We start from the raw sequence: 55598 nt of genomic DNA, 5'->3' as shown, positions 1-55598 counted from the left end.
GCTGGAGCGCGATATAGGGCACCGAGCCGATGATCGCGATCAGCGCCACGGTGCCGGCCACCGCCTGGCTCTTGCCGTAGCGCGCGGCGATGAAGTCGGCGATCGACGTGATGTTCTGCGACTTGGCAAGCCCGATCACGCGGCGGAGCAGCGGCGTACACAAGCCGATCATGAGGACCGGCCCGACATAGATCGCCAGGAAGTCGACGCTGGTGCGGGTCGCAAATCCGACCGAGCCGAAGAAGGTCCAGGAGGTGCAGTAGATCGCGAGCGACAGCGGGTAGATCACCATGCCCGCGCGACCGCGCTTCGTCGGCAGCGAACGATCGCCGCGGCTGGCGACAAAGAACAGGAACCCGATATAGCCGAACGCGGCGGCGATGACGCCCCAGTCGTGCAGCATCGCTGCTGATCTCCCTTCCCGGCCTCAGAGCGGGCCGTGACGGGGGAGTATAGCGGGATCAGGCGGATGGCGCACCGTGCGCCGCCGTTCCGATCCCGGATGTCGCGTCGTTAGGGTTATTCTGCCGCCATCGACCGCTTGCGGAGCGGCAGCCCAAGCCGCTCCCAGACCTGCAGCAGCGCCTCGGCGAGGCCGTCCATCAGGCCGTCGTCGTGGTAGGGCGACGGGGTGATCCGCAGGCGCTCGGTGCCCTTGGGGACGGTCGGGTAGTTGATTGGCTGGATATAGATGCCGTGCTCCTCGAGCAGGATGTCGGTCGCGCGCTTGCACTTTTCGGGGTCGCCGACGAAAAGCGGCACGATATGGGTGTCGCTCGACATCACGGGCAGGCCGGCCGCGTTCAGGATCGCCTTGAGGCGGGCGGCGCGTTCCTGGTGGCGCTCGCGCTCCCAATTCGAGGTCTTGAGGTGGCGGATCGCCGCGGTCGCGGCCGAGCAGATCGCCGGCGGCAGTGCGGTCGTGAAGATGAAACCGGGCGCATAGGAACGCACGGCATCGATGATCTCGGCTTTGGCGGCGATATAGCCGCCGAGGCAGCCGAACGCCTTCGCCAGCGTGCCTTCGAGCACATCGATACGGTGCATGACGCCGTCGCGCTCGGCGATGCCGCCGCCACGCGGCCCGTACATGCCGACCGCATGGACCTCATCGACATAGGTCATGGCGCCATAGCGCTCGGCGAGGTCGCAGATCTGCTCGAGTGGCGCGACGTCACCGTCCATTGAATAGAGGCTTTCGCAGGCGATCAGCTTCGGCCGGTCGGGACCGGCCTCGCGCAACAGCTCTTCCAGGTGCGCGAGGTCGCTGTGGCGGAAAACTTTCCGCTCGCAGCCGCCCTGGCGGATGCCTTCGATCATCGAATTGTGATTCAGCGCGTCCGACAGGATCAGGCAATTCGGGATCAGCTTTGCGATCGTCGCGATGCCGGTCTGGTTCGAGACATAGCCGGAGGTGAACAGGAGCGCGGCTTCCTTGCCGTGGAGGTCGGCGAGTTCGGCTTCGAGCTGCACCAGGGGATGATGGGTGCCGGCGATATTGCGGGTGCCGCCGGCGCCGGTGCCGACGCGGGTCGCGGTCTCGACCATGGCGCCGACGACCTTGGGATGCTGGCCCATGCCGAGATAGTCGTTGGAGCACCAGATCACGACATTGCGCTGGCCCTTCGGCGAGTGCCAGATCGCGTGCGGGAAGCGGCCCGCAATCCGCTCGAGGTCGGCAAATACGCGGTAGCGCCGCTCGTCATGGAGGCGGTTGAGGGCGGCGCTGAAAAACTGGCTGTAATCCATCGGCAAACCTGGAGCAGGACCCGGCCGGGGCGGCCAACTCTTCTTAGAGCTTTTCAATCTCTAATGTCTATCCGCTATCCCACGTTGGGGCATGCGCCAGACATTGGACAGATTGTCCATGGAAGCGCGGCAAATATTGATGTGGATCAACGACCTAGACCTGTCGCCGGAATCCGCGCCGATAGCTCCTCGGGCCGCCTCGTTGCGCGATCGCACGATGCCCGTAATTGTCCGGATCAGCCGAACCGGAGTGTATAGCGTCAGGTGGTGCGGAAACGCAGCACGCCGTCGATTGCCTCGGCCGTCAGCCGGCCCTCGACCAGCATGTAGTTGACGTGGGCGATCAGTTCGCCGGCGGCGAATCCCATCTGGTGCGCGTCCAGCACGTGCTTGTGGAATACGACCGGCACCAGCTCCTTGGAGGTCTTGGCGGTCTCCCGGCAGGCCTCGGCGATCAGCCCGCAGCGCTCCTCGTGATGATCGGCGAGCTGCTTGATCCGTGTCTTCAGGCCGTAGAACGGCACGCCATGGCCGGGCAGCACCAGCGCGTCGTAGGGCAGCGTGGTGGTCAGGCTCGCCAGCGAGGCCAGATATTCGCCGAGCGAATTCTGTTCCGGCTCGACGGCCCAGACACTGACATTGGGCGAGATCTTGCTCAACACCTGGTCGGCGGAGAGGAACAGCTTGTCGGCGGCGCAATACAGCATCACCTGGTCGAGCGCATGTCCACCGCCGGTGATGACCTTGAAGCGCCGCGTGCCGATCACGACCTCGTCGCCATGGGTCAGCCGGCGATAGGACGCCGGCAGCACCGAGACCCGCTTCAGATAATCCTGGCCGCGGCCGAGCAGCTTGTCGGTCAGATCCTCGTCCATGCCGTGACGGCGGAAGAACAGACGTTGCGCGGTCAATCGCTCGGCGGTGCCGCGGTTCTGATGATAGACCGACTGCAGGTATTCGACCTGTGACATGTATAGCGGGCAGCCGAACCGCTCGATGATCCATCCGGCGAGCCCGACATGATCGGGATGCGAATGGGTCACGATCAGGCGCGTGATGGTCATGCCCTTGAGTGGGCCTTCGAACAGCGTGGTCCAGGCTGCGATCGATTCCTCGTTGCCGAAGCCGGAATCGATCATGGTCCAGCCGTCGCCATCGGCGAGCAGATAGATGTTCACGTGGTTGAGGCGGAACGGCAGTTTCAGCCGCGCCCAGAGCACGCCCGGCATCACTTCCACGACCTGGTCCGGGCCGGGGTGATTTTCGAGGGGGTATCGCAGTGCCTCAGCCGAGGACTGCACGCTGTCTGTTTTCGAATGCATCGTCTATCGGCTTAGCGGTACCGGCCGCCCGGCGCTAGCTCAAAAAAGCAGATGCCGGTTCGGATAATGGGCATGGATTGGCCGTGGGAACGTCATTCCGGGGCGATGCGTAAGCATCGAACCCGGAATCCATTTCTCCAGCAGGATTTGTCGCCCGATGGATTCCGGGTTCGCCTCTTCGAGGCGCCCCGGAATGACGGTGTTTCTACGCCGCGCGGATATTCGACAGGAACGCGTCGATTTCGGCGCGCAGCACCTCGGCCTCCCGGCGCAGTTCGCTGGAAGCGCTCAGCACGTCGCCGGCGGCCGTGCCGGCTTCCGCCGAAGCGCTGCTGACGCCGACGATATTGCTCGAGACTTCGCTGGTGCCGCCGGCTGCGTGCTGGATGTTGCGGGCGATCTCGCGCGTCGCCGCGCCCTGTTCCTCGACCGCGGCGGCGATCGCGGTGGTGACGTCATTGATCTCGCCGATCGTCGTGCTGATATTGCGGATCGCGGAAACCGCCGTCGTCGTCACTTCCTGCATGCTGACGATCTGCTGGCGGATCTCGTCGGTCGCTTTCGCGGTCTGGTTGGCAAGGCTCTTCACCTCGGAGGCGACCACGGCAAAGCCGCGGCCGGCTTCGCCGGCGCGTGCCGCCTCGATGGTGGCGTTGAGCGCGAGCAGGTTGGTCTGCGAGGCGATGGTCTGGATCAGGTCGACCACCACGCTGATGCGGCCGGCTTTCTCGGCGAGACCCTGCATGGTGACGTCGGTCTGGCCGGCTTCGTCCACCGCTTTGCGCGCGATCTCGGCCGAGGTCACGACCTGCCGCCCGATCTCGGCGATCGAGGAAGAGAGCTCCTCGGTGCCCGCGGATACCGTCTGCACGTTGACTGAGGTTTCCTCCGCTGCGGAAGCGACCGTGTTTGCCAGCGCGCTGGACTGGTCGGCGGTCGCCGACATGCTCTGCGCCGTGGACTGCATCGAATTGGCCGCGTTCTGCAGGCTGTCGAGCGCGCTGCGGACGGTGGACTCGAATTCGACGATATGGGCTTCCATGCGCGAAGCACGCTCCGCCTTGGCGATGCGGTCCTTGTCCTGCTCGGCCGAGAGCGCGCGGCCTTCGATCATGCTTTCGCGGAACACCTTCAGCGCGCCAGCCATCGCGGCGATCTCGTCGTCCTGGCGGCTCTGAGGGATCTCGGTGTCGAGATCGCCGGCCGACAGCCGCTGCATCGAGTCCTGCAGGCCCTTGAGCCGCTTGAGAATGCTGCGGCCGACATAGAGCCAGACGAACAGGATCGAGCCGATCAGGGTGCCGATGCCGAGCGCGAGCATCACCATGGTCGCAAACGAAATCTCCCGTTGCGCCTGGCTGGTGGACGCGTCGGTCGCCTTCCGCACGCCGTCGACGAGCTGCTGCACGCTGATGCCGAGGCCGATATTGAGCTTGCGGGTCTCCTCCAGGATGGTCTCGCCGAAATCGGTGGCGTCCAATTCCTTCTGGCGGACCTTGAACACGCCGGTCTTGCCCTGGCCGAGCGTCTGCAGCTTTGTGGCGGCGTCGGCTAGCGTCTTTGTGCTCGAATTCTTAGGCAGCATCTCCAGATTGGAAATCGTCTGCGAGAGCACCCGCTTGAAATCCTTCTCGATCGCTTCCAGCGTGTCGCTGTTGGTCGCCGACAGCGCTGCGGCCATGTTGGAGGCCAACAGGTTGCCGCTGGCGATCACATCGCCGAGCTGCTCTACGACGCGTGCGGCGCTGCTCGCGTCGTCGGACGACGGCTCGGCCGCGCCGAGGATGGCATGGAGCTGGCTCTGCGCGTCCATCATCGCCGGCGCCGAGGCCGCGACGAACTCGGCCTGCGCCTTGCGCAGCGTTTCATACAGCTTGTCGTGCAACGCCGCCGTCTCGAGCCGCTCGCGCGCGGCCGAGCCGAGGCTCTCGATCACGTCGTCGATGTTCTTGACCGTCTCGGTCAACGCCTTCCCGATCGCCTTGTCGGCACCGAGCTTGATGATCTCGTCGAGCTTCTGCAGCGCCTGCGTCTGCGTTTCCTTCATCTTGGCAGAGCGCTCGTTCAGCGCCTCCTCGGTGCGGGCGGCGAGCAGCGCTGGACCCTGGCTTGCGAGGCTCGCGCTTTGTGCCGACAATTGCAGGCTCGCAGCGAGCCGCGGGATGTCGCGGCCGGAAAGGTCGCCCATGGTCTTGCCGAGCTGTTCGAACACCATGGCGGCGCCCGCGCTGATCACGATCGCCATGGCGGCGATGACGGCGAATGCCGCAAACAGGCTGCCCCTGACGCTCCATCGCGGGCGCCGGATGCCTTTAAGTTTCATTTTACCGAAGCGGAATCGTAACGCCATTTGCCTGCCCCGCAGTCACTGTCCTTGAGCTTGAATCCTCGCGCGGCAGTATCGCGATGGCGGGTTAACAAAATCGGGAACCAGAATGCGCGGCGGTGCAATTTTTGCGCGCATGGCGGCGTTGAAGTAGCTTTCTACCGCACGCCGGAATTGATCGCGCGGTGCTTGCCGGACGCCAGTACCTACAACCTCTCGAGAATCAAAAAGGCCGGCGAGATGCCGGCCTTTTGTCTCTTGTTCAGATTCTTGGATCGCGGTCAGTAGCCGGTTGCCACCGGCCCGCCGAAATTGCCGAAATTGAAGCGGTAGTTGATGCCGGCCTTCACGGTGTGCTCGTCATTGTGGAAGCTGCCGAACGGCACCAGCGGGGCCGGCGCAACGAAGCGGCTGTCGCCGAAATCGTAGAATTGATACTCGGCCTTGGCCGACCAGTTTGGCGCGAACATGTATTCGATGCCGCCGCCGACGGTAAAGCCGTTGCGGTGCCTGTCGCTCAGCGCGAATCCGACCGGGATGCCGCCGAACCTCAGCGTCTCGTTGTTGTCGGAATAGGCATAGCCGCCCTTCGCGTAGACCAGGCCCGGGCCCCAGGTCCAGCCGACGCGGCCGGTGATCGAGCCGATCCCGCGCTGGTCGTTATTGTAGACGAAGCCGCCGGGGAACGCCGCGCTGACCTGATCGCCTCCGAGCCAGGAATACTGACCTTCGACGCCGACCAGGAAGTTCGGATGGAATTGCCAGTCGCCGCCCACCTGGACGCCGCCGAGGAAGCGGGTTTTGTGGTCGCTGAGCGCGAAGCCGTTAAAGGTGTCGCTGCTGGTGAAGGCGCCGCCGATATGGCCGCCGACATAGAAGCCGGTCCAGTTGTAAATCGGCGCGGCGTAAACCGGCGCCGGGGCTTTGCTGTAATAGGGGCGGGCGCCGAGGTCGGCGCCGAATGCCGGCGCGGCTGCGGCGAACGCCGTGAGGGCAACGGTTGCGAGCAGGATCTTCTTCATTTCTAGTCCTCGGAGATTCAAAATGAGACGCTGCGCGCAGCGCCCCCTGGCGCGAATAAAGACCGCATTTGAATAAAATGATGTCAGCGGGGGGCGATCGCGGTCGATAATCCAACATATTGGCTGGTAATTGTTTTTTGTGCTTAACGGCAGCTTAAGGAAGGGTGAAGGAAGGCTTAACCTGCACCTCGCGCGCAGCCTTTGCGGAAATCTTTCCTAACGAGGCAAGACTTGCTTAACCAAGCCTGCGCCTGATGTCCTCGCGCATCTGTTCGCGGAACTGAGCTTTGCGCGCCGGCCGTTCCTTCTCCGGGACGTCATGGCGGTCGAACACGTTGAACTTCTCGAGGATCGGATAGTGCTCGCTGGCCATCGCCAGCACGCGCAGGAGATCGGCGACTTGCGCGCTCGGTCCCGTCACCTCCCAGCGGCGGACGGTGTTGGCGCCCTCGGGCCCTTTCAGTCCGCAGAGCTTCGCCATCTCGGCCACCGTGAGTGGCCGGCCAATGGCCTCGCCGAGATGCTCGCGAAGCTTTTTCAGCTCTGGGCCGGTCATCGATACCTCATTGGGACCGGAACATGATCCGGAAAAGTGGGCGCCAGCTTTCGAAGCGTCTGCGGGAATATCATGCTCACACAAAAGATAGAGCGGAATGACGGTTCATCACGCTTTAGTGGCGCTGCATTCGGATGGTTTGTGAACCAGATCACATAGCTCATCGCGGAAGCAAGTTATACCGCTGGCCGACTCCTGATGAGGAGGAAATCATGCGCAGCTTGATTGAAAGCCTGACACCCGACGCTGGCCAAATCGACTGGAGATGGATCGGCGCCATGTTTGCGTTTTATGTGGCGGTGGTGGTGATTGCGGCCGGTCTGCTGATGACCCATCGATCCACGAAAGGCTCGGCCTACGAAATCTCGCTGGCGGCGGTCGCTTGCGTGTCTTGCGCGCTTGCCGCCGATTGATCGACTGGATCATGATCCGGCCATACGGATATCGGTTCGTGACCTCGTTTTCTATTTGAACGTGATATTTTTCGAAAAACTACTTTTCCGGATCACGGCTAAGCTTCCGAATGATGCTCGATCACATCGGGCGGCGTGGCCACCATCAATAATCGCGCCGGTCCAAGCCCGGCATTGCGGCCCATATGCGGTCGGTCGCCGAACAGATGGACGCAATCGCCCTGGTCGAGCACGAAGCGTTCCTCGCCGATCTGAAATTCGATCCTGCCCTCGAGCACGTAGAGGATTTCCTCGCCCTCGTGGGACAGCAGCTTGATGTCGAGGTCCGAGGTGACCGGAAAATCAAGCACGAAGGCGCTGAGCTTGGGGTCTGCGAGGTCGCCCGAGAGCCAGTGATAGTCATAGCCGTTGGCGGAGTGCGGCGGAGAGGTCTCGCGCTGGCGCCGGCGCGAGATCGTATAGTATTTGGGCGCCTGGACGTCGCCGGAATCCTCGAACAGGTCACGGAGCGGCATGTTCAGCCGGGTCGCGATCAGGATCACATTGGCGATCGACATCGCCGCCTCGCCGCGCTCCACCCGCGAGAGATAGGCCGCCGAGAGGCCGGTATCGTTGCCGAGCGCCTGCAGCGTGAGCTTCCGATCCGTGCGCGCTTTGCGAATTCGCGCTCCAAGTTGCCGGGCGATCAGCCGCGCCTGATCCATGGCCCCTCCCGAAAGCTATCGTGATGGCTTACCGGGACCTGCTCTAGAGGTGATTTGCATCGGGCGCAAGATCAGCGGCAAAAATGGCGCAAGCTCCGGCTTGCGCCATATCATAATGTGCAAATCACTTCTTGATCAGCGGGCACGCGCTCGCTTCCAAAGGCGGAAACACCTTGTCAGCGGGCAAGCTGGTTAGGATCTTGTAGTAGTCCCACGGCTCCTTAGACTCCTGGGGCTGCTTCACCTGCATCAGGTACATGTCGTGCATTAGCAGCCCGTCCTCGCGGACCCTGCCATTGTGGGTGAAGATGTCATTCACCGGCAGCTCCTTCATCTTCGCCATCACCGCGGTTGCTTCATCGGTACCGGTCGCTTCGATTGCGCGAAGATAATGGCGCACCGCCGAATAGACGCCGGCCTGCGTCATCGTCGGCATGGCTTTGTGCAGCTTGAAGAACTTTTCGGACCAGGCGCGGGTTTCCGGATTGCGGTCCCAGTAGAAGGCCGAGACGAAGCGCAGGCCTTGGGTGCTGGCGAGGCCCATTGCGTGGATGTCGGTGATGAAGACGATCGGCGCCACGAAGGTCTTGCTCTTGTTGATGCCGAATTCCGCCGCCTGCTTGATTGCGTTGGCCATGTCGGCGCCAGCGCTTGCCAGCGCCACCACCTTGGCCTTCGAGGATTGCGCTTGCAGCAGATAAGAGCTGAGGTCGGCGGTGTTGAGCGGGTGGCGCACTTCGCCTTCGACGGTGCCGCCGCCTTCGGTCACCGCCTTGCGGATATCGTTGGCGAACGCATGGCCGAATGCGTAGTCGACCGTCAGCAGAAACCAGCTCTTGTCGCCGGCGTCGGTCATCGTCCTGGCGAGGCTGTAGCCGTTGGAATAGCTGGTGTAGACCCATTGCGCCGAGGTGGCGGTGCAGGCCTTGCCGGTGAAGTCGGAAGAGGCCGCCATGATGATGGCGATCTTGTCCTTGTCCTTCGCCAGGGCCTGCACGGCAAAACCCACCGACGAGTTCGAGAAATCGGCGACCATGTCGACACCATCCCGGTCGAACCATTCGCGCGCCTTTGCCGCGCCGATGTCGGCCTTGTTCTGATGATCGGCGGAGACGAGCTCGATCTTCTTGCCGAGGACCGTACCGCCGAATTCCTCGATCGCCATTTTCGCCGCAACCACCGAGCCCGGACCGGCCAGATCCGCATAGAGCCCGGACTGGTCGTTCATGATGCCGATCTTGACGAAGCCGTCCGAGATCACCGGTTCGGCGGCCCGGCCCTGCTGCATGGCCAGGACCAAGCCGATCGGCACGGCTGCAAGGCTGAGGAATTTCATCAGTGACGGCATCTTGCTTCTCCTTTGGTTTCGCTCGGGGGGGCGGCGCGCGCTGAAATCTTGCAGTCAGTTTTGCATAACATGCACTTTTGCGCAGGGTTAAATTATCGGCATTTGCTGACCGCGAAATAGTCTGGACGAAATTTGCATAATATGCAAAGTTCATTTCTCTAAGCGGGCCGGCCGCCCGCGCCGGGAAAGCCGAGAGAAAATAGGAGGTAGAGGATGTCGGACGCCATCCGGATGTCGCTGGCTGACGTGCACAGGTCGGCCAAGGCCGCGCTGCTAGCGCAAGGATTTAGTGCATCGCATGCAAATGCGATTGCGAACACCGTGACTATGGCCGAGCGGGACGAGTGCCGCCATCACGGCCTGTTCCGGCTGCCTTTCTACATGAACGGGCTGCACGCGGGTCAGGCTTCGCCCGACGCCGAGCCCGAACTGTCCATGCTTGCGCCTGCCGTCATCAAGGTCGATGCGAAATACGGTTTCTCGCCGCTGGCACTGGAGCGCGGAGCCGAGCCGCTCGCCGCCCTTGCCAAGAAGATGGGGATCGCGGCGATGGCGGTGAACAACGCGCTCAACGTCGCCGCGCTTTGGCCGGAGGTCGAGCAACTGGCGGAGCATGGCCTGGTCGGCTTCGCCTTTGTCGCTGCCAGTCCCTATGTCGCGCCGGCTGGCGGCACAAGGCCGCTGTTCGGCACCAACCCCATGGCATTCGCCTGGCCGCGAAACGGCAAGCCTCCGGTCGTGTTTGATCAGGCATCGAGCGCCAGCGCCCGCGGCGAGATCCAGCTCCGGCTTCGCGACGGCAAGACATTGCCCGACGGTTGGGCTATCGGACCGGACGGCACGCCCACCCGCGATCCGGCCCAGGCGCTGGCCGGCGCGCAGCTTCCATTCGGCGGCTTCAAGGGCTCCAACATCGCCATGATGGTGGAATTGCTGGCAGGGCCGCTGCTCGGAGATGTCCTCAGCTTCGAAGCCGGCGAGCGCGACAAGGCGAATACGGGCGCCCCGTGCGGCGGAGAACTCGTGATCGCGATCGATCCGGTCCGTTGCATGGCGAACGGGGATCGCGCCAAACAGCTCGAACATGCCGAATTGCTGTTCGGCAAGATGCTGGCACAGGACGGCGTCCGGTTGCCCTCGGATCGCCGCTACGAGGCCCGCAAGCGCACCGAAGTCGAAGGCGTGTTGGTGCCGAAATCGCTCCACGACTGGATCGAGCTTTACATCGCAGGCAAGCAAGCAGCCGAGCGGAATGCCTATGAGGGCGATCACCTGACGCATCGCAAGGATGCCGGTCAGGCCGTCGCGATGTGAGGGCAGCCATGACAGGCTCGACATTATCGCCGACCGAACGCACCCGCGTCCGGCTTCATCCGGAGCGTGCCGTCTATGATCGCGAGGTGATGTATCGCATCCTCGACGAGGCGCTGGTTTGTCACGTCGGTGTCGTGGTTGATGGCGCGCCGCGCGTGCTTCCGACCGCAATCGTCAGGATCGGCGATTTCGCCTACATCCATGGCAGCCCCGCCAATCAGTCGCTCGCGGCGCTGGCCGCCGGCGCTCCCGCCTGCATCACGGTCACCCTGATCGATTCGATCGTTGCGGGACGATCGGGGTTTGGAATGAGCATGGACTACCGCTCCGTGATGATTTTCGCGGCGGCTGAGAAGATCGTCGATCCCGGCGAGAAGGAGCGCCTTGTCGCAGCGTTCATCGAGGACATCTGCCCGGGCCACCAGGTGCGCGCGCCGAAACCGAAGGAAATCGCCGCCACGCTCTTCATGCGGTTTCCGCTGACCGAAGCTTCGGTCAAGATCAGGAATCAGGGCGTGGTAGATCCCGAAGAGGATTATCGGCTCGACACCTGGTCAGGCGTGATTCCGCTCCAGCTTACCGCCGGCGAGCCGCGCAATTGTTCGGCCTTGAAGCCCGGTATCGCCGTACCCGACTACGCGAAGAACTATCGCCGCGGCCGGTGAAGCTGTGATTTGAGCTGTATGTCGCTTCGTGCGCCGATGGCGATCGGCGCATTGATGTTGGTCAGGTCGCTGCGAGTGAAAGTGATGTGCACATCAAGGCCGCGCGCGGCTGCACGGTCTGATTTGTCGGCTGATCGACTCCCGAAGCTGCTACGGCAACACACGCCGCGGTAGCCGAACTTGTCGTCATACTCGCCGGGCTATTCTCGCCGGATCGCTGACGCTGGCTGTCTCTCTGCCCGCCATGATGCAGATTGCAACTTCTCTTGGTGATGAACGGGTGAGCACAATCGACCGCAACCGTCGCAAAATGCCGCAACCCCGCCATTTGCTTTGACAGCATCGTGATTTATGCCGAAAGAAGGGCCGCATTCTCGATGGGCGAAGTGGGGAACGAACGGCGCGCATGAACCCTTTGTGATGCGCTTGTTGGGCTGTCGACGCTGGCTGAGACTTTTTGGGGGACGTGCTAATTGCTGTTGCCGGTAGTCGATTATGGAGATCGCAGTCCTCGCGATCATCTCTCCCGCGTGGGAGCGGTTCCGGTCATGACCTCTGATCTGAGCCCGCAAGGGCGGATCTGGTGGCCTGAGCGTGAGGATCTCTCCCTTGAGTTCATGCGCCTACTGGCTTCGGTCCAGGAAGGCGGCGCGACTTTTTCGGAATGCTGGCTCACCGCCAGCCGCATCAATTTCACCCGCGACGATGGCGACGATTCCTGGCACCGGGAATGGACAGCCGCCGCGGAGGCAAATCGCGAGCGGGCTTCATCCGCGGCCGCACAGGGCCATCCGGCGACGGCGAGGAGCAACTGGCTTCGCGCTATCAATTATTATCTTACCGCCGCCCATCCGTTTGATCTGTCGCCGGACAAGCGGCGGTCAGCGATCGCGTCGATGCGCGAATGCGCCGCGAACTATCTCAACTGCCGCGAGCCGGTCGGCGAGGTCGTCTCGATACCCTGGGTGAACGAATTCACCTTGCAGGGATATTATCTGCCGGCGCGCCCATGCAGCAATCGTGCGCCGGTGGTCATCTGTATCGGCGAGCCCGGACATCACAAGGAAGAGTTCCTGTTCAAGCTCGCGCGCCACGCCTCCGAGCGCGGGATGGCGCTGCTTGCGGTGGACGTCCTGGGCGACGGCACCGGCCTGTCGTTCGAGGAGGTGTCGCTTCGCCACAACCCGCAGCGGGCCATTGCGTCCATCATGGATTACCTTGTCGGCCGGGACGATGTTGACGAGCAGCGGATCGCGATCCTCGCCGATGGTTGGAGTTCGTCCTTTGTCGCGCGCGGTATCGCCTTCGACCATCGCTTTGCCGCAGCCGTTTGCGACGGCGGCATTTGGGATCTGCATATACGGTCATTCCTGAATCCGCAGAACAGGCCGTTCGGCATTGAGCCGTGTCCTGAGTTAGAAGCCGAGCGCATCCAGAGGAGCATCAGGTGTCCGTTGTTGATCGCCGCCAGCGGGCACGGCGGACTCAGAGCGGGCAGGGTTACCGAACTGACGGATCGGTTGCGGGCAGGGCGGGGCGATCGGGACATTACGCTCGAGATCTTCGAGAGCGCGGAGGCCGCGGCAGGCCAGGGGCTCTTCGACAATCCAACCCTCGCCAACGAGTTCATCTTCGATTGGATCGCGTCCCGCATCGGGGCGCAGCCTTTAGGATAACAGGATCTAGTCGCAGGCGCGCCGTCGCCCTTCGCGTCTTCGGAGATGATGAACGGAGGCCGGGTGACGTCGCGTCTCTAAAAATCCGCCGCCACTTTCAGGCGGGCTTTCTCCAGCCGCCTCTTGAGGGCGGCGAGCTTGTTGGTCAGATCATCCAGCTCGCGCGGGTTGAATTCCGCGAAAATGAACTCGTTCAGGCTTTCCTGCTGCGAGGTCAGGCTCGCGAGCTGCTTATAGGTCTTGTCGGTCAGCGACATCTTCACGATGCGGGCGTCTTCCTTCGCCGGCTTGCGACGGACAAAGCCTTTCTTCTCCAGAAGCTTCGATTGGGTCGTGACGAACGACGGATCGACATGCAGCATTTTTGACACAGCGTTGACCGGCACGCCGTCGCCCTGATCGAGATCGGCAAGCGCCACGATCATCATCCATTGCGGTCCGCTGATTCCGAGCTTCTTGGCCCAGAAGTAGCGAATCTCCTCGAGATGAACGCTGATCGCCGCGATCTCCCAGGCGAATCGCCGAATGACATTCTCGCTCTTGGTGGCGGACTCATCCATGGGCACTGTACTCACCCCCTTCCGACTCCATAGCGGATGTGCGGCGGAAACGACACCGGTAATCAGTTATATATGTCAATTCGCACGGGAAATTTGGCAACAGGTGGTCCTTCGGTAGCGGCGCGCTCAGTTGCCGAAAAGACACATCGCGTTGGCAATCAATATATGAGTGAGTAAACTAATTTGATTATCTAAATAGCACATGCATAACTTTCATTCCGACGGAGGGGGGCACCCGACCGTCTCGTCTCAGGTGGTTCTCATCAGTCCACCGGCTTGAGAGATGCGTTGATCTTCAACGTTTTTTTCGAGGGCAGTCTAATCCGCTTTGCACGGGGGTTCGTGCATAGCACTTACTTGGAGGTTAACAATGAAGGTGGCAAAGAGCCTTATCCTCGGCTCAGCGGCGGCTCTGCTCGCCGTGGGCGGGGCACAGGCGGCCGATCTTCCCGTCAAGGCCAAAGCGGTCGAGTACGTGAAGGTTTGTTCGCTCTACGGTGCCGGTTTCTGGTACATCCCGGGCACCGATACCTGCATGAAGATCGGTGGTTATCTGCGTGTCGACACCACGTTCAACGGCGGCATCTACGACGGGCCGGCCTGGAACGGTGATGCGGGTCAGCGCAACCGGTATCAAGACTACTTCTCCGCCCGCTCTCGTATGGCGTTGACGGTCGATACCCGCACAGCAACGGAATATGGCGTCGTCCGCACCTTCGGTCAGGCCGACTTCCAGTTCGATACGCTGGGCAACAACACCTACAACCCGAACTCGATCAACCAGAGCCTGCCGGTCGCAGGTGCCAACCTGCTGCACACGCCGGGCGGCGGCTATGTCGCGGTCGAGTATGCGTTCATCCAGTTCGCGGGCTTCACCTTCGGTAAGTCCTCGTCCGCATTCGCGACGCCTTGGAACGGCTATCCGGGCAACAACTCGTCGTTCCTGCTCGGCGGTCATGACACCGTCACCGGCGTGAACAACATCCAGTACACCGCGCAGTTCGGCAACGGCATTTCGGGCACCATCGGCCTCGATGATCCGACCGTCTTCAACCGCACCGTGGTTGCCAACCTGTCGCTGCCTCTCTCTGCGACCGGTGGTATCTCCAACGCCTATGCCGGCGTGCATGCGCCCGACATCGTCGGTAACATCCGCATCGATCAGGCTTGGGGTCTATTCCAGATTTCGGCTTCGGCGCATGAAGTCAGCGGCTCCTACAACGTGCTGAACACCGCTGCGGCTCCTGCCGGTGGCGTCGGTCTGCCGGGTGCGGCTCCGACCGGTGCTTCGGAACTGTCCGGTCACCCTGACACCAAGTGGGGTGGTGCGGTGATGGCTGCGTTGCAGATCAAGAACATCCCGACCGGCCCCGGCGACGACTTCAAGATCGACGCCACTTATGCCGTCGGCAACACCAAGCAGGTCATCTCGACTTCGTCGGCCTCGCCGAGCTTTGCAATGTTCGGCAGCACGAGCCGGCTCGGTGCCTATCAGAGCGTCGGCTTTGGTGCGACCACTGACGGTGTGTATCTTCCGACCGCGTTCGGTGGCGATGGTTCGATCCACCTGACCAAGGCTTGGGGTATCCGTGGTGCGTTCAACCACAACTGGGATCCCTACTGGTCGACCAGCGTGTTCGGCAGCTACGCCGCCGTGAGCTACGACAACACCGCCAAGGCGTTCATCTGCGCCAACTACACCGGCACCAAGGTCGTCACTGCGGACTATAGCTGCAACCCGGACTTCGCCGTGTCGCAGCTCGGTACGGTCACCCGCTGGACCCCGGTCAAGAACCTGACGTTCTCGGCTGAATTCATGTGGTTCCACCTCGACCAGAAGTTCTCTGGTGGTGCCGTTCTCGCCGTGCCCGCTCCGAAGCCGGCCACGCTTTACGAATACAAGGACCAGGATACGTACAGCCTGAACCTCCGCGTTCAGCGCAACTTCTGATCCGCTCGATCTGAAGCATCTCTAGAGAATCCCCGGCGGGCAACTGCCGGGGATTTTTCTTTGCGTGAGTGGTCAGTGGCGAATAGCGAATAGCGAATAGCGAATAGCGAATAGGGACTAGGGAGTAGGGAGCAAGGAGTAGGGAATGCGAGCGGGCATCGCGCATTCCATCACACTTCGCCATTCGCCATTCGCCACCTCCGTAGCTTCGGCATAGTGCACATCAAAAAAATATGATTTACTCAGGTAATTTTCTAAGGTAGTAAGGACTTAAGTCGGCGCAGCATGGTCGGCCCGTTAGGTCTCGCTGAGACAGAACCTCTTAATGCTAAACCTCCGAAACCTCCGGCAATGCCCTGCCGGAGGTTTTTCATTACGGCGATCGCGGCAGGGCTCCGCACCCGGCTCCAACTGATTCGGCCTGATTCGGGTATCGGCGGTGGTCGACCGAAGCTCCGACGATTGTGGCGCGATCGTCCGATCAATCCCGCCTTTGCATCATCGCAACGCCGGCCTCGCTGCCGCAGCGCTCGGGCGGCTTCTCGCCCTTGATGGCGCAGAAGCGGGAAAAGGGGCGGCCGTTGAGATGCAGCGTGCCCGCATAGCCATTCCCGACCACCAGCCCGTCGAAGACGAAGGGGTAACCCTCCTGCCGTAGAACCATGCGCGCCCCGTCGCGCCTCCAGTGTCCGGAAAGCGTGGCCTGGATCGGCCTGCCGCTTGCGGCATCGCGCCCGTCCTCGCGGTAGCTGCCGTCCGGACTCATGCGCCACGTGTAGACGTAGTGCGGGAAAGCGTCGGGAATGATCGCCGTCCAGACAATGTCATCCGCTTCCGCACCGGCATCGCGCGAAAGCCCAGGGGCGACCTGCAGGCACCAGAGCAGCGCGCACCAGGCTGCGAACAGGAAAAACCGGCCGACCATTCATTTGCCTTGTGTTGATTCCCGCGTTGGCTGGGCGCGACGCTCGCTCCGTCGTCGTTATTTCGTCGCTGGTCGCGCGTTGCACCGCTGTCGTCTCGTCGAAAGACAGGGCCAATCCCACACGACGTCGTCATTGCTGTGCATGTTCACTAATTCGCTGATCGAAGGGTTTGGGTCTGGGCCTCAGCAAGTTCCTTGGGTGTTTTGCCGCCCAGGGCCTGATGCGGCCTGAAGTTGTTGTAGTAGATCAGATATTCGAAGAGCTCGTTTGCGAAGTGGTCGAGGTTGTCGAAGGTTGCGCCGTCGATAACGTCGTCGTCCAACGTTCGCCAGAAGCGTTCGACCTTGCCATTGGTTTGCGGGCGGTAGGGCCTGGTGTAGCGATGCTTGATGCCGAGTTCGAGCAGCATGGCCTCGAAGGGGTGCTCGTCGGGCGTGTTCCGGGAGGCGAACTCGGCGCCGTTGTCGGAGAGGATTTCGGCGAACTGAACCCGGTAGGTCACCTTGAGGGTGTTGATCATCTTCAAGGTCTTGAACATGACCGGCAGCGCCTTCTTCGAGGTCAGGACCTCGGCCCAGGCCAGACGCGAGCAGCTGTCGACCAGGCTGACGATATAGGCAGGGCTCGGCGGCGGCACCAGGAACATGTCGCGGGACAACTGGTGCAGGTCGACATGGCCGAGCTCGCCGATCTTGTCCTTGATAATGCGACGTTTCTCCTCGCGCATGGCCGGAGTACGGCGGTTCGGCTGGTAGCGCTGCAGCACCCGGTAGATGGTCGAGGGCGACGGTATCCCGGCCCTGGCGATGGGCGGGCTGACCTACATCACTGGCGAAGCCGATGGCGAGCCCACCCATCCCGGCCACCCGATCGGGGACTCCATCGGCGGCCTGTTCGGCGCGGTCGGCGTGCTCGCGGCGTTGTGGAAGCGGGCGCGGGATCCGGATGCTCCCGGCGAAGAGATCGACGTCGCATTGACCGAGGCGGTGTTCCGGTTGCTCGATGTCCTTCCCATCGAGTTCGACCAGCTTGGTTTCGTGCGCAGCCGGATCGGCAATGCCAACGGCTATTCCGCGCCGGCGGCGGTGTTTCGCACTTACACGGAATTGCTGGCCGGCCGCGTCGATGCCACGTTGACCGCGATCAGCACGGCCTTGCCTTATATCCAAAGCGGCAAGTTCCGTGTGCTGGGTGTGGCGTCAGTCGATCGCAGCCCGATCTATCCGGACGCTCCCACCTTGCGTGAGCAAGGTCTGCCCAACGTGATCGCGGCCGGCTGGTACGGCTTCATGGCGCCGGCGGCCACGCCGCGCTCCATCGTGGATCGTCTGCAGGACAAGATCGTCCGCATCCTTGCCGATCCCGACGTGAAGCAAAAGCTGTTCGGCCAGGGGCTGGAAGTCCGCGGCAGCACGGCCGCGGAGTTCGGCACGTTCATCGACGCGGAAACGAGCAAATGGGGCCAGTTGATCCGCGACGCCGGTCTCAAAGGCGAATGAGGATCACAACGCTCTTGCCGGCCACCGCTGTTGCGGTGCAATGAAGTCTTCGAGTGATTTGAGCAAAGCTTGATCGACACGTACTGGGTCGCTTCAGGGCCAGCATGGCCCACTTGGAATCCAATGTACCAGTGCGCTTGCACCGCGCTGGTTGAGCACTCACGAACACCTGCCTCGCGCGCGGGCACGACCACGCCGTGTCTCTGTGCGCATCGTTGGAATGAAAAGCGTGAAGTGCATCATTCATTGGAATCCTTTTCCAGACATCGGTCCTCTCGTCGCCATATTTTGGGATGATTTGTTTTTGCAACGAGCGTAACGTCGCTCGCTAAGAAAAAAGAATGATCTTGGGAGGAATGCGCCGATGAGTCGGACGAAGTATTTCGTTTGGGCATCCATTACCTGTCGCTTGCTGCCGACAGGGCACTCGCAGGATCACGCTTCCGCCAGGACCTAGCCGATGATCGCCATAGCGACATCGTTGTCCCGCAGTTCGGGAATCCTTGCGATTGGGTTGGTTGCCGTCGGAACTTGGCTGACACCCGGTGCCGCCGCAGCGGATGTTGCGCTGCAGGTGACCAACGCCCGCGTGCCCGCAGCCGACGAGATCGGCATTAATCTCCCGCTACTGATGACGATCAGGAACGATGCGACCGAGCCCGACGCGATACTGCGGGTCCGCTGTCCGTTTGCGAACTTCTCCGAAAAGCACACCGTCGATCGTGGCGAGGGCGCGCCGGCCATGCGCGAGATCAAGTCGATTCCGATTCCGGAAAACAAGACCACCGAGCTCAAGCGCGACGGATATCACGTGATGCTGCTGCAGACGCGGCAGAAGCTTGTCGACGGCGAGAAGTTCACATGCGCCGTCGTCTTCCAGAAAGCCGGAACCAAGGAAACGGAGGTGGAGGTTTCACGAACGCCGTGATCGCGACAACGGGCAAGGTGAGCCCGCTGAATGAGGCTTCTCGACTGAGCGGTTCGGATGTGCCGGACGCTCGATCCAACATGAACTTGCCAAAGGAGGGCATTTGCTCATGGAGCGATTTTCAGGTCACGCAAGAAGAATCACCAGGCGAGCGGGTCTGCTCGCTGCAGCAGTCGCCGCCGGAGGCATGATGGCGGCATTGCCAGCTTTCGCCGCTGACGAGGTCAACCAGGAACGGCTGCTCAACGTCGACAAGGAACCGGGCAACTGGCTTCATCATCACCAGAACTACTCCGCGCACCGGTTCTCCTCCCTCAAGGAGATCAACCGCGATACCGTCAAGAACCTGAAGGTCGCCTGGACCATGCATCTCGGCGGCATCGAGCCCGGCGGCATCTGGAGCCATGGCGGCCTCGAAGGCACGCCGATCGCCGAAAACGGCTTCCTCTACGTCACCGATGGATGGGGCTCGGTCTACAAGATCGACGCGCATGGCGGCCGCGGTCAGTTGGTCTGGAAGATGGATCCCAAGACCGACCGCGATTGGGCCGGTGCCGTCGCCTGCTGCGGCGTCGACAACCGCGGCGTCGCCTTGTGGGGCAATCTCGTCATTTCCCACACGCTGGACGGCCGGCTGATCGCGACCAACAAGGAGACCGGTCAGGTCGCCTGGCAACGCACCGTCGCCGATCCTGACAAGGGCGAGGTCATCACCGGCGCGCCCCTGATCGTCAAGAACATGGCGATAACAGGCGTGGCCGGCGCGGAATACGGCATCCGCGGCTGGATCGCCGCGACCGATCTCAACACCCAAAAGGAACTCTGGCGCACGCACACGATTCCGGGCAAGGGCGAGCCGGGCAGCGATACGTGGAAGGACAGCAACAACGCGGCCGCCGCCGGCGGCGGTTCGACCTGGGTGACCGGCAGCTACGATCCGTCGACCGACACCATCATCTGGGGCGTCGGCAATCCGGGACCCGATTGGGACAACGAGTATCGGCCGGGCGACAACCTCTACACCGACAGCTCGCTGGCCCTCGATGCCAACACCGGCAAGATCAAGTGGCACTATCAGCACACGCCGAACGACCCTTACGACTATGACAGCGTGGCGGAGAATGTGCTGGTCGATATCCCCGGACCCAGCGGACCGCGCAAGCTCGCGCTCGAGGCCGACCGCAACGGCTTCGCCTATGCGATCGATCGCACCACCGGCAAGTTCATCTGGGGCCTTCCGTTCGTCAAGAAGGTCACATGGACCAAGGGGCTCGATGCGGAGACCGGCAAGCCGATCGAGTACGATCCGAACAAGGCGGTGCAGACTTACGTCGCCTCGGTGACGCCGAGCCGCACCAACATGGAAACCGACATCTGCCCCGGCAACATGGGCGGCAAGAACTGGCCGCCGACCGCCTACAATCCGGACCTGAAGCTCTGGTACATCCCTGTCATCGAGAGCTGCAACCGGATCAAGGTCGAGGTCGCTACGCCCGACAAGCTGAAGCCGCGTGAGTTCTGGACCGGCGGTGGTCCGAGCCAGCCGTTCAAGATCACGGGCAGCGTCACCGCGATCGACGTCACCACCGGCAAGATCGCCGGCAAGATGGAAACGCCGTTCCCCAATCTGGGCGGCATTCTTGCAACCCCTGATCTCGTCTTCAGCGGCCAGCCGTCCGGCGAAGTGATGGCGCTTGATGCCAAGTCGCTGCAGAAGCTCTGGGAGTTCAACACCGGAGGCGGCGTCAACGCACCGCCGATGACCTTCACGGTCGATGGCAAGCAGTATCTCGCCATCCTCGTCGGTCTCGGCGGCGCCTGGGACAAGTGGTTCATCGATTCGACGCCCGAGCTGAAGAAGATCCAGCCGGGATCGATGCTCTACGTGTTCGCGCTCTGACTTTCCAACCATGGAGGGCCCGCAATGTCGGGCCCTCCCGTTTCGTCAACAAGAGACGTCATGATGATCTTCAACGCATCCCCGGCGGCGGCACGCGTGCTGCTTATGAGTGTCGTCGCCCTGACTCTTTCGATGCCAGCCGCAGCTTTCGGCCAGTCGGCGCAGGCGACGGCTTCGGATCCAACCAATGCCGGCAAGGCGGTGTTCAGCAAGGCCAATTGCATGGGGTGCCACAAATGGCACGGCAATGGCGGCGGCGGTTACGGTGGCGATGCGCTGTCGCTGCGCAAGACCGTGCTGACGCGTGAGCAAATCATTGAAACCGTCAGTTGCGGGCGGCCCTCTACAGGCATGCCGTTCTTCGTGCGCGGCGCCTATGATGAGGTAAAGTGTTACGGCATGAACCGCGAGGAGGCAGGCGGCCACATGCCGCCTGAGGCCGGAACGTTCCTGCGGCAGAAGGATATCGAGGCGGTCGCCGACTATGTGCTTGCGCATATCAAGGGCGCCGGCGAGCCGACTTATGCGGAATGCGTCACCTTCTTCTCGAGCACGTCGCGGGTCTGCGACATCTACAAGAAGCAGGATGATGCGACGGCCAGCACGGGGAAGAGCCAGTGACGATCAGGTTGAAACTTTGTGCAATCCTCAGCGTCCTGCTCGCCTGGCAGGCGGTCGCGTTCGCCAATTCTTCGGCCCGGACGGAAGAATTCGGCGGCAACGACCTGCGCGACATCCGCCTCGGCATGGCCGTGAACGAACTCGCGGAATCAGGCTATGTAGACCTCTACTGTGCGACGGATCCAAGACATACGCTGACCGGCTGGAGAGACTGGCGTGACTGTCCTGCCGGCGCCAGCGGGGCGCGGGCAGTCCGGTTTGGATATGATCCCACGACCAGCCGGGACGGCACGATGGTGGCGGGCCATCCAGCGCTTCTCACCCTGTTGATTGACGATAGCGGGCATGTTTCCGGATTGCTGATCGAGACCGACCCGAAGGCGCGTCTCTATATCCGGAAGAAGGCATTCCTGCTCGGGCTGCAGGCCAAGTCGCGCTATGGCGCCGAGGGCTGGGCCTGCACCGAAGGCCAGCCGGATTCCGGAGACCAGCCGGTCGGCGGCGTCTACCTCAAGGAACGCTGCACCAAGACCATCGGCGGTCGCTCACTCGTCGTCGAACGCAACCTGTTCCGCCGGCCCGATCAGGACACCAAGAGCTTCGTCGACGAAACGCGGATCAGCATCCTGCGCGCCAAGGAATAGAGCGTTTTCAAGCGAAGTGGATACCGGTTCGCGTGAAGAAAACGCGTCAAAACAAGAATCTAAAGCGTTTCCGCTTCACTCAGGCTCCATACCGAGCCGTCTTTCCTCGCGCCGAAGGTTGTTCGGCGTGGCGCCCCACGTCCGTTTCATGGTTGCGGTCATATGGCTGTTGCTGGAAAAGCCGGCGGCTTTCGCCACCGCGGCGAAAGGCATATCGGTCGTCTTGGTAAGCCGCTCGACAAGGGCAAGCCTCTGCGTGACGACATATTGGTGGGGTGCCTGGCCGGACGATTGCCGGAAGGCGCGCAGGAAATGGCTCGGTGAAAGTCCGGCCACTTCGGCAAGGCGACCGACGGACAGGCTCTCCGACAGATTGGCGTGGATGTAGTCCGTCACGGCGCGCCATGCCCTTGGTGAAAGACCGCCGCTGCGCAAACGGCGCGGCCGGTCGCTGAACGACGAATAGCTGCGCAAGAGGTGAGTGCCAAACAGCGTGATCAACGCGTCAAGACAGAGGTCGTTCGCGGCTTCGCCGCGCTGGAATTCGGCGCGGATCAGATTGGCGAGCTGCAGCGCCTGTTGATCGACGAAGCCGGGTTTGGGTGGCCGGAACTCGAAATCCTTGTTCTGAAACTCGGCTCCGGCGAGCTCAGCCAGACGGTGTTGGTCGTGCGCGATGAGCAGGTTCTCCTTCGTGACGCACCAACGCGCGAACAGGTCAGCCTCGGCCGGCACCACCTCGATCGTCCCGACCGGCGCCAGCGTGACCGTCTTCCGGCTGCTGTTGAGAGCGATTTCGCGATTGGGTTGCGGCGTCAACATCACCAGCGCCATATGCGCCGGCGCCTTGAAGGCGATTTCGTTCGGGCCAGTCCGCGTTCGTGTGACCGCGCCGCTTTCGGTGTCGAACTTGGGACCCCAGGCGTCGGGAACGCAAGCTAGCAACGCTGGCAAGTCCTTCCTCCACAACATCACTTCGGCGGATGCCGCCGACCTCGTCCACGACGCAAGCACTCGCTCGATCAGTCGACGGCACGCTAGCAGAAAGTGATCAGGTTGTCGAAATACCACCCAGTTTCATCACGTGGGGCGCGCCTGGTTGATGAAATGGCATCGATCATCGGGCAAGGGATAGACTTGGTACAAGGAGAGAAAATATGACTGATCACAGCATCGAGGGTAAGACTGTCATCATCGCCGGCGGTGCGAAGAATCTCGGCGGCCTGCTCGCCCGAGACCTTGCCATGCACGGCGCGAAAGCCGTCGCCATTCACTACAATAGCGCTGCAACCAAACCAGCCGCCGACGAGACGGTAAAAGCCATCAATGCTGCCGGCGCCAAGGCCGTGGCCTTTCAAGGCGACCTCACGACCGCCGCTGCCGTCGAGAAGCTGTTCGCCGAAACCGTTGCCGCCATCGGCAAGCCAGACATCGCCGTCAATACCGTCGGCAAGGTGCTCAAGAAGCCGATGGCCGAGATCACCGAAACAGAATTCGACGAGATGAGCGCAGTAAATGCGAAGTCCGCCTTCTTCTTCCTCAAGGAAGCGGGCAAGACGCTTAACGATAACGGCAAGATCTGCACCCTGGTGACGTCCCTGCTGGGTGCGTTCACGCCGTTCTATGCGGCCTATGCTGGCATGAAAGCGCCGGTCGAACACTTTACGCGGGCCGGGGCCAAGGAGTTCGGCGCCCGGGGCATTTCGGTGACGGCGATCGGCCCCGGTCCGATGGACACGCCCTTCTTCTATCCGGCCGAAGGCGCCGATGCGGTCGCCTATCACAAGACCGCGGCAGCCCTGTCGAAGTTGACCAGGACGGGTCTCACCGATATCCAGGATATCGTGCCCTGGATTCGCTTCATGGTGTCTGACGGTTGGTGGATGACGGGTCAGACCATTCTCGTCAACGGCGGCTACACCACGAAGTGAGGCGTCCGCCAGCCAGATCCCTGGTTGGCGTCGCAGTTCGAACTGATCGGAACGTGCCAGGGTTCCTGGCACGTTGTCACATGCCGTCAGAGCCTGAGGCTCATTGTGACGTCAACCGGGGGGCACTCCGATGGATGGCTACAATGACCTGCATCAGAGCCATGAGATCTTCGTCCACATTCGTATCATCGTCGGAATGATCCTGGGCATCAGCCTTGCCCGGCTCGTCAGCGGTGTAACGCGGTTCATTCAGCACCCCGGCAAGGAGAGGATCAACCTCCTCCATATTGGATGGGCTATCTTCCTGTTCCTCGCCATCATCCACTTCTGGTGGTTCGAATTCGCGCTGTCCAGGATCGAGCGGTGGACGTTCGAGAGCTATTTTCTCATCATCTGCTACGCGGTGGTGTTCGTGATGCTGTCCGCGATGATCTTTCCGGATAACATCGGTGAACATGAGGGGCTGAAGGAGTATTTCTGGGATCGCAGGAGGGTATTCTACGTTCTCGTTTTGATTCTATTTTCGATCGATGTTTTCGATACGCTCCTGAAAGGCGCGAACTACTACAAGCAATTCTACGGCTGGTATTATCCGGTGAGGCAGAGCCTGCTGATCGGCGGGACAATAGGGGCGCTGCTTTCAGCTTCCGAACGGTACCACGTCTCGTTCGTCGCCTCTGCGCTGGCAATCCAGATTATCTGGGTCGTGAGTTTGTTCGACGTGATGGGTCCGAACTGAGCCGGTCGACGCGGCGGCATGGCGCACCGCGGCTGTTCGGATCGCTCTACGTCGCACGCAATAGGTATCAACTCCTCTGTGAGTCAGGATCATCTTCGGCGAGAAGGGATCAGCCTCCAGTTCGCGTCGCAAGCGCTTCACCTGAACATCAATGCGTCGATCAAAGACGTCATCGCTTGCGTGCACTGGTGCGGAGATCTACATCCGCGTAGCGGGGCCGCGCATGACGATCTTCAGAATGTCAGCCGGCAGCGGCCGCTTCAGCGCTTGGATTCGTCCTATCGTGTGCACGGCCCGATATCGCGCTTCGCGTTTATACCCGAAAAGGTAGGTTAAAAAGGCACATCCCTGGAACTACCATTCGGCGCCAAACCCTAGCGCATTTTTCCGGAGCCCCCTGAAGGTCCCGTCGCCCCGGCAGGGCCGTTCTGTGAACCTCGCACGAAAAGGTAGGGCAATCGTGCTGTCCAACAAGGTGCTGACACATATCTATCGCGGCCGCGATCAAGCGCGGAAGGGCCAAGGTTGCCGCGTGCTGGTCCGCGGCAACAAGAACCGGTGCCTCGTTGAGTTCATGGACGGATTCCGGTTGATGACGAACCGCAACACGCTTCGAACGATCAAGCCGGCGAAGTCAGGGCGGCTCCGCTGAGCGCAAGGCGCAGCACCGCCGAAGCGGCCACCCCTGCCGAACTGCTTCACCTTTCCGCACGGGAATGCCGTAGTTTTCCGGGGAAGAACGGGAGCCGCCGCGGTGTTAGCACTGTCAAAGAAACCGGCGCCCGGTGCATTTTCAGCGTCTCAAGCATTTCCCGATCTGGTCCGCGAAGCCCATCCAATCAATTGCTCGTTTCGATCCGTATTCAAGAGATTATCTCGAGGGATCATGGGACGCCGTTGGTCTGACCTGGACGTCGACGATCTCAAGCGAATGGCGCGTCGCGATTACCCCGCACAGAGCATCGCGCGGATGCTGCATCGATCTCCGAGTGGCGTCATCGCGAAGGCGCACGAGTTGAAGATCTCCCTTCAGTCGCATCACCGGCTGCTTCCTCGCGGATTCAAGCGGCCCCCGGCCACGCGGGTTTCCGCTCGCCTGAGCCGCAGCGCCATCCCTGACGTTGCGAATGAACTCGTTTCCGTGGCGAAGCGCGGCCGCGAAGGCGAGTGGGAACCGCTCCAGTCGTAACCGCCTGGATATATTGTCGCACCACACGGCGCGCATTAAATGTGATTAGATGTCGCGCAACTTCTGATTTAATATTTTGTAGTTTGGTGGATTTAATTCGATGGGTTCGTTTCATTCTGTAAGAAAGAGATTTGGATGCTCAACTCAGAAGAGACCCCATGGTCGAATCCCAATCCGCTTCTGATCGGCGCGATTTCCTGAAAACTCGCGGCGATTTTGCTTCCGGCGACCGCGGAAGCCGCAACGGCAAGAGCGACGTAGGAGGATAATCGAGAGGTCGCCCGTGGCCGCCGAATACGCGGCCTGAATTTGCGGGCGGGCGCAGCGCACAATCCCGTCATTTAATTGTCATTTATTCCGCATTTTGCGGAATGCGATTTCGTTGCTCGAACTTGGTCGACATCATTATCCAGGTGCCAAGGAGGAAAATATGGCGAATTCCATCAAGAGCCAGGCCGCCCAGCAATTGTTGGGAACTGAAGGGTTTTTTCCAGATTCCCGGGCCTTCGATTGGCTTTCCCTCATCGATCCCGTCAACAATTTGATCATCGGCACCCGCCACGACGATGTCCTTGCCGCACAGGCTGACGGCGACATTGTGTTGGGCCTTGCCGGCGCTGATCATTTGAGCAGCGCATTCAACCGGACCGCGTTGATCGGCGGTCGCGGCGATGACACTTTGACAACCAATGTTGTCGTGCCGCAGGGCGATTTGCACGGACTTGCCATTCAGTTCGGCGGAACGGGCAATGACCACCTCGATGGGACCGTCACTCTTCAGGGTGAGAGCACGCCTCAGAGCACCGAGAAGACCGCAGATGTGCTCCTCGATGGTGGCAGCGGAAACGACGTTATCAACGCCACAGCAAATGTGGCGCCTCGGGTCTTCGAAACTGTAACCGTCAGCACCCACGTGTTCGGCGGAAGCGGCGATGATACCATTCATGCCCTTGCGGATGGCCACAACGCCTTCGGAGATAGTATCGTCATGAACACCGTCGACGGTGGCTCCGGCGATGACCACATCACGGCTCGTGCCGAAACAGAATTCTCTGGGCTCAACAGCAGCGCCAGCAACGTGCTCTTCGGTGGTGACGGCAACGACGTGCTGGACGCCTCCGCTATAGGACAATCCAATTCCACCGACCTGGTGACAAATGAGCTTCACGGCGGTCGGGGCGACGACATATTGCGCGCTTTCAATCTGACAGACTCAAATAGCAGCACGCCGGTCGGCATCAACCAGCTTTGGGGCGATGACGGCAACGACACCCTCGAGGCGACTCATTCTACCGATGGGGAGAACGCCGTTACGGATCTCACGAATTATCTGGACGGCGGGAGAGGCAATGACACCTTGATTGCGAACTCCACCGCGCTTGGTGAAGCCGTTCGCGCACTCAATCAACTCGAGGGCGGTAGCGGAAACGACAGCCTCACGGCACATCTCGACGCGGTAGCCGGCGGTAGGCTTGGTTCTCCCGGGGGGGAGCTCTACAATGTCGCGAATGTCCTGAATGGCGGGGCCGGAGATGACCAACTGACCGCGTTTCTTTCGGCAACTCCCATTCCCGGGGTTATGGACAACTCTGTTGCCGAGAACCGCCTGGATGGCGGCGCTGGAAATGATGTCCTGACGGCAACTGTTGCGCCAGGTTCGCTCGGATCGAGCTTCCTCAACGGTGGTGCAGGCAACGATCAGCTTACGGTCATTGGCGGGTCAGGAAACGTCCTCGATGGCGGCGATGGCAACGACAGGCTCACGAGCGGCATCGGAAACGACAATATGCTTGGTGAGCGCGGCGCGGATACGTTCGTCTTTGCCGCCCAGAACGGGCATGACACGGCCGATTTCCAAACCGGGCGGGACAAGATCGATCTCACGGCCTTGGCGGCGAACAACATCCACGATTTTGGCGACTTGAATATCCAGGTGACCGGTGGAAACACCGTCATTCACTTTGATGCCAATAATGACGTCACCATCGCGGGCGTTCAGAACCTCAGCGCAAGTGATTTTTGGTTCGCCTAGCTGGCTGGCGCGGTCCATCTTCGGAAAAACGGCCTGCGGGCCATCGCGATGTCTGCTCGTACCTTGATGAGCAGACATCGCCGGCTCAATCGCAGCCGTGCGCTCGAGTAGGGCGGGAGAATTGCTGGGCGTCCTCATTACCGATGACTGCCAAGGGCGCCGACGGCCAACGATTGCGGAGGCCGGATGCCCGTCCACGTCGAAGAAGCGGCGTGATCGTTGCAAACGCGACCTTGGAAACGCGACCCTTGCAAATTTGTAATCGCGTGAACACCAAGGCGCCATCGGGACGACCAAAAGCCGCCGACGTTTGAGGACTATATGAGGTCCTCGGCCCCACCGGAATTCGCACCGATGTTGTTTCAAGCTGTAATTGTTTGCCTGACGGTCCTCAGCGTTGGCCTTCTCATCGCCCACATGGTCGACGCCCTCAGGACATGAGGCAGCGTCGCTTCGCGCGGCTCAGCCCGCAATCCGATATCACGATCGCGCTTCGTGGCGACGAAAGTACACGTATGCCCCAACGGCAAGGTAATTGGTCGCGACCGCGATCACATTCCACATGACGATGTTCTTTGAGCCGATCGATACGCCATAGATCACCCTGAGAATTTGAAAAGTGCCCATGATGGCTGCCATTCGGGGTCATGCCGACGCTGGAGCGCCGATTCAGCATCGCAATGAGGTCGGGCAGAGCTGCGAAGGTTGTCCCGAATCCCGCCACGAAGCCGATGATTTGAGTGAGGTCCATCATTTCTCCCCTCAACGCGCGACCAGCCGTTGATATATTGTGCGGTGCTCCCCAGGGCGCAAAATACGATCAGTCGCAAAAATACGATCAGTCTTGGGCTGGACCGTTTTCGAGCGAAGCATGCCCTCGGGCTTGATCCGAGGGGGACACCGGTTTGCATAGCAACCGGCGCTCTAGGGACTTTTTCCGTCGAGAAGGGCGGGTTTCTTCTACTTGAAGACCCGCGGCGAGCGCCGTTACACCAGCTTGCGCTGCTTCTGGCGTGCCCCAAGCCGCTCAAAGCGGTGTCGTTGGTCCGGAGCGGCGCCGCCGCTGCTCCGGCCCAACGTGCTGTGATGACGCGTGTGCTTGCCGCGTGGGCAAGACCTCATAGGGAGGCTTGATATGTCGCGTTCAACGCTAGCACTTATTGCTATGATGACGCTTCTCTCGATGGGCTTCGTTCTTTGTCCTCAAGACCCTGCCAATGCTGCCACGTTCTGTGCGCAGTTAAGGGGGGCGAAAGCGGCAGGACAGCCTGACTGCTCATTTTCGACGCTGGATAAGTGTCGCGCGCGCGTCAGGCACAGGGGCGGCGGACACTGCTACAAACTGACCCACTGACCAGACAGCACAAATGCACCACGCATCCTGGATTGCGAGGACCGCGGCTGGTGCGAGCGGAGCGCCTTCGATAGGGATGCGGTCGGCTTCAACCGACGGCGGGTTTATCCCGTGCGCCCCGATCCGATAGCGCGGATCAAGACGCGCCGACCTTAGGGAAAATGTTCGACGAGCAAGGGAGCCCCCAAATGTACGCCAATATTCTCTTGAGCACGGACGGATCGGATGTCGCGAGAAAAGGCGTTGAGCATGGGATTGCTTTAGCAAAGGCCTTGAATGCTAAAGTGACAGTCATCGCGGTGACGGAGCCTCTGCCGATCGGGAGTGGGCACGGGGGATGGATTCCCGCGCAGGAAATGTTCGATAGCTTTGACGCAGCCTGCAAGGAACGTGCGGGCAAAGCGCTCGATGAAGCGCGAGCCGTGGCGGAGCAGGTCGGGATATCTGCAGAACTCTTGCATGTTCCGAATGCGCACCCAGCCACTGCGATTATCGACACAGCAAAGTCCAGAGGCTGCGACTTGATCGTCATGGCCTCTCATGGGCGTCGCGGCCTCAGGAAGCTATGGTTGGGGAGTCAAACATCGGAGGTCCTGGCGGACGGAAGCGTGCCGGTGTTGGTCGTGCGGTAACAAACATAAATGACGGTGCAGGGTGTGGTGAAGCCGGCTCCTTGGCTGGGCTTCGCCGGCAAACCCGATGTCCGCCATGCGGTAACACCGGCAACGCTCTGATCGAGCGGAAGATTTCTGCTATCTTCCAGGCCAAAATATTCGCGGAGATGATTCGCTAAGTCGTTGATTTGGTTGATTTATCTGGTGCTGCCGGACAGGATTGAACTGTCGACCTCTCCCTTACCAAGGGAGTGCTCTACCACTGAGCTACGGCAGCGTGCCCGGGAATAAAGAATCGGCCTAGTTGGCGCCTCCGGGCGCGGCGGTTCTTGCCACAAGCCCCCCTTCGGTGCAAGCGCGGGGACGGGAGACAGCTCGCAAAAACGCTTCGTCCGGTCGAAATTCGGCCAATCCGGCGCGCTTCGGTTCCCCGGGGCGTGCTCGGGAGTGCGGCTTTGGCCGGTTCATCCTGCAACCGCACGGAAGACCGGGGGAGCCCACCTCCCCGATCGACCGGTGCATGTCCCTCGGCGCCTGGTCTATTGTCATGCAAGTTTGAAAGACGGATGCAACATGCAGGACGAGAAGGACAGGCAGGAGCGGCAGAGCGCGATCGCATCGAGCGAATCAAGGCAGCATCGCCTCAAGCTCGCGCTGCGCGAAAACCTCAAGCGGCGGAAATCGCAGGCGCGCGGGCGTAGCGGTCCTGCATCTTCCGAAACGGCCGAGGGCCGACTAGATGACGCGAGCGGCGGCGAGCCGGATCGCTAGCCGGTCCCAACTGCTGGGCAGGTGGTGCGCCCGCGTTTTGGTAAGAGGAGTGAGTTGCTGAGATGGCTGCAGAAGCGATGGCGAATCCGATCAGCGCGAGGTCCCTCGCGTTTCCGCGGCACGAGCAGACCTTTCCGACCCTGACCGAGCATGAGATCGAGCGTATGCGCCGGTTCGGCGAGGTCAGGCACTATAGGGACGGCGAAGCGCTGTTCGAGACCGGCAAGCCGGGACCGGGGATGTTCGTGGTGCTTTCGGGCACGGTCGCGATCACCCAGCGCGATGGCCTCGGCCATGTCACGCCGGTGATTGATCAGGGGCCGGGACAATTCCTGGCCGAGATTGCCCAGCTCTCCGGCCGGCCCGCGCTGGTCGACGGCCATGCCGAAGGCGATGTCGAGACGCTCTTGATCCCGCCGGAAAGATTGCGGGCGCTGTTGGTGGCCGAAGCCGATCTCGGCGAGCGCATCATGCGCGCGCTGATCCTGCGTCGCGTCAACCTGATCCAGGGCGGCGTCGGCGGCCCCGTGCTGATCGGCCCGCCGTCGCTCGGAAAGATCGCGCAGTTGCAGAATTTCCTGGCGCGCAACGGCCAGCCCTATCACGTGGTCGATCCCGCCACCGACAAGGACGCGGCCGACCTGATCGCGCGTTATTCGGCCACGCGCGCCGAACTGCCGCTGGTCGTCTGCCCCAACGGCAACGTGCTGCGTAATCCATCCGAGACCGCGCTTGCAATGGCGATGGGCATGATCGGCGACCACGCCCATGACAAGCTCTATGACGTTGCCGTTGTCGGCAGCGGGCCGGCCGGGCTCGCCACCGCCGTCTACGCGGCGTCCGAAGGCCTGTCGGTCGCGGTGCTCGATTCGCGCGCCTTTGGCGGTCAGGCCGGCGCCAGCGCCCGTATCGAGAATTATCTGGGCTTTCCGACCGGCATTTCCGGCCAGGCGCTTGCCGGCCGCGCCTTCAACCAGGCGCAGAAATTCGGCGCCGATATCCTGATCCCGGTTTCCGTCAGATCGCTCGACTGCTCCAAGCGGGACGGCCTGTTCTCGATCGCGACCGAATGCGGGCACACCTTGCGTGCAAGATCGATCGTGGTGGCGAGCGGGGCGCGCTATCGCCGGCCGAGCATCGAGAACCTCGAGGCCTTCGAGGGCCGCGGCGTCTGGTACTGGGCCTCGCCGATCGAGGCCAAGCTGTGTGCGGGGCAGGACGTGGTGCTGGTCGGCGGCGGCAATTCGGCTGGCCAGGCCGCAGTGTTCCTGTCGGGCCATGTGCGCAAGGTCTACATGATGATCCGCGGCGGCGGCCTCGGGGCCAGCATGTCACGCTATCTGATCGAACGCATCGAGGCGACGCCGAACATCGAACTGATGTTCAACACCGAGATCACAGCGCTGGAAGGCGGCGAGGACGCTACGCTCCAACGCGCGCGCTGGAAGAGCCGCCTGGCACCGGAGCAGCACACGCTCGACGTCAACAACGTGTTCCTGTTCGTCGGCGCCGATCCCGCGACCGGGTGGCTCGAGGGCTGCGGCGTCAAGGTTGACCGCGGAGGCTTTGTGCTCACCGGCCAGAACGGGCCGGGACAAGTGCTGGAAACCACGGTGCCCGGCGTGTTCGCCGTTGGCGATGTTCGCTCCGGATCGGTCAAGCGCGTCGGCGGCGCGATCGGCGAGGGCGCGCAGGTCGTCGCGGCGCTGCACGGCTTCCTCGCCGACAACGCCAATTCCACGGCTTAGGAAAGAGCAGATGTCGAAAGGCTGCACCCATATCGCCGGCATCCAGACCGTCACGCCGAGTGCGCTCGGCTGCGAGGAGTGCTTAAAGAGCGGCAGCCAATGGCTGCATTTGCGGATCTGCCGTACCTGCGGCCATGTCGGCTGCTGTGACGATTCCCCCAACAAGCATGCGACCGCACATTTCCACGCGACCGGCCATCCGATCATCGAAGGCTACGATCCGCCGGAAGGCTGGGGCTGGTGCTATGTCGATCGCGTGCTGTTCGATCTCTCGCAGCGCAAGACGCCGCATAACGGCCCGATCCCGCGCTACTATTGATTCATAGCGCCGTGGGAAACGCGTAACCCGGGACGACTGCATCCGCGTTTACGAGCGGCCCCCGGGTTACGCTTCGCTTCACTCGGGCTACGGCACTAATACAAATAGTTAGTGATTGCTGCCGGTGTGCTGTCATTTATGACAGGCATGCAAACAGTTTCGGCAAATCCCATACTTTAGTTTATTCGCATCATAATCATCTTATCTTCATCATATAAGTCGGCTTCCGATCCGCGAAGCATGTAGCAATCTCATTTGTTGCATCGTAGTGTTCAGCGCGGTTCTCAATGGGGAGTGCTTCACATGGTCCTGGGTATGAGCTTGGCCACGTTTACGCTTGTTCACGTGGTGATCAGCCTGGTTGCAATCGTCGCTGGTCTTGTCGTGATGTTCGCCCTGCTTGGCTCGAGACAGACGCCGGGGCTCACCGCGGTGTTCCTGCTGTTCACGATCCTCACCAGCGTCACCGGCTTTATGTTTCCGTTCAAGGAGCTGTTGCCCTCGCACATCTTCGGGATCATTTCGCTGGTCCTGCTCGCGATCGCCTGCATCGCGCTCTATGTCATGGAGCTTTCGGGCGCCTGGCGTCCGATCTACATCGTGACGGCGATGATATCGCTCTATCTCAACGTCTTCGTGCTGGTGGTTCAGTCCTTCCTCAAGATACCCCCGCTGCACGCGTTGGCGCCGAGCGTGCCGCCGGCTCCCCCGTCCGGTCCGGTCTTCGCCGTCGTGCAGGGCATCGTGCTGGTGCTGTTCGTGGTGGCGATCATCGGCATCTGGCGGCGCTTCAGGCCGATGACCTCGTTCGCGTGACTGACATCGCGGTTGGATAATCGCAGGGCGATTTTGAAATCCGGAGCATGCCTCGACCGGTATGTTCCATCGGCTTCACTCGTACGAAAGGCTGCGCGATGCCCACGATCACCACCAAAGACGGCGTCATGATTTTCTACAAGGACTGGGGCAGTGGTCAGCCCATCGTGTTCAGTCACGGTTGGCCGTTGTCATCTGATGACTGGGACACCCAGATGCTGTTCTTCCTCAATCATGGCTTTCGCGTGATCGCGCATGACCGCCGCGGCCACGGCCGATCGAGCCAGGTGAGCGATGGCCACGACATGGATCACTATGCCGACGACCTCGCGGCGGTGACCGCACATCTCGATTTGAAGAACGCCGTTCACGTCGGTCATTCCACCGGCGGCGGCGAGGTGGTCCACTATATCGCGCGGCACGGTGAGAGCCGGGTGGCGAAGGCGGCGATCATCAGCGCGGTGCCGCCGTTGATGCTGCAGACCCCGGCCAATCCGGGCGGCCTGCCCAAGGATGTCTTTGACGGGCTGCAGGCGCAGCTCGCCGCCAATCGCTCGCAATTCTATCGCGAGCTCGCCGCGGGCCCGTTCTACGGCTACAACCGGCCAGGCGCCAAACCTTCGGAAGCCATCATCCAGAATTGGTGGCGCCAGGGCATGATGGGCGGCGCCAAGGCGCATTACGATGGGATCGTCGCCTTCTCGCAAACCGACTTCACCGAAGACCTGAAGAAGATCAACGTGCCCGTTCTCGTCATGCATGGCGACGACGACCAGATCGTGCCCTATGCCGACGCCGGGCCGCTGTCCGCCAAGCTGTTGAAAAACGGCACGCTGAAGACCTACAAGGGCTTTCCGCACGGCATGCCCACCACGGAAGCTGACACCATCAACGCCGACCTGCTCGCGTTCATCAAGGGTTGAGCGGGCCTTCTTTCACCTCTCTCCGCGCGCGGGGAGAGGTCGAAATTCAAGCGCAGCTTGAATTTCGGGTGAAGGGGAGTCTCCGCGAGTCCCTCTGTCACCCTTTATGCGGATAGAGCCCCTCACCCCAACCCTCCCAGGGCGAGCTATGCTCGTCTCGCCCCCGTAGAACGGGGAGAGGGAGCAGCTACTCATCTCGTCCGGAGGCTCATTCGAACATCGCGCGGATTGCCGCGAACATCCGCCTGGCGAGAAGCTCGGGCGTCTCGCGGGCGCCCTCGGCGGCCCAGAGCTCGCCACCGACGCGCATCGCGCCGGTAGCGATCATCGCGACCAGCCGCGCCTGCATCTTGTCTGTCTTGTTGCCTGTGCGCCTCAGAAGCGCGTCGGCCAGCGTGCGCTCGAGCTTTTCATACTTGAGCTGATCGCGCGCCTGCAGCGCCGGGTTGTCCTGCTTCAGCCGCGCCAACGCCACCACTTCGGCGGGATCGAGCTGGCCGGCCATTGCGATGATGGCGTTCTCCGCCGCCGCGAGCATGGATTCGCCGGCAGGCCGCGCCGCGACCGCCGCGATCAGGGCCGCGCTGGCTTCCTCCTGCCAAGCGAACACGACATCTTCCTTGGAAGCGAAATAGTGGAAGAAGGTGCGGCGGGAGATGTCGGCGGCGGCGACGATGTCGTCGAGCGTGGTCGCCTCGAAGCCGCGCTCCAGGAACAGCGCCATTGCCGCCCGCGTCAGCTTCTCCCGTGTCTCCTGCCGCTTGCGCGCGCGCAGGCCCGGCGCCACGGGAGGCGCGGTTTTCTCCTTTGATGACCTGCCCTTAGCTGGTCTGCGCAGATTCGCCGGTCGCTTCAAATCCTTCACCACTTGCAAAGATGCACTTAGTGCACATTTAGGGAACCACACCCCGATTCGACCAGGAGATATAAGCATGAGCGGCTGGAGCACTGCAGACATTCCACCCCAGACCGGCAAAACCGCCGTGATCACCGGCGCCACCGGCGGGCTCGGCTATGAGACCGCGCTGGCGCTGGCGGGCGCCGGCGCGACCGTGGTTCTGACCGGCCGCAACGACATCAAGGGCAGGCACGCGCTCGAGCGCATCCGTGCGCAATATCCGAAGGCCGACGTCAGCTACGAGACGCTCGATCTGGCGAGCCTTGCCTCGGTCGCCGACTTTGCCGGGCGCTTTGCCATCAGCCGTCCTTCGGTCGATCTCCTCATCAACAATGCCGGCGTGATGGCGCTGCCGAAGCGGCGGACGACGCAGGACGGTTTCGAGATGCAGCTCGGCATCAATTATCTCGGCCATTACGCGCTCACCGCGCGCCTGCTGCCGCAGCTTCGCCGCGGCCTTAAGCCCCGGGTCGTCAATCTCTCGAGTCTGGCGCACCGCTCCGGCGCGATCGATTTCGCTGACCTGCAGGCGGAGCGGTCCTATCGCCCGTGGCGCGCCTACTGCCAGTCGAAGCTGGCGATGCTGATATTTGCGCTCGAATTGCAGCGCCGCAGCGACGCCGCCGGCTGGGGCCTGATGAGCAATGCCGCCCATCCCGGCTATGCGCGCACCGACCTGATCCCGAATGGCCCGGGCACGAGGAGCCTATCGTCGTATTTCAGCCGCTTGCTGCAACCCTATGCCAGCCAGTCCGCCGCGGCCGGTGCGTTGCCGACATTATTTGCCGCGACCTCGCCGGCCGCCGAGCCCGGCGGCTATTATGGCCCGAACTGGTTCTACGAGTTGAAGGGCCCGCCGGTCGAGGCGAAGATCATGCCGCAGGCGAAGGATGCCGCGGTCGCGGCGATGCTGTGGGAGGCCTCGGCGACGCTAACCGGGGTCTCCTTCGACCAGTTCGCGGCGGCCGCCTGAAAAGCCTACGGAATTGCCCTAAATTTCAACACTTTTGCGGTAGCCCCTTGCTTCGATAGGTTTTTCGCGGATCAGAGCAAGAGGCAGCATGGATCGCATCCGAATCGTCGGCGGCAACGAGCTCAACGGCACCATCTCGATATCCGGCGCGAAGAATGCCGCGCTGCCTCTGATGATCGCGGCGCTCCTCACAAAGGAGACGCTGATCCTCGACAACGTGCCGCGGCTTGCCGACGTCGCGCAGCTCCAGCGCATCCTCGGCAATCACGGCGTCGACATCATGTCCGCGGGCAAGCGGCCCGGCGACCGCGAGTACCAGGGCCAGACCCTGCACATCTCGGCCGCCGACATTATCGACACCACCGCGCCGTATGATTTGGTGTCGCGGATGCGCGCCAGCTTCTGGGTGATCGCGCCGCTGATTGCGCGCATGCATGAGGCGAGGGTGTCGCTGCCGGGCGGCTGCGCCATCGGCACCCGGCCGGTCGACCTCCTGATCATGGCGCTGGAGAAGCTCGGAGCGGAGATCTCGATCGACGGCGGCTATGTGGTCGCGAAAGCGCCTGGTGGCCTGCGCGGCGCCGACATCGCTTTCCCCAAGGTCACGGTGAGCGGCACCCATGTCGCGCTGATGGCGGCGACGCTTGCCAAGGGGACCAGCGTCATCACCAACGCCGCCTGCGAGCCTGAAATCGCCGATGTTGCCGCCTGCCTGAACAAGATGGGCGGGCGCATCACCGGCGCCGGCACGCCCTGCATCATCGTCGAGGGTGTCGCCAGCCTCCACGGCGCGCGCCACACCGTGCTGCCGGATCGCATCGAGGCCGGCACCTATGCGATGGCGGTCGCGATGACCGGCGGCGAGGTGCAGTTGTCCGGCGCACGGCCGGAATTGCTGCAATCGGCGCTCGATGTACTCTGCGAAGCCGGCGCCACCGTCAGCGTCAACAATGACGGCATCCGCATCGGCCGCAACGGCGCCGGCCTTCGCCCGGTCAAGGTCACGACCGCGCCGTTCCCCGGCTTCCCGACCGATCTGCAGGCGCAACTGATGGCCCTGATGACCTGCGCCGATGGCGCGTCCGTGATCACCGAGACGATCTTCGAGAACCGCTTCATGCATGTGCAGGAACTGGCGCGGTTCGGCGCCAGGATATCGCTGGACGGCGAGACCGCCACGATAAGCGGCACCGACAGATTGCGCGGCGCGCCGGTCATGGCGACGGACCTGCGCGCGTCCGTCTCACTGGTCATCGCCGGCCTTGCCGCCGAGGGCGAGACCATGGTCAACCGCGTCTACCATCTCGATCGCGGCTTCGAGCGGCTGGAGGAGAAATTGTCGGCCTGCGGCGCGTCGATCGAGCGCATCAGGGACTGATATCGGGGGAACCGGTTCTGATCCAGGAGATTGCTTTCGGCATGATACCGCCCGCGCCGCTCAAACTGATCGCGCTCGATGCCGACGATCTGGCCGTGATCTCGGCGCATGTGCAGGATGCCCACGTGCAGGCCTCCGACATCGTTTGGCGTCAGGGCGAGAAGCGGCTCGTGGTCGGCATGTCCAGGCTCGACTGGGAGCAGACGCTGTCGGGCGAAACCGCCTCGCGCCGGCTGATCGCGGCGCTGCGCTTCGACCGCGTGCTTGCCTGCAAGTCACGCAAGATCAACCTGGAGGCGCCGGACGCCACCCTGGAACTGCTGGGCATCGAGTTTCACCAGGGCGCCGCCCCCGGCGGCAGCGCGCTGCTCCTGTTCAGCCAGGGCGCCACGCTCCGGCTCGACGTCGAATGCCTGGAATGCGAATTGACCGATCTCGGCCCCGACGACCTCGGCACCGCGCCGGCAGTCCCGGAGCTGCCGTAGGGTGGGCAAAGCGAAGCGTGCCCACCACCACGAGCGGAATGCTTAATGGTGGGCACGCTGCGCTTTGCCCACCCTACGGGCCCGGGCCCCTTTGTCCGCCATCGAGGGTTGACGGCCCCTATCCGCCGCGCCATTGAGCAGGGACCCTGAATCCAAATTCAAGAACGCCCCCATGCCCCTCCGCCTGGACCGAAGCAGCGCCGATTTCGAGCAGCGTTTTGCCGCCTTCCTTGCCGCCAAGCGCGAGGTGTCGGCCGATGTCGAGCGCGCCACGCGGGCGATCGTCGACGATGTGGTGGCGCGGGGCGATGCCGCGCTGATCGAGGCGACCCGCAAATTCGACCGGCTCGAGCTCGACGCCGCCGGCCTGCGCGTCACCGCGGCGGAGATCGATGCCGCGGTGACGGCCTGCGATGCCGCCACGGTCGACGCGCTCAAGCTCGCCCGCGATCGCATCGAGAGCTTCCATCAGCGCCAGATGCCGAAGGACGAGCGCTTTGTCGACCCGCTCGGCGTCGAGCTCGGCTGGCGCTGGAGCGCGGTCGAGGCCGTCGGGCTTTACGTGCCCGGCGGCACCGCGGCCTACCCGTCCTCGGTGCTGATGAACGCGGTGCCGGCCAAGGTTGCCGGCGTCCCGCGCGTGGTGATGGTGGTGCCGGCGCCCGACGGCAGGCTCAACCCGCTGGTGCTGGCGGCCGCCCATCTCGGCGGCGTCTCCGAGATCTATCGCGTCGGCGGCGCGCAGGCAGTGGCGGCGCTCGCCTATGGCACGGCCACGATCGCGCCCGTTGCAAAAATCGTCGGCCCCGGCAACGCGTATGTTGCCGCTGCCAAACGGCTGGTGTTCGGCAAGGTCGGCATCGACATGATCGCTGGCCCATCCGAAGTGCTTGTCATCGCCGACGACACCGGCAATGCCGACTGGATCGCCGCCGATCTGCTGGCGCAGGCCGAGCATGATACGAGCGCGCAATCGATCCTGATCACCGATTCTGCGCGGCTCGCCGCCGATGTCGAGCGTGCGGTGGAAGCGCAGCTCGCAACCCTGCCGCGCGCGGAAATCGCACGCGCCTCGTGGAATGATTTCGGCGCGATCATCCTGGTGAAAAAGCTCGACGATGCGGTGGCGCTCGCGAATGCGATCGCGGCCGAGCATCTTGAGGTTATGACTGCCGATGCGGAGGCGTTCGCGGCCAAGGTCCGCAACGCCGGCGCGATCTTCTTGGGCCCGCATACGCCGGAAGCGATTGGCGACTATGTCGGCGGCTCCAACCATGTGCTGCCGACCGCGCGCTCGGCGCGGTTCTCCTCCGGCCTCGGCGTGCTCGACTTCATGAAGCGGACCTCGATCCTGAAATGCGGCCCCGACCAGTTGCGCGCGCTGGGGCCGGCCGCGATGACTCTCGGCAAGGCCGAGGGGCTGGATGCCCATTCCCGTTCCGTCGGATTGCGCCTCAATCTCTCATGAACAAGCCGCCCACTGAGGAGGACCCCAACAATCGCATCGTCGCGGTGACGCTCGATGAGGAATCGATCGGGCGTTCCGGGCCGGATATCGAGCATGAGCGCGCGATCGCAATCTACGATTTGATCGAGCAGAACCTGTTCGCGCCGGCCGGCGCGGAGAGCGGGCCGTACACGCTGCACATCGCCATCACCGGCAACCGTCTGATGTTCGACATCCGGCGGGAGGACGGCACGCCTGTCGTGGCGCATCTGTTGTCGCTGACGCCGTTCCGGCGGATCGTGAAGGACTATTTCATGATCTGCGACAGCTACTACCAGGCGATCCGCACCGCGACGCCGGACAAGATCGAGGCCATCGACATGGGCCGCCGCGGCATCCATGACGAGGGCTCGCGCACGCTGCAGGAGCGGCTGAAGGGCAAGGTGCGGGTCGATTTCGAGACCGCGCGGCGGCTGTTCACGCTGATCTGCGTCCTCCACTGGAAGGGGCAGGACGCATGAGGCGCGCGCGGCCGCAATCCAACAAAGCTTGAGCGATGGGGGCGCCGCCCGCGCGCAATCCGCAGGCCGTATTGTTCGCATGCGGCCAGAACAGCGTGCGCTCGCCGATGGCGGCGAGCCTGCTGCAGCAGATGTTCCCGCAAGGGCTTTATGTGCGCTCCGCCGGCGTGAAAAAGGGCGAGCTCGATCCGTTCGCAGTCGCCGTGATGGGCGAACTCGGCCAGGATATCTCCGCCCACAAGCCGATCACCTTCGACGAGCTCGAGGATTGGGAAGGGCTGAACTTCGACCTCATCGTCACGTTGTCCCCGGAAGCCCACCACAAGGCGCTGGAGCTGACCCGCACGCTCGCCGCGGACGTCGAATACTGGCCGACCCACGACCCGACCGGCACCGAAGGCAACCGCGAGCAGAAACTGCAGGCCTATCGCGAAGTCTGCGACGGTCTCCTGACCCGCATCCGCCGCCGTTTTGCCAAGGCGGGTGCCACGAACGAGTAGGCGTATAATTGCCCACGTCGCTGCCACACACTCCGGCCTCTCCCTGCAAGGGAGAGGCCGGATTGCATCGCCAGATCCAATCCGGGTGAGGGTCCCCGGTCTATCGAGAGACGAGCGCACGCGGAGCCAACCCCTCACCCAATCGAGTCCGCGTCCACCACCTGAGCCGCCCTCTCCCACAAGGGGCGAGGGCACATCAACTCCCACGGCAACCTTCTCCCCTTGTGGGAGAAGATGGCGCGAAGCGCCGGATGGGCGATTCTCTCCGCACGCACAGGACGGCAGTCAGATGTCATCGTTGGCCGCGCGCTCACGGTTGCCCCCTTGTCGCTTCCCTGACAAAGAGCTGTGCTTATGGGGCGCGTATCCTCCTGATGGAAATGATTCGCAGCCGGGTTCCACGGTTGTGAAACAAGGCCCCTTCCGATAGGTTCCGCGCGCGCTTACCCACCCAATCCTGCTTCTTCCAAGAGCCTGCATGCTTGGCCGTCCCAAACTCGTTCTTGCTTCCGGCTCGCCGCGGCGGCTGGCCCTGCTCAACCAGGCCGGCATCGAGCCGGATGCGCTGCGTCCGGCCGATGTCGACGAGACCCCGCGGCGGGGCGAGCTGCCGCGCGCCTGCGCCAATCGTCTGGCGCGGGCCAAGGCCGAAGCGGCGCTGAAATCGGTGCAGCTCGACGACGACATCCGCGGCTCCTTCATCCTGGCCGCCGACACCGTGGTCGCGGTCGGCCGCCGCATCCTCCCCAAGGCCGAGTTGGTGGATGAGGCCGCGCAGTGCCTGAGACTGCTGTCGGGCCGTAACCACCGCGTCTACACCGCGATTTGCGTCGTGACCCCGAGGGAAGCGTTCCGTCAGCGGCTGGTCGAAACCCGCGTGCGTTTCAAGCGTTTGAGTGAGGATGACATCCAGGCCTATATCGGTTCGGGCGAATGGCGCAGCAAAGCTGGCGGCTACGCCGTGCAGGGCATCGCCGGCTCCTTCGTGGTCAAGATGGTCGGTTCCTACAGCAATGTCGTGGGCCTGCCGCTCTATGAAACGGTCACGCTGCTCGGCGGCGAAGGTTTTCCGATCCGATACGGCTGGCTGAACACCGCTACGGTTGGTTGAATGCCGGAACAGCGAAAACAGGCGGGCGCCGCGGAGGCGCCTGCGAAGGCCGAGAAGCCGTCCAGACCGTGCCCGATCTGCGGCAAGCCCGCCGAGCATGCGTTCCGCCCGTTCTGTTCCGCCCGCTGCCGTGACGTCGACCTCAACCGCTGGCTCTCCGGCACCTACATCGTCCCCGGCCGTGACGACCAGGCCGAGGAGGAATAGGTTAGATTTACCAATAAGTTGTGGAAAAGGCCGGTTCGATCAGAATCCCTCCGCCAGGCCGGGCTCGCCGCGCGGTAGCCAAAGGCGAAGGCGGGTGGACAGCGGCCCTCCACCCCACTATAACCCGCCCGCTCGCTCGGCCTTTCCGGCCGTCTCGCGACCTGCCCAGGTAGCTCAGTTGGTAGAGCATGCGACTGAAAATCGCAGTGTCGGTGGTTCGATTCCGCCCCTGGGCACCAACGCTCCCACCGACATTTTATTGGGGTGGGGCTGCATCAGGGCGGCTAGGCGCCCGCGAACTTCGAAATGGATCGGATCGCCAGGCCTGATCCGCGGCGCGACGACGATGCTGTCAGTGAGTTCGCGCAGCTTGAGGCATGCAGCTTTGGCATCGGCAGCCGAAAGCGCTTTCGCGAGCTGCTCCACCAGATCGAGATAGACGGCGATAGTCGCCGGATGCAGGGTGATGACGTTCGCCTCGGTCGCCCGATCGATTTTGATCTAATAGAGCAGCTTGCGTTGCCCTTCCACTTGCAACATCCCGACGCCCGATCTGCTCGCCTGCGTCAAAGCATCTTCGGGGGCAAATGCGGGCGTCGCATTTCTTCGCGCCATTGGTGCCGTTGAGGGTCATCGGCGGTCGATCAGGCGGCCAAGGCTTCGGACCGGGTTCGAAATACCACCGCGGTTGCCTACGCGATAATGCCAGAGCTGACGAGAAGAGGGCGCTGATCAGGTCGTTGCGGCCGGACCTATGGCAGCCGCCTTCGGATGAACAGTCCCCGTCGGCAGCACCGGCTTTCATTTCCAGGCAGCGCGGGGCCGCGGCGCTTTAAATTGCCTGTCACGCTGGCGACCCTTGAGCTGACCGCAAATCGCATTTCGCCGCTCATTCACCACCTTGATTGCGTCGGGTGACCGCAGGCGATGGTTGGCGGTGGAATCTTATGTTTCCTCCTCCGCCTGTTCGATCGCTGCAGGCATTTTAGCCACTGACATCAACGTGCGGGCGACCTGATTGAGCAATTGATCGGCGTTCTCTTCCTCCGCCAAGGACTTCGAGAGTAGCGCGACTATGGCGCTGTGCCGCAGTTGCTGAGCGAGGTTCTTTGCGGTGGTATAGGCCGACATCTCGTAATGTTCCACGCGCTGAGCCGCACCGATGAGTGCCAAGTCCGCGAGCGCGTCCTCCTTTTTCTCACCCTCGTCCATGACTTCCTGGCCTTCCTCGACTAGGCCCATCATGCCTTTGCAGGCCTTCGCTCGTGCGGTCTCCCCGAGCAGCGAGAAGCACTCGTTGAGCCGCTCAATCTGTTCTTCCGTCTCCATCAAGTGCTGCTCGAAAAGTTCTCGCAGGCGATCGAATCGGGCCGCCTTCGCCATTTTGGGAAGAGCCTTGGTGAGCTGCTTCTCCGCGTGCAGAATGTCTCGCAGTTCATGGACAAGCAGCTCGCTCACGCCCTCAGGGGCCGTCGGGGGGGAACTCTCGGTCTTGATCACGGTGGCCGTTTCGCCGTTACCTTCGGGGAGCAGGGCCGGAGAGGCCATGAATTCCCAATCGCCGCCTTCATTCCAAGGCCCGCGAGTATCGATCTCGCCTTCATCTCCAGCACCGGTCGAATCGTTGAAGAACTGATTCACGAGGCCCGGGGTCGGCGGGATCTTGCCAATCGAGAACGCGGGCTTCTTCATGCTCTCAAGCGCGGCAGCAAAGGCCTTCATGTGCGTGATTTCGCGAGTCATCAGGAACTGCAGTGCGTCCTTGCTGCCCGCATCGTCGCAAAAGTTGATCAATCGTTCATAGACGATCTTCGCGCGCGCCTCGGCCGCAATGTTGCTGCGGAGATCAACGTCCAATTCGCCGGTGATCTTCAGATAATCCGCCGTCCAGGGATTTCCCTGCGAATTGAACAGATTGACGCCTCCACCGCCTGCGATCGCGATCAATGGATCGGCCTCAGCCTTCTCACGATCGAACTTCGTCGGTTTAAGATGCATACGGGCGAGACAGCCGACGATCTCGAGATGACTTAATTCCTCCGTGCCGATGTCCATCAGCAGGTCCTTGCGATCCGGGTCTTCGCAGTTGAGCCCCTGGATCGAGTATTGCATCGCCGCCGCCAGCTCTCCATTCGCTCCTCCAAATTGCTCGAGAAGCATATTGCCGAACCGAGGGTCGGGCTCGTCAACGCGCACGGTATACATGAGCTTCTTGACGTGATGATACATGATGGGCCTCGCCGGATGCTGAAACACCTGCCCACAACTCTCCAGATTGAAGGACGTTCCTGAGTTCTCAATGCCAGCAATCCGAATGCTGCGCGAAAGGACGCTCACATAGTCAAGGCCCAATGAGAGGGCTACCAGATCGAAGGGCGCTGTATCATCAGCCAGAAAATGCCCATCACGGCGCCGAATGCCGGAAAGCCAAAGCTAAACCAGGCCCAGAACAGCCTATGATATCGCGAAGGCAGCGGCTTTCGTTCAGCTGCCGAGGCAGTCGCCAGGTTGCGCAGTTGCATCTGAATCCAGACCACTGGAAGCCAGAAGGCGCCCGTCACGAGATACAGGACTATCGATAGCACAATCCAGCTCTCGGTCAGCGAATATCCAGCCTCGTGCGCGAGCGCGATTCCGGTCAAGGGTTGTGCCACCACGGCCGTTGCCGTGAACAGGAAATCAGCGAGGACGACAATGCGAGCGATCGCCGCGACAATCACAGGGTCTCCGGTCAAGTGCGCGCGGAGCATGAAAAAAGCGATGCCGGCTCCAGTACCCAACAAAACCGCGGCTCCGATGAGGTGAATATATTTCAAAAGGAAATAGATCATTATCTTTCATCCACGATCGCAAGCGCGACCAGATGCAGCACGAAGATCGGAATGATCTTCAAGAGGGGACCAAGAGGCTCGATCCATAGCTCGGGCTGGAGAATGGTGCCGGACACCGCGTAGAACGCCGAAAGCGCCATCGCGCCGTAGAGTCCCTGCCGCGTGAGGGGGCGCCAAGCGATGCAGAGGCCGACAGCAATATCTGCAAGCGCGCCGGCAACCACCGATGGTACGGACAGCAGACCTGCCCCGGTGCCGCGCATCAGCTCCACCCCGCTCGGGTAACCTACCGTCAGTGAGATCACGCCGGTACAGATCCAGAAGAAAGACAAGACAATGAAAATGATCGCCTTGAGCAGATAAAGTCGGGCAAACCATTTTTCCTGGATGGTTGCGGGTTCGGCCGCCAGCGCCTGCGCCAGTGATCGAGGCGGGATGCCGGTGATCGAGATCCACCCCTGCGGGTCTCCCACGGCCCCTCTCGCAATTTCGCGCGCGGCATTGGTTCGTACCGGCGGCCGCCAACCCAGCGCTCCCGCAACATCGCCGAGCCAGTAGGTGAGCTTCGACAACGGATGCGGAATTACGAACGAGCGGGCCGACGGCCAATCGTACCAGTTACGGTATCGCGCAATGATCTCTCCCATCTGCAGTCTTTCGGGGCCGGCGAGCTCGAGCGCCAAGCGGGCCGGAGCATTTTCTTTGAGAAAGAACAAGACGGTATCAACGACGTCGTCCAGCTGCACCACCTGAAGGGGCCGTGTATCGGGCATCAGCGGGACCCAAGGCAGACTGGCAAGTGAGCGGATCAAGGCGCTTGCGCCGAATGCTGGACGACCAAGGACCACCGATGGCCTGAGAATAACCCAATCGAGCTCCGTTGCCATCAAACGGCGATCGCCCTCGTACTTCGTTGAAGAAAAGGGCGATGGCTGCGCGCGATCGACGCCGATCGCAGAAAAATGGATAACGCGACGGACGCCACTTTTCTCACAGGCATCGAACAGGGCGCCAACTCCGGCTGCATGAACGCCCTCGGTATCCTCGCGCCTACCATCCTGCAGGACGCCTGCGCAATTCACGACTGCATCTATGTCCCTGAGAACTGACAGCCAGTCTTCCCGTTTTCGGGTGGATGCAATATCCAGCGTCACCCATTCAGCTATCGGCAATTGATGAGTTGCATGGCGAGCGAGCCCAATCACCTGATGCCCCTCGTGTGCGAGACGAGTCGCGACCGCAGATCCAATCAGACCCGTCGCACCTGAGACCACAATCCTCATTGGTTCTTTCAGCAGGTTTGCCGCCTGCTGCTCCAGGCACTTCACCAAGTCCAAGCCACACGTCAGCTCTCCGCCACGTTCTGCTCTCCAGGCCGCGCGCAAGCTGCCCTATCCAGACTGGTCCGCGAAGCGCCGGAACGTTCAGGAGCAGAGATTCCTGATGTCGAGTTCATCCCGGAAGATTGTTTGGTGGCTCCTTTAGCTTGTCCAATTGTTCGGCTTCCGTCCGCAATTCCAGTTCCGCACGGCGCCAAAACTCCTCATCCCTGCCTTCGGGTCTCCCCGCAGCTTCCCATAGTCGATGCGCACGAACTCGGATTTCGTGGTCATTCGGATCCGCCATGGCTTGTCGCGCTCCGCTCAGGAGGGGGCCATTCCGCCCCACTGCTCGATCGGGCATTCCACCGCGGGATCGCCGTCGAGGTAGCACCTTGTCATCGGATGAAAATACGGATGACCGCCGAGTGTTCCCGAAGCTTCAGTCAGGCCGCTGATCTCGCGCGGCTCTGGCCCAGCCGCCTAGTGGGAGATCGAGGGCTTTCGTTGAATGCACCGTCTGACCCTATACTGGGAGGTGCAGGTGCGGCGCGACCTGAATGTTCTTCATCATCGCGAGACCAACAAAGGTTAGCTTTCCTCACCAGAAAAGCCCAACCATAGCAACCATGTAGGCGAGCAGCAGTTGAGCTTTCGAATGTGCCTCCGGCGCGAGAAATTGTTGCCATCTCGCTGATCGCATTCGCGAGTGAGGAGACATTGGAGAGAGGCAGGTGATGCGAAGACTATGACAAACTTCCTGAAACTTCCCACTTGGGCCGATAAAGCGCATGCCCTCGCGTGCCAAGGAGGAGCTTGCGCATTTCTTTCAAGCGACGGATGCGTTCGAGCCGAAAGTGGTTGAGTTTTTGAGTTGGCGTGGTCCCGATGACGCGATCAAGAGGATAAGACGCCTTTGCCGTCAAAGATCGGCCCCGGGCTCAGAGCTTCGGTGCAGATCCTTCTAGGAACAACCGCTATCTAGGTAGGTTTGTGACTAACATTCTCCGAAGAAAGGAAACGTCTATGGCTACGACAGCACGAGGTATCTTCATTGTAGGCCTGCGCAATGCGCACGCGATGGAGATCCAGGCAAGGGAGCTGCTGGAGCGGCAGTCGGAGCGGCTCGACGAATATCCGGAAGTCAAATCCAGGGTAACCAGCCACCTCGATGAGACCAATGAGCAGCTCCGTCGGTTGGAGCAGTGCCTGGAGACCTGCGGCGAAAGCACGTCGACCCTGAAGGATACGGCCCAGTCTTTCATGGCCAATATGATGGCGATGGGCCATTCGATGGCAGGTGATGAAATCCTGAAGAACACCTTTGCCAATGACGCATTCGAGCATTACGAGATCGCGGCATATAAATCACTTTTGGCACTTTGCGGGGCCGCGGGAGCTGATGCGGCCCGTCCACTGCTGGAAGCCTCCCTCAAGGAAGAGGAGCGGATGGCGGACTGGGTCGAGGGGAATGTCGAGAAGGTCACGATGCAATATGTCCACATTCAGGAGCGCCAGGCGGCTTGAGCCGCGGCCATGACTCTCAGCCGACCGGGCCGACGAAGATTGGCGACCCGAGGTTCGCGATCGCTGCGCAATACTCCTCGTCCAGGCAAGGAGCGGCCAAATGGACGCACGACACAACACAGTCCGGCAGGAGTCATCCGTGGAAGCCGGAAGCGGGCCTAAATATCACACTTACGCGAGTGCGGCGGTGATCGGTGCCTTGATCCTTGCAGCAACGGCGCTCGTGAACCGGCAACTAGCGGCGAATGCGGAGCAAGAAAATCCACCGGCGGGCGGGTTTCTCGAGATAGATGGCGTGCGGCTACACTATCTGGAGCGCGGCGCGGGCGATGTACTTGTGCTGCTCCACGGCAACGGCAGCATGATCGCCGATTTCGAAACAAGTGGCCTTTTGCAATTGGCGTCACAAACCTACCGCGTCATCGCGTTCGACCGCCCGGGATTCGGGCATACTAAGCGGCCACGCGGCGTTGTGTGGACCCCCGAAGCACAAGCCGAGCTCATTCAGAAGGCACTCGGAAGGTTGGGCATCTCTAATCCAGTGGTACTTGGACATTCATGGGGAGCTTCAGTGGCGGTAGCCCTTGCGCTGAAATTTCCCGATGCAGTCCGGGCGCTAGTGCTGGCTTCAGGATACTATTATCCGACCCCGCGGCTTGACGTCATGGTTAAGTCTCCGCCAGCCCTGCCCGTCATCGGAAGCGTCCTAAGCCATACCCTCTCGCCCGTTCTCAGTCGGTTGATGTGGCCGCTTCTAACGAGGAAGATATTCGCACCCGCACCGGTGCCGCCGAAGTTCAGGTACTTTCCCAAAGAGATGGCAATGCGGCCTTCTCAGATCCGAGCGGGTGCGGGAGAGGCGGCTTTGATGATTCCCGACGCCATCGTGTTCCGCAGGCAATATTCTGAACTCAAGATGCCCGTCGTGATCATTGCAGGCGAGGGCGATCGAGTTGCCAATATCGACGAACAATCGGCCCGGCTTCATCATGAGATAGCCCACAGTACCTTTCACCGGGTGAAGGGTGCGGGCCACATGGTGCATCAGAGCGCCCCTGATCAGGTCATGATCGCCATTGGCGAAGCAACGACGCTTAGCTCGAAGCGCAGCGACAAGGCGACCTCTCTTCAACAGGCGGGGTAGCGAGCCATTTGCGAGGAAATCGAGCCGAGCTGATCAACGGCTCGCGTTCTCAGGCGACCAAACGCCCCTGACATTGTAACTCGCGAGGCCGTGGTCGATCGCACGTGTGATGTTTCAGCCATCTTAACATACTTGAATGTAGCTCTGAAGCTCCCGCGATTAACTTTCGATCATGGAAGCCAAGCGCAAGCGCAATCGAGCCAAGCAGACCATTTCGCTCCAGGAGCGGCTGATCAGCTCGGCGCTCGCGGTCGCGCGAAATGTCTGTCGCCCGGCGCGGAGCGGGAAAAGCTGCTCCGGCAAGCGCGGCAAGCCGAGCGCGCTGGCGAGCTGAATGCGGTCCTTAGTTTGGGTCCATCGAAATAAGAGACGTGCAGGTGGATTTTCGCGAGCTCAAGGGCGGAGCATGGGCGAGTTTGCTGAACGTGTTCAAGCGAACATGGACATTGTCCTAGATGAGGTCTGCGCTGAGTGGCCGAATGGCGGCGACCACGAGAGCCGAAAATATATCGCCGAGCAACTCATCCAGGCCGCGCGCGGGGGCCAAACGACTCTCGGAGCGCTGACATACGTGGGCCGTCGAGCCCTCGTTCATTTCAACAACAAGCCGAAATCAGCCTGACGCGCTCGCACGTGGGGATGGTGCGGATAGCTCCGCCCCGGCAATGGCCGCGCGAGGGCGCCAACTCTTCTCTTTTGATCCCGAGGGAAATTGAATGTCCTCTCAAATATGTACAAGAAGGTATGTAACCTGCTGATAGGCACCCGCACCAATGAAGATGGCACAGACGGTTGGCGCCTGATCCCCAGGGATGCCCAAGTCCTGCATATCGATATTTCGCCAGAGGAGATCGGCCGCAACCATCAATCCGTGCGACTGCTAGGCGACGCGCGGGAGACACTGAATGCATTGACCGATGCACTTGCAGGCAGGGCGCTGAATCCTTCCCGCAGCCAGGCCGAGCTCGAGCGGTTCATCGCCGGAGCATGGGAGGCTTTCGAACGCGATCGTGCGCCCTGGCTGACCGACGCCTCACCGATTCGCCCGGAGCGGACTCTTGCTGCCATTCAGCGTCGCCTTGGTCCAGACACCATCGTCGTGTCCGACGCAAGCTACGCTTCGAACTGGATCGTGGGCCAGCTTCGCACATCGCATCCGAGAACGCGCATCATCTCTCCGCGTGGCCTGGCAGGATTGGGCTGGGGACTGCCCCTTGCACTTGGCGCAAAGCTCGCGCGACCTGCGAGCGAAGTCATCGCCGTCGTCGGCGATGGCGGTTTCGGTCATGCCTGGGCAGAAATGGAGACCGCCGTGCGCAGCGATGTACCAGTTACCGTCGTCGTACTCAACAATGGCGTCCTCGGCTATCAAAAGGATGCCGAGAAGGTGAAGTTCGGTCGCTATACTTCATCCGCCCATTTACGGCAGGTGGATCATGCTCTCATCGCACGCGCGGTCGGCGCCCAAGGCCGTCCTGTCATGGACCCGCGCGATCTCGACGCCGCCCTGGCCGAAGCGGCCAAGGCGCCGATGCTCAACCTGCTGGACATCATCACCGATCCCGGCGCGCATCCGCCAGTATCGCTGTATGAAGGCACGCTTGACCGTATGGGAGGTGATCGGATCGTTCAGGATCCCGTGCCGTAGTTGTGATATCGCGCTGTCACCCTCCGCGCCCCACCTCCGGCGTTATGGCCTAAGGATTCCAGCCGCCACTGCCGTATGGGCGCGTGATGATTTCGAGCAGATGCCCGTTCAGCTCTTCGAAATAGAGGCCGCGTCCGCCGTCGTGATCGTTGATCTCACTTGGTTTGCGCCGCGCGGGATCCGCCCAGTAGGTCAGCTTCCGCTTGCGAATCCGATCAAAGATCGCGTCGAACTCGGCGTCACCGACCAGGAAAGCATAGTGCTGACGCGCGAGCTCTCCTTGGATCTCCATATAGTCGAGATTGGCCTCGTTCTCGGTGGTGACGATGTAGAACGGTCCCCAGCGCCGCGGCGCCGGCAGCCCCAGCATCTCGGCCAGGAAATCGGCCGATGCCTTGCTGTCGCGAGCCGACAGAATCGTATGATTGAATTGGATAGCCATATTCGGATCTCCGCAGCCATAGGTGAAATCAAAACGAGCCGCGCATGGAGGTGGTTCCCGTTCCAATGCGCGGGGGGGGGCGTCATGACTGCAGCGAGACGGCGCCGGTGTGCTGACCGCCTACGAAGAGCATCTTATTGCTTATCCAAGGTGCTCGACACTCGCGCGGATGACCGTGCGACGAAACCCGTCTTCTGCCGGACAAATCGTTCGGTGCGACAGTAAGTCATTGATTGTTCTCGACCCATCAGCGGCTCTATCGGAGCTCGCGATCGCGCGATACCCGTCTCCGAAGCACATCGGTCCGACTGGTTCCTGGAGCACCTCCCTTAACTTGGGCGCGAACAAACGTCGAGCGCACCCCGATCAGAACTAACTCGAGAACCCGACCCGCAAGTTAGGAGGCTGTGCGAGGAAGGAGAGTGACAGTGCGATCACTTCTATCCCTCCTGGAAGCGAACATGTCGCCGTGACGGAACTCCACTCAGGCGGAGCGACCAAATTTTTGCAGGCGCTCTCCGTCAGGCCCTCATTTGGTCACTTGCACACGTCGCGTCTTAGGCATTAGGCGTTCGAGCGAGGTTGCGACGGCGTCAAAACTGCTTCCCAGAGCGAGATACGGTTGAGCGTCGGCTTGCGCTAGGACCAGTTTGCCTACCGGCCGTTCGAAGTGCCGGAGGCGCTGACGTGCCTGCTTGCGTCAGGAGCCATGCACGAAATGCCGAGAGCAGGGGATTGTCGGCTTTCTCTTCCGGGCAGGCGAAATAGTACGAGCCGGCGCTTCTCAACGTGAGGCTCGACAGCACCTTCAGCTTGCCGGAGGCCAACTGGTCGGAAATCAGGAATTCAGGAAGCAGCGCCACGCCAAGACCGGAGTTCGCTGCGCTGATCAAAGTGGATTGAATATCGAAGCGTGGCCCGCGGATCACATTCGTGCCGCCAAGTTCCGCAGCATCGAACCAGCGACGCCATGCATCGGGTCGCGACACCAGATGCAGAAGCCGCAATTCGGCAATCTCACTCGCTCGCAGTTCGGCGCGCTTGCCGATAAGCTTCGGCGATCCGACCGGCAGAAGAACTTCGTCGAACAGATAGTCCGCTTGCGTGCCGGGCCAGTCGGGCTCACCGAAGTATAGCGCACCATCGAGAGCGGTCTCGCTGAAGAAGAAGCGCGTGTTGCGCGCACTCACGTTGACGGCAATGCCGGGATTCCGAGCATAGAAGTCCGGCAGGCGCGGAATGAGCCATTCGGTGCCGACGGTGGGCAGCGCCGCGATGTCCAGAACCGTGCCGTCGGCCTCGTAGCCCATGATCTCGAGTGTATCGCGCTCGATCCGCTCGATCGTCTGCGCTACACGGGTGCTGTAAGCTGTTCCGGCACGCGTCAGGGTGATCCGCTTCTTGATCCGGTGGAAGAGTCTGACGCCGAGTTGCGCCTCCAGCTGCGCGATCTGGCGCGAGACCGCACTTTCGCTCAGCGCGAGTTCGCTGGCGGCACGCGTGACGCTGAGGTGCTTGGCAGCCGCGCTGAAGGCCATCAGCGCGCCGAGGCTAGGTATTCTGCGTCGCATAGTTCATTCCAAAAACGCAAGATATCCGCAGATTAAATTGTTTGCATGCCTAAACGTAAGGCAACAAACTGGTGCGGATGATTAGAGCCTATTGAGCTGCGGCCTTCATCAAGGCCGCGCCCCTCAATGGCGTTGGGAATCTCAGCTGCAGCGCCAGCCACCCTGCAGGCGCTTCAAAGATCAATTTCAAGGGGCATATCCGTGGCGGTCAACAAATTGCATCACGAGTTCCATACGCTCGACATGGAGAGCGGCTGGCCGGCGATCTGATCGTTGGCAATGACGTGAACGGGCAAGGCGGCACGCCGTTTGCTGGATACGCTCGAAAGTTCTGCAAGAGGTCTTGATACAATGAGTAATGCGAAGCCTCCCGTCATCATCGCTGGGGCAGGGCCGGTAGGCATGGTGGCAGCGGCAGATATGGTGCGACAGAACATCCCGGTTCTGGTGCTGGAGAAGAACGACCAACTCAGCAGCGAGTCGCGCGCATCGACGTTCCATCCGCCCACGCTGGACATGCTCGATGATCTCGGTTTCGCCAGCACCCTGATTGCGCAGGGCCTGAAGGCGCCGACTGTTCAATACAGTTCGTCCGAAGACGGCGTGCTCGGGACGTTCGACTTCGCGGCGATTTCCGATCTGGTGCGGCACCCGTTCCGCCTGCAGGCCGAGCAGTTCAAGCTGACGCGCATCATTTTGGATGCTTTGTCCGGCAACCCGCTGTTCTCGATCGCGTTCGGCAGCGAGGTCAAATCCGTCGAGCAGACGAGCGATGCCGTCAAGGTCGTGGTCGGGGCGCAGGGACGCGACACCATACGTGAATGTGCCTGGCTGATCGGCGCCGATGGCGCGAACAGCATCGTACGCCGCAGCCAGGACATCAAATTCGAGGGCTTCACCTGGCCCGAGCGCTTTCTGGTGATGACAACTCCGGTCGATTTCACGGTGCTTCGTCCGGGTGTGTCGTCGGTCAGCTACGTCGCCGATCCCGAGCGCTGGTACTTCCTTCTCCGTATCCTCGGAGCGTGGCGCGTGATGATGCCGGTGGCTACGGAAATCTCCGATGCCGAGGCGCTCTCCGAAGACTATGTGACGGCGTCGATCCGGCGGATCGTTCCCGCCGAGATGGATGCCCCCATCCTCCACACGACGTTGTACCGTGTGCATCAGCGCGTCGCCGCGAACTTCCGGAAAGGTCGCACCTTCCTGGTTGGCGACGCCGCCCATATCAACAATCCGCTCGGCGGCATGGGCATGAATGGCGGCATTCACGACGCATTGAACCTGACGGCGAAGTTGGGTTCGGTCATCAATGGTACGGCCAATGAGCGCGTTCTCGCCGACTACGATCTGCAGCGTCGTACGGTCACGATGCAGGCCATTCAGGGCGATACCATTCGCAACAAGAAGAATCTCGAGGCGAAAGATGAAGCTGACCGCGCGCGTTTCCGCGACGACATTCGCGCCGCGGCCGCCGATCCGGAAAAGGGACGAGCGCTCCTGCGCCGAATTGCAATGCTGGACTCGCTCGAGCGGGCAGCTTCGCTGCATGTCGCCGCGGCCGACCAGGGGTGATCACCAATTCCCTCTTGGACGATGTCGACGGTAACCGGCTTGTCGGCCGGGCAAGAACCACGTCAGTGGAGGCACCAGTGAACTTGGAGGAGTCAATGCCATGGTTCGCCAAGATGTCATGCAGGATGTTCAGAATGCGAAGCAATGATCGACCGATGAAGTGGGCGACGTTTATTTTGGCGGCACTGCTATCGCTAGCATCCTTCGAGGTGCCCGGCGCGGCAGCGGCTGGATTCCCTGAAAAGATGATTACGATTGTCGTCCCGTATCCTGCCGGAAGCACCGCCGACGCGATTCCACGATTGGTGGGTCCGTTGATGTCCAAGTCGCTCGGTGTTCCGGTGATTATCGAAAATCGCGGCGGCGCAAACGGCTCGATCGGGGCGGTTCGCGTCGCTTCGTCACCAGCGGATGGCCACACCATTCTGCTTGCGACGACTGGCATGCTTACGATCAACCAATGGATCTATGAAAAGCCGACGTACAATCCTGAAAAGGATTTCACGCCGATCACCAATGGCGCTTCGACGCCGAACATCATCGTCGTCAATCCGTCGGTCAAGGCAAGCTCGCTGAAGGAGTTGGTAGCGCTGGCCAAAGCTGAGCCGGGCAAGCTGACATTTGGTTCGGCCGGCAATGGGAGCACGAGCCACCTGTGTGGGGAGACGTTGAAGGTGCTCGAAGGCATTGATGCCGTTCACATACCGTACCAAGGAGCAGCTCCGGCACTCCAGGATGTTGTCGGTGGTCAGGTTTCTATGATGTGCGACAACCTGTCGAATGTCGTCCAGCAGGTGCAGAGCGGAGCGCTGAGGCCGATTGTCGTGACCGCGCTTGAACGAAGCAAGCAGCTAACAGATGTGCCGACGTCCCCGGAAGCAGGATCACCTGATCTCCTCGCAGGCAACTGGTACGGCTTTGTTGCTCCATCGGCGACCCCAAAGGACGTGATCGAGAAGCTCAACAAGTGCATCGTGGAGGCCTTGCGAGATTCGACCGTCTCAGCTCGTCTGGAAAGCCTTGGTTTGACCGTGATCGCCGATGAGCCCGCCAAGTTCGGAGAAACCATCGCAAGGGATTCTGCGCGGATGGAAAATATCGTGAAGCGTGCAAAAGCAAAGGTTTTCAACTGACGCTGTCGATCAGAAGGCACCGATGATCGCGCTGAGAAGCACTTGCAGCACGAAGACGTAGGCCGCCGCTACGGCACCCAACGCCTGCAACCCGCCTCTCGCCCACAGAAACGTGTATGTGCGCAAACCGCTTTGGGTGCCTCTGCCCAAAGCTATGGGTGCTTGAAGCGGATAGGGACGACCCTTGTATGCGGGTGGTGAGAGCTGTCCTCAAAGGCCGCCTCTGGTCGCACTCTCGAATGGCGACGAGATGGTGCCCCTGGCCGATAATTGCCTAGAGCCATAACCACTTGAATTTGAAGCCACTTTTGTCGGCGATTGTTGCCGA

General features: G+C 61.7%; 54 protein-coding genes, 2 tRNA genes and 2 pseudogenes (1 of these 58 running past the window's edge). 36 read left to right on the top strand and 22 right to left on the bottom strand.

Annotated elements, in window-relative coordinates; all coding sequences use genetic code 11:
* From AC5ZG1_RS34850 to AC5ZG1_RS34825, 6 genes are all read right to left on the bottom strand, one after another.
* Positions 1-403, bottom strand: the 5' portion of a protein-coding gene (locus tag AC5ZG1_RS34850; RefSeq protein ID WP_496135552.1) for a PAS domain-containing hybrid sensor histidine kinase/response regulator. 3107 nt of this gene lie to the left of the window's left edge; the window shows 403 of its 3510 coding nt (coding positions 1-403); it begins with the start codon at positions 401-403; its stop codon lies beyond the left edge, outside the window.
* 116 nt (positions 404-519) lie between these two features.
* Positions 520-1749 (bottom strand): 5-aminolevulinate synthase, encoded by a 1230-nt coding sequence (gene hemA / locus AC5ZG1_RS34845; protein ID WP_456640741.1) that lies wholly within the window; start codon positions 1747-1749, stop codon positions 520-522.
* Between the two features lie 260 nt (positions 1750-2009).
* Positions 2010-3071 carry an MBL fold metallo-hydrolase gene (locus tag AC5ZG1_RS34840; protein ID WP_130230471.1) on the bottom strand — a complete coding sequence of 354 codons (1062 nt, stop codon included), beginning with the start codon at positions 3069-3071 and terminating at the stop codon, positions 2010-2012.
* A 205-nt stretch (positions 3072-3276) separates the two neighbouring features.
* A complete protein-coding gene (locus AC5ZG1_RS34835; RefSeq protein WP_456640742.1) occupies positions 3277-5421 on the bottom strand; it encodes a methyl-accepting chemotaxis protein in 2145 nt (714 codons plus the stop codon).
* A gap of 257 nt (positions 5422-5678) precedes the next feature.
* Entirely contained in the window at positions 5679-6419 is a 741-nt protein-coding gene (locus tag AC5ZG1_RS34830; protein ID WP_028164404.1) for an outer membrane protein, read from the bottom strand.
* A gap of 235 nt (positions 6420-6654) precedes the next feature.
* A complete protein-coding gene (locus tag AC5ZG1_RS34825; RefSeq protein WP_130227609.1) occupies positions 6655-6975 on the bottom strand; it encodes a helix-turn-helix domain-containing protein in 321 nt (106 codons plus the stop codon).
* Between the two features lie 212 nt (positions 6976-7187).
* Here AC5ZG1_RS34825 and AC5ZG1_RS34820 point away from each other — a divergent pair, with 212 nt between their 5' ends.
* Positions 7188-7388, top strand: a complete 201-nt coding sequence (locus AC5ZG1_RS34820; RefSeq protein WP_496135551.1) for a hypothetical protein — start codon at positions 7188-7190, stop codon at positions 7386-7388.
* Positions 7389-7486: 98 nt separating this feature from the next.
* On the opposite strand, the gene AC5ZG1_RS34815 is transcribed toward AC5ZG1_RS34820, so the two are convergent.
* Positions 7487-8092, bottom strand: a complete 606-nt coding sequence (locus AC5ZG1_RS34815; RefSeq protein ID WP_130227607.1) for a helix-turn-helix domain-containing protein — start codon at positions 8090-8092, stop codon at positions 7487-7489.
* 124 nt (positions 8093-8216) lie between these two features.
* Entirely contained in the window at positions 8217-9440 is a 1224-nt protein-coding gene (locus tag AC5ZG1_RS34810) for an ABC transporter substrate-binding protein (RefSeq protein ID WP_456640744.1), read from the bottom strand.
* A gap of 213 nt (positions 9441-9653) precedes the next feature.
* Between AC5ZG1_RS34810 and AC5ZG1_RS34805 the strand changes: the two genes are divergently transcribed.
* The 3 genes from AC5ZG1_RS34805 to AC5ZG1_RS34795 all read left to right on the top strand — a co-directional run bounded on the left by AC5ZG1_RS34805 (position 9654) and on the right by AC5ZG1_RS34795 (position 13095).
* Positions 9654-10754, top strand: coding sequence for an Ldh family oxidoreductase (locus tag AC5ZG1_RS34805; protein ID WP_496135550.1), 1101 nt, complete (start codon positions 9654-9656; stop codon positions 10752-10754).
* A gap of 8 nt (positions 10755-10762) precedes the next feature.
* Positions 10763-11419: a pyridoxamine 5'-phosphate oxidase family protein gene (locus AC5ZG1_RS34800; RefSeq protein WP_464347559.1), complete on the top strand. Its 657-nt coding sequence runs from the start codon at positions 10763-10765 to the stop codon at positions 11417-11419.
* Between the two features lie 548 nt (positions 11420-11967).
* Entirely contained in the window at positions 11968-13095 is a 1128-nt protein-coding gene (locus AC5ZG1_RS34795) for an alpha/beta hydrolase family protein (protein ID WP_496135549.1), read from the top strand.
* Between the two features lie 77 nt (positions 13096-13172).
* Here AC5ZG1_RS34795 and AC5ZG1_RS34790 read toward each other — a convergent pair whose 3' ends face one another.
* A complete protein-coding gene (locus AC5ZG1_RS34790; protein WP_208828057.1) occupies positions 13173-13655 on the bottom strand; it encodes a MarR family winged helix-turn-helix transcriptional regulator in 483 nt (160 codons plus the stop codon).
* 370 nt (positions 13656-14025) lie between these two features.
* Between AC5ZG1_RS34790 and AC5ZG1_RS34785 the strand changes: the two genes are divergently transcribed.
* The gene (locus AC5ZG1_RS34785; RefSeq protein WP_130227602.1) at positions 14026-15606 is read left to right on the top strand and encodes a porin; all 1581 of its coding nucleotides are present in this window, start codon (positions 14026-14028) and stop codon (positions 15604-15606) included.
* A 481-nt stretch (positions 15607-16087) separates the two neighbouring features.
* Here AC5ZG1_RS34785 and AC5ZG1_RS34780 read toward each other — a convergent pair whose 3' ends face one another.
* Positions 16088-16531 (bottom strand): hypothetical protein, encoded by a 444-nt coding sequence (locus AC5ZG1_RS34780; RefSeq protein WP_496135548.1) that lies wholly within the window; start codon positions 16529-16531, stop codon positions 16088-16090.
* Positions 16532-16680: 149 nt separating this feature from the next.
* Entirely contained in the window at positions 16681-17298 is a 618-nt protein-coding gene (locus tag AC5ZG1_RS34775) for an integrase core domain-containing protein (RefSeq protein WP_496135547.1), read from the bottom strand.
* 37 nt (positions 17299-17335) lie between these two features.
* Here AC5ZG1_RS34775 and AC5ZG1_RS34770 point away from each other — a divergent pair.
* From AC5ZG1_RS34770 to AC5ZG1_RS34750, 5 genes and pseudogenes are all read left to right on the top strand, one after another.
* Positions 17336-18031, top strand: a pseudogene (locus tag AC5ZG1_RS34770) (Bug family tripartite tricarboxylate transporter substrate binding protein); the annotation flags it as partial.
* Between the two features lie 460 nt (positions 18032-18491).
* A complete protein-coding gene (locus AC5ZG1_RS34765; protein ID WP_456640750.1) occupies positions 18492-18959 on the top strand; it encodes a copper chaperone PCu(A)C in 468 nt (155 codons plus the stop codon).
* Between the two features lie 187 nt (positions 18960-19146).
* Positions 19147-20859 carry a PQQ-dependent dehydrogenase, methanol/ethanol family gene (locus AC5ZG1_RS34760; protein WP_463327163.1) on the top strand — a complete coding sequence of 571 codons (1713 nt, stop codon included), beginning with the start codon at positions 19147-19149 and terminating at the stop codon, positions 20857-20859.
* A 132-nt stretch (positions 20860-20991) separates the two neighbouring features.
* Positions 20992-21480 carry a c-type cytochrome gene (locus AC5ZG1_RS34755; protein WP_051396781.1) on the top strand — a complete coding sequence of 163 codons (489 nt, stop codon included), beginning with the start codon at positions 20992-20994 and terminating at the stop codon, positions 21478-21480.
* Positions 21477-22124 (top strand): hypothetical protein, encoded by a 648-nt coding sequence (locus AC5ZG1_RS34750; RefSeq protein ID WP_496135546.1) that lies wholly within the window; start codon positions 21477-21479, stop codon positions 22122-22124. Before AC5ZG1_RS34755 ends, AC5ZG1_RS34750 begins: the two co-directional genes overlap by 4 nt.
* 75 nt (positions 22125-22199) lie before the next feature.
* On the opposite strand, the gene AC5ZG1_RS34745 is transcribed toward AC5ZG1_RS34750, so the two are convergent.
* Positions 22200-23078, bottom strand: a complete 879-nt coding sequence (locus tag AC5ZG1_RS34745; protein WP_496135545.1) for an AraC family transcriptional regulator — start codon at positions 23076-23078, stop codon at positions 22200-22202.
* A gap of 203 nt (positions 23079-23281) precedes the next feature.
* On the opposite strand from AC5ZG1_RS34745, the gene AC5ZG1_RS34740 reads away from it, so the two are divergent.
* On the top strand, positions 23282-24055 hold the full coding sequence (locus AC5ZG1_RS34740) for an SDR family oxidoreductase (protein WP_496135544.1): 774 nt from the start codon (positions 23282-23284) through the stop codon (positions 24053-24055).
* Positions 24056-24185: 130 nt separating this feature from the next.
* Entirely contained in the window at positions 24186-24794 is a 609-nt protein-coding gene (locus tag AC5ZG1_RS34735) for a hypothetical protein (protein ID WP_028164415.1), read from the top strand.
* Here the strand turns inward: AC5ZG1_RS34735 and AC5ZG1_RS34730 are convergent.
* Positions 24696-24980 carry a winged helix-turn-helix domain-containing protein gene (locus AC5ZG1_RS34730; RefSeq protein WP_456640753.1) on the bottom strand — a complete coding sequence of 95 codons (285 nt, stop codon included), beginning with the start codon at positions 24978-24980 and terminating at the stop codon, positions 24696-24698. The two genes, AC5ZG1_RS34735 and AC5ZG1_RS34730, sit on opposite strands and share 99 nt — an antisense overlap.
* Before the next feature lie 274 nt (positions 24981-25254).
* Here AC5ZG1_RS34730 and AC5ZG1_RS34725 point away from each other — a divergent pair, with 274 nt between their 5' ends.
* The gene (locus tag AC5ZG1_RS34725; RefSeq protein ID WP_028164416.1) at positions 25255-25446 is read left to right on the top strand and encodes a hypothetical protein; all 192 of its coding nucleotides are present in this window, start codon (positions 25255-25257) and stop codon (positions 25444-25446) included.
* Positions 25447-26413: 967 nt separating this feature from the next.
* Positions 26414-28015, top strand: coding sequence for a calcium-binding protein (locus tag AC5ZG1_RS34720; RefSeq protein WP_496135543.1), 1602 nt, complete (start codon positions 26414-26416; stop codon positions 28013-28015).
* Between the two features lie 480 nt (positions 28016-28495).
* Here the strand turns inward: AC5ZG1_RS34720 and AC5ZG1_RS34715 are convergent, their stop codons facing one another.
* Positions 28496-28654, bottom strand: a complete 159-nt coding sequence (locus AC5ZG1_RS34715) for a hypothetical protein (RefSeq protein WP_456640755.1) — start codon at positions 28652-28654, stop codon at positions 28496-28498.
* Positions 28655-29557: 903 nt separating this feature from the next.
* On the opposite strand from AC5ZG1_RS34715, the gene AC5ZG1_RS34710 reads away from it, so the two are divergent.
* The gene (locus tag AC5ZG1_RS34710) at positions 29558-30001 is read left to right on the top strand and encodes a universal stress protein (RefSeq protein WP_028164419.1); all 444 of its coding nucleotides are present in this window, start codon (positions 29558-29560) and stop codon (positions 29999-30001) included.
* Between the two features lie 184 nt (positions 30002-30185).
* Here AC5ZG1_RS34710 and AC5ZG1_RS34705 read toward each other — a convergent pair.
* Positions 30186-30260: transfer RNA gene (locus AC5ZG1_RS34705), tRNA-Thr, on the bottom strand.
* Between the two features lie 296 nt (positions 30261-30556).
* Between AC5ZG1_RS34705 and AC5ZG1_RS34700 the strand changes: the two genes are divergently transcribed.
* The 5 genes from AC5ZG1_RS34700 to AC5ZG1_RS34680 all read left to right on the top strand — a co-directional run bounded on the left by AC5ZG1_RS34700 (position 30557) and on the right by AC5ZG1_RS34680 (position 34560).
* Complete coding sequence (locus AC5ZG1_RS34700; RefSeq protein WP_130227592.1) at positions 30557-30754, top strand: hypothetical protein; 198 nt, start codon at positions 30557-30559, stop codon at positions 30752-30754.
* A gap of 62 nt (positions 30755-30816) precedes the next feature.
* Entirely contained in the window at positions 30817-32502 is a 1686-nt protein-coding gene (locus tag AC5ZG1_RS34695) for an FAD-dependent oxidoreductase (RefSeq protein WP_496135542.1), read from the top strand.
* Between the two features lie 10 nt (positions 32503-32512).
* Positions 32513-32821 (top strand): UBP-type zinc finger domain-containing protein, encoded by a 309-nt coding sequence (locus AC5ZG1_RS34690; protein WP_028164421.1) that lies wholly within the window; start codon positions 32513-32515, stop codon positions 32819-32821.
* A gap of 303 nt (positions 32822-33124) precedes the next feature.
* On the top strand, positions 33125-33637 hold the full coding sequence (locus AC5ZG1_RS34685) for a hypothetical protein (protein ID WP_496135541.1): 513 nt from the start codon (positions 33125-33127) through the stop codon (positions 33635-33637).
* 98 nt (positions 33638-33735) lie between these two features.
* Entirely contained in the window at positions 33736-34560 is an 825-nt protein-coding gene (locus AC5ZG1_RS34680; RefSeq protein WP_496135540.1) for an alpha/beta fold hydrolase, read from the top strand.
* 208 nt (positions 34561-34768) lie between these two features.
* Here the strand turns inward: AC5ZG1_RS34680 and AC5ZG1_RS34675 are convergent, their stop codons facing one another.
* Positions 34769-35347 carry a TetR family transcriptional regulator gene (locus AC5ZG1_RS34675; protein ID WP_496135539.1) on the bottom strand — a complete coding sequence of 193 codons (579 nt, stop codon included), beginning with the start codon at positions 35345-35347 and terminating at the stop codon, positions 34769-34771.
* 145 nt (positions 35348-35492) lie between these two features.
* Between AC5ZG1_RS34675 and AC5ZG1_RS34670 the strand changes: the two genes are divergently transcribed.
* From AC5ZG1_RS34670 to AC5ZG1_RS34620, 11 genes and pseudogenes are all read left to right on the top strand, one after another.
* The gene (locus AC5ZG1_RS34670; protein WP_496135538.1) at positions 35493-36431 is read left to right on the top strand and encodes an SDR family oxidoreductase; all 939 of its coding nucleotides are present in this window, start codon (positions 35493-35495) and stop codon (positions 36429-36431) included.
* An 88-nt stretch (positions 36432-36519) separates the two neighbouring features.
* Positions 36520-37809 carry a UDP-N-acetylglucosamine 1-carboxyvinyltransferase gene (gene murA, locus AC5ZG1_RS34665; RefSeq protein WP_496135537.1) on the top strand — a complete coding sequence of 430 codons (1290 nt, stop codon included), beginning with the start codon at positions 36520-36522 and terminating at the stop codon, positions 37807-37809.
* Positions 37810-37850: 41 nt separating this feature from the next.
* Positions 37851-38294, top strand: a complete 444-nt coding sequence (locus tag AC5ZG1_RS34660) for a DUF2948 family protein (RefSeq protein WP_028164427.1) — start codon at positions 37851-37853, stop codon at positions 38292-38294.
* Positions 38295-38466: 172 nt separating this feature from the next.
* Positions 38467-39762, top strand: a complete 1296-nt coding sequence (gene hisD / locus AC5ZG1_RS34655; RefSeq protein ID WP_496135536.1) for a histidinol dehydrogenase — start codon at positions 38467-38469, stop codon at positions 39760-39762.
* Complete coding sequence (locus AC5ZG1_RS34650; protein ID WP_028164429.1) at positions 39759-40262, top strand: UPF0262 family protein; 504 nt, start codon at positions 39759-39761, stop codon at positions 40260-40262. The genes hisD and AC5ZG1_RS34650 overlap by 4 nt, the downstream gene beginning before the upstream one ends.
* A gap of 35 nt (positions 40263-40297) precedes the next feature.
* On the top strand, positions 40298-40762 hold the full coding sequence (locus AC5ZG1_RS34645) for an arsenate-mycothiol transferase ArsC (protein WP_028164430.1): 465 nt from the start codon (positions 40298-40300) through the stop codon (positions 40760-40762).
* A gap of 478 nt (positions 40763-41240) precedes the next feature.
* Complete coding sequence (locus AC5ZG1_RS34640) at positions 41241-41873, top strand: Maf-like protein (protein WP_028164431.1); 633 nt, start codon at positions 41241-41243, stop codon at positions 41871-41873.
* Complete coding sequence (gene yacG, locus AC5ZG1_RS34635) at positions 41874-42080, top strand: DNA gyrase inhibitor YacG (protein WP_130229817.1); 207 nt, start codon at positions 41874-41876, stop codon at positions 42078-42080. It begins immediately after the preceding gene.
* A 163-nt stretch (positions 42081-42243) separates the two neighbouring features.
* A tRNA-Phe gene (locus AC5ZG1_RS34630) sits at positions 42244-42319 on the top strand.
* A 67-nt stretch (positions 42320-42386) separates the two neighbouring features.
* Positions 42387-42707: a hypothetical protein gene (locus AC5ZG1_RS34625; RefSeq protein ID WP_496135535.1), complete on the top strand. Its 321-nt coding sequence runs from the start codon at positions 42387-42389 to the stop codon at positions 42705-42707.
* A gap of 180 nt (positions 42708-42887) precedes the next feature.
* A pseudogene (locus AC5ZG1_RS34620) lies at positions 42888-42998 on the top strand (metallophosphoesterase family protein); the annotation flags it as partial.
* Between the two features lie 27 nt (positions 42999-43025).
* Here AC5ZG1_RS34620 and AC5ZG1_RS34615 read toward each other — a convergent pair.
* From AC5ZG1_RS34615 to AC5ZG1_RS34600, 4 genes are all read right to left on the bottom strand, one after another.
* Positions 43026-44309: a DUF892 family protein gene (locus AC5ZG1_RS34615; protein ID WP_130229815.1), complete on the bottom strand. Its 1284-nt coding sequence runs from the start codon at positions 44307-44309 to the stop codon at positions 43026-43028.
* Between the two features lie 131 nt (positions 44310-44440).
* A complete protein-coding gene (locus AC5ZG1_RS34610) occupies positions 44441-44911 on the bottom strand; it encodes a DUF2269 family protein (RefSeq protein ID WP_496135534.1) in 471 nt (156 codons plus the stop codon).
* The gene (locus AC5ZG1_RS34605) at positions 44911-46194 is read right to left on the bottom strand and encodes an SDR family oxidoreductase (protein ID WP_496135560.1); all 1284 of its coding nucleotides are present in this window, start codon (positions 46192-46194) and stop codon (positions 44911-44913) included. The genes AC5ZG1_RS34610 and AC5ZG1_RS34605 overlap by 1 nt, the downstream gene beginning before the upstream one ends.
* Before the next feature lie 169 nt (positions 46195-46363).
* Positions 46364-46537 carry a DUF2934 domain-containing protein gene (locus AC5ZG1_RS34600; protein ID WP_080663739.1) on the bottom strand — a complete coding sequence of 58 codons (174 nt, stop codon included), beginning with the start codon at positions 46535-46537 and terminating at the stop codon, positions 46364-46366.
* A 719-nt stretch (positions 46538-47256) separates the two neighbouring features.
* Here AC5ZG1_RS34600 and AC5ZG1_RS34595 point away from each other — a divergent pair.
* The 3 genes from AC5ZG1_RS34595 to AC5ZG1_RS34585 all read left to right on the top strand — a co-directional run bounded on the left by AC5ZG1_RS34595 (position 47257) and on the right by AC5ZG1_RS34585 (position 50549).
* Complete coding sequence (locus tag AC5ZG1_RS34595) at positions 47257-47757, top strand: ferritin-like domain-containing protein (RefSeq protein WP_496135533.1); 501 nt, start codon at positions 47257-47259, stop codon at positions 47755-47757.
* Positions 47758-47857: 100 nt separating this feature from the next.
* Positions 47858-48901 (top strand): alpha/beta fold hydrolase, encoded by a 1044-nt coding sequence (locus AC5ZG1_RS34590; RefSeq protein ID WP_496135532.1) that lies wholly within the window; start codon positions 47858-47860, stop codon positions 48899-48901.
* Between the two features lie 712 nt (positions 48902-49613).
* Positions 49614-50549, top strand: a complete 936-nt coding sequence (locus tag AC5ZG1_RS34585; protein WP_496135531.1) for a thiamine pyrophosphate-dependent enzyme — start codon at positions 49614-49616, stop codon at positions 50547-50549.
* A 49-nt stretch (positions 50550-50598) separates the two neighbouring features.
* On the opposite strand, the gene AC5ZG1_RS34580 is transcribed toward AC5ZG1_RS34585, so the two are convergent.
* Together AC5ZG1_RS34580 and AC5ZG1_RS34575 are read right to left on the bottom strand one after the other, a co-directional pair.
* Complete coding sequence (locus tag AC5ZG1_RS34580) at positions 50599-50991, bottom strand: VOC family protein (protein ID WP_496135530.1); 393 nt, start codon at positions 50989-50991, stop codon at positions 50599-50601.
* A 593-nt stretch (positions 50992-51584) separates the two neighbouring features.
* Positions 51585-52562, bottom strand: a complete 978-nt coding sequence (locus tag AC5ZG1_RS34575) for a LysR substrate-binding domain-containing protein (RefSeq protein WP_496135529.1) — start codon at positions 52560-52562, stop codon at positions 51585-51587.
* Between the two features lie 351 nt (positions 52563-52913).
* Here AC5ZG1_RS34575 and AC5ZG1_RS34570 point away from each other — a divergent pair, with 351 nt between their 5' ends.
* Positions 52914-54137 (top strand): FAD-dependent oxidoreductase, encoded by a 1224-nt coding sequence (locus tag AC5ZG1_RS34570; protein WP_496135528.1) that lies wholly within the window; start codon positions 52914-52916, stop codon positions 54135-54137.
* Positions 54138-54271: 134 nt separating this feature from the next.
* Entirely contained in the window at positions 54272-55270 is a 999-nt protein-coding gene (locus AC5ZG1_RS34565) for a Bug family tripartite tricarboxylate transporter substrate binding protein (protein ID WP_496135527.1), read from the top strand.
* The last annotated feature ends 328 nt before the right edge of the window (positions 55271-55598 follow it).

Source organism: Bradyrhizobium sp. Leo78 (assembly GCF_059512425.1).
The sequence above is the reverse complement of the archived record's forward strand: the minus strand, read 5'-3'. Positions and strand labels throughout refer to the sequence as shown.

Bases quoted from the DNA above. Each gene is read 5' to 3' on its own strand.
- AC5ZG1_RS34565 (WP_496135527.1), top strand. From the start codon at position 54,272: ATGCGAAGCAATGATCGACCGATGAAGTGGGCGACGTTTATTTTGGCG.
- AC5ZG1_RS34710 (WP_028164419.1), top strand. From the start codon at position 29,558: ATGTACGCCAATATTCTCTTGAGCACGGACGGATCGGATGTCGCGAGA.
- AC5ZG1_RS34700 (WP_130227592.1), top strand. From the start codon at position 30,557: ATGCAGGACGAGAAGGACAGGCAGGAGCGGCAGAGCGCGATCGCATCG.
- hemA (WP_456640741.1), bottom strand. From the start codon at position 1,749: ATGGATTACAGCCAGTTTTTCAGCGCCGCCCTCAACCGCCTCCATGAC.
- AC5ZG1_RS34720 (WP_496135543.1), top strand. From the start codon at position 26,414: ATGGCGAATTCCATCAAGAGCCAGGCCGCCCAGCAATTGTTGGGAACT.
- AC5ZG1_RS34790 (WP_208828057.1), bottom strand. From the start codon at position 13,655: ATGGATGAGTCCGCCACCAAGAGCGAGAATGTCATTCGGCGATTCGCC.
- AC5ZG1_RS34805 (WP_496135550.1), top strand. From the start codon at position 9,654: ATGTCGGACGCCATCCGGATGTCGCTGGCTGACGTGCACAGGTCGGCC.
- AC5ZG1_RS34740 (WP_496135544.1), top strand. From the start codon at position 23,282: ATGACTGATCACAGCATCGAGGGTAAGACTGTCATCATCGCCGGCGGT.
- AC5ZG1_RS34820 (WP_496135551.1), top strand. From the start codon at position 7,188: ATGCGCAGCTTGATTGAAAGCCTGACACCCGACGCTGGCCAAATCGAC.
- AC5ZG1_RS34785 (WP_130227602.1), top strand. From the start codon at position 14,026: ATGAAGGTGGCAAAGAGCCTTATCCTCGGCTCAGCGGCGGCTCTGCTC.
- AC5ZG1_RS34605 (WP_496135560.1), bottom strand. From the start codon at position 46,194: ATGAGGATTGTGGTCTCAGGTGCGACGGGTCTGATTGGATCTGCGGTC.
- AC5ZG1_RS34610 (WP_496135534.1), bottom strand. From the start codon at position 44,911: ATGATCTATTTCCTTTTGAAATATATTCACCTCATCGGAGCCGCGGTT.
- AC5ZG1_RS34590 (WP_496135532.1), top strand. From the start codon at position 47,858: ATGGACGCACGACACAACACAGTCCGGCAGGAGTCATCCGTGGAAGCC.
- murA (WP_496135537.1), top strand. From the start codon at position 36,520: ATGGATCGCATCCGAATCGTCGGCGGCAACGAGCTCAACGGCACCATC.
- AC5ZG1_RS34840 (WP_130230471.1), bottom strand. From the start codon at position 3,071: ATGCATTCGAAAACAGACAGCGTGCAGTCCTCGGCTGAGGCACTGCGA.
- AC5ZG1_RS34670 (WP_496135538.1), top strand. From the start codon at position 35,493: ATGAGCGGCTGGAGCACTGCAGACATTCCACCCCAGACCGGCAAAACC.
- AC5ZG1_RS34595 (WP_496135533.1), top strand. From the start codon at position 47,257: ATGGCTACGACAGCACGAGGTATCTTCATTGTAGGCCTGCGCAATGCG.
- AC5ZG1_RS34815 (WP_130227607.1), bottom strand. From the start codon at position 8,092: ATGGATCAGGCGCGGCTGATCGCCCGGCAACTTGGAGCGCGAATTCGC.
- AC5ZG1_RS34615 (WP_130229815.1), bottom strand. From the start codon at position 44,309: ATGTATCATCACGTCAAGAAGCTCATGTATACCGTGCGCGTTGACGAG.
- AC5ZG1_RS34580 (WP_496135530.1), bottom strand. From the start codon at position 50,991: ATGGCTATCCAATTCAATCATACGATTCTGTCGGCTCGCGACAGCAAG.
- AC5ZG1_RS34660 (WP_028164427.1), top strand. From the start codon at position 37,851: ATGATACCGCCCGCGCCGCTCAAACTGATCGCGCTCGATGCCGACGAT.
- AC5ZG1_RS34650 (WP_028164429.1), top strand. From the start codon at position 39,759: ATGAACAAGCCGCCCACTGAGGAGGACCCCAACAATCGCATCGTCGCG.
- AC5ZG1_RS34640 (WP_028164431.1), top strand. From the start codon at position 41,241: ATGCTTGGCCGTCCCAAACTCGTTCTTGCTTCCGGCTCGCCGCGGCGG.
- AC5ZG1_RS34835 (WP_456640742.1), bottom strand. From the start codon at position 5,421: ATGGCGTTACGATTCCGCTTCGGTAAAATGAAACTTAAAGGCATCCGG.
- AC5ZG1_RS34680 (WP_496135540.1), top strand. From the start codon at position 33,736: ATGCCCACGATCACCACCAAAGACGGCGTCATGATTTTCTACAAGGAC.
- AC5ZG1_RS34690 (WP_028164421.1), top strand. From the start codon at position 32,513: ATGTCGAAAGGCTGCACCCATATCGCCGGCATCCAGACCGTCACGCCG.
- AC5ZG1_RS34830 (WP_028164404.1), bottom strand. From the start codon at position 6,419: ATGAAGAAGATCCTGCTCGCAACCGTTGCCCTCACGGCGTTCGCCGCA.
- AC5ZG1_RS34755 (WP_051396781.1), top strand. From the start codon at position 20,992: ATGCCAGCCGCAGCTTTCGGCCAGTCGGCGCAGGCGACGGCTTCGGAT.
- AC5ZG1_RS34780 (WP_496135548.1), bottom strand. From the start codon at position 16,531: ATGGTCGGCCGGTTTTTCCTGTTCGCAGCCTGGTGCGCGCTGCTCTGG.
- AC5ZG1_RS34735 (WP_028164415.1), top strand. From the start codon at position 24,186: ATGGATGGCTACAATGACCTGCATCAGAGCCATGAGATCTTCGTCCAC.
- AC5ZG1_RS34685 (WP_496135541.1), top strand. From the start codon at position 33,125: ATGGTCCTGGGTATGAGCTTGGCCACGTTTACGCTTGTTCACGTGGTG.
- AC5ZG1_RS34715 (WP_456640755.1), bottom strand. From the start codon at position 28,654: ATGGCAGCCATCATGGGCACTTTTCAAATTCTCAGGGTGATCTATGGC.
- AC5ZG1_RS34825 (WP_130227609.1), bottom strand. From the start codon at position 6,975: ATGACCGGCCCAGAGCTGAAAAAGCTTCGCGAGCATCTCGGCGAGGCC.
- AC5ZG1_RS34645 (WP_028164430.1), top strand. From the start codon at position 40,298: ATGGGGGCGCCGCCCGCGCGCAATCCGCAGGCCGTATTGTTCGCATGC.
- AC5ZG1_RS34575 (WP_496135529.1), bottom strand. From the start codon at position 52,562: ATGCGACGCAGAATACCTAGCCTCGGCGCGCTGATGGCCTTCAGCGCG.
- AC5ZG1_RS34570 (WP_496135528.1), top strand. From the start codon at position 52,914: ATGAGTAATGCGAAGCCTCCCGTCATCATCGCTGGGGCAGGGCCGGTA.
- hisD (WP_496135536.1), top strand. From the start codon at position 38,467: ATGCCCCTCCGCCTGGACCGAAGCAGCGCCGATTTCGAGCAGCGTTTT.
- AC5ZG1_RS34795 (WP_496135549.1), top strand. From the start codon at position 11,968: ATGACCTCTGATCTGAGCCCGCAAGGGCGGATCTGGTGGCCTGAGCGT.
- AC5ZG1_RS34600 (WP_080663739.1), bottom strand. From the start codon at position 46,537: ATGGCGGATCCGAATGACCACGAAATCCGAGTTCGTGCGCATCGACTA.
- AC5ZG1_RS34810 (WP_456640744.1), bottom strand. From the start codon at position 9,440: ATGCCGTCACTGATGAAATTCCTCAGCCTTGCAGCCGTGCCGATCGGC.
- AC5ZG1_RS34695 (WP_496135542.1), top strand. From the start codon at position 30,817: ATGGCTGCAGAAGCGATGGCGAATCCGATCAGCGCGAGGTCCCTCGCG.
- AC5ZG1_RS34625 (WP_496135535.1), top strand. From the start codon at position 42,387: ATGGATCGGATCGCCAGGCCTGATCCGCGGCGCGACGACGATGCTGTC.
- AC5ZG1_RS34800 (WP_464347559.1), top strand. From the start codon at position 10,763: ATGACAGGCTCGACATTATCGCCGACCGAACGCACCCGCGTCCGGCTT.
- yacG (WP_130229817.1), top strand. From the start codon at position 41,874: ATGCCGGAACAGCGAAAACAGGCGGGCGCCGCGGAGGCGCCTGCGAAG.
- AC5ZG1_RS34765 (WP_456640750.1), top strand. From the start codon at position 18,492: ATGATCGCCATAGCGACATCGTTGTCCCGCAGTTCGGGAATCCTTGCG.
- AC5ZG1_RS34760 (WP_463327163.1), top strand. From the start codon at position 19,147: ATGATGGCGGCATTGCCAGCTTTCGCCGCTGACGAGGTCAACCAGGAA.